The sequence below is a fragment of the Paenarthrobacter nitroguajacolicus genome, from assembly GCF_029952445.1.
In the GTDB taxonomy this organism is placed as follows: domain Bacteria; phylum Actinomycetota; class Actinomycetes; order Actinomycetales; family Micrococcaceae; genus Arthrobacter; species Arthrobacter nitroguajacolicus_B.
Genome location: NZ_JAQPPK010000003.1, coordinates 1 through 56,884, shown reverse-complemented (window position 1 = coordinate 56,884; position 56,884 = coordinate 1). Strand labels below are relative to the sequence as shown.

Sequence of the window (56,884 nt, the reverse complement as noted above, 5' to 3'; positions counted from 1 at the left end):
CCAAACAGTGTCCCGGGTCCTGAACAACCACCCCAACGTAAGTTCCAAGACCCGTGAACGCGTAGAGCAAGCCATCACCGAGCTGGGCTACCGGCGCAACACCGCTGCGCGCAGCCTCGTCACCCGGCGCTCCCAAACCATCGGAGTGCTGGGCAGCGAAATGGCCCAATACGGGCCGTCGCACACACTCCTTGGCGTGCAGCAGGCCGCGAGGGACGCCGGCTATTTCGTCAGCGTGGCCGGCCTCCGCGAAGTCACTCCGGAAACCATCAAGGACGCCTTGGCGCACTTCATGGACCAAGGGGTGGACGGCATCGTGGTGACCGTGCCTCACCCGGGGACCTTTGAGGTCCTCAAAGACGTCACTGCCCAAGTGCCCCTCGTTGCCGTCGGGTCCCTCGGCGATGAGTATCTCACTGGCGCCACGGTCGACCAGCGGCAAGGCGCGCGGCTCGCCGTCGAGCATTTGCTGGAACTGGGGCACCGGCGGATCGGCCACCTTTCCGGGCCGTCGGACTGGATTGACGCCGCAGCCCGCATTGACGGCTGGCGCGACGCCTTGGCGTCAGCTGGAACGGAGCCTGGCTCCCTGATTGAGGGCGATTGGAGCGCCGAATGCGGCTACCGCGAAGGCTTGAAAATCGCCGCAGAACGAGCCATGACGGCCGTGTTCGTGGCCAATGACCAGATGGCGCTGGGAGTATTGCGGGCGTTCAATGAAGCCGGCGTCCAAGTGCCGGGCGACATCAGCGTTGTGGGTTTTGACGACCAGCCCGAGTCGGCCTACTTCATCCCGCCCCTGACCACTGTTGCCCAGGATTTTGAGGAACTTGGCCAGCGCTGCATCGACTTGCTCCTGGACCGTATTGAGGGCGGAACCACCGGAACGGCAGCTACGGTGACCCCCCGGCTCGTGGTTCGCTCCACCACGGCACCCCTGCGCACCTAAGACAACACACGGTAAGCCAAACAGAGGTTTTGTGACGCGCTCCTAAGACCCGGCGCAGCGTTATCCGCTCCACGTTTGGCCTCCTCTTGACATCAATGTTGTGAGCGCTAACAATTGCATCAGACCTTCTGTATTTTCCACCCCGACCCCCGGCAATGAGGCCCTGGCCAGCCGGATGGAGACTCCCATGAATACCTCTGAAAACTATCCACTCGACGAGCAGTTCGTCATCGGTGTGGACTATGGCACCCTGTCTGGTCGTGCTGTTGTGGTGCGTGTATCGGATGGCGCCGAGATCGGCAGCGGGGTGTTCGAATATCCGCATGCCGTGGTTTCCGAGAACCTCCCCACCAGCGGCCAGCGGCTTCCAGCGGACTGGGCCCTCCAGGTTCCCAATGATTACCGCGACGTCCTGCGGCACGCGGTGCCGGCCGCCGTCGCCGATGCCGGTATCAAACCGGAAAGCGTGGTGGGGATCGCTACTGACTTCACCGCTTGCACCATGGTTCCGACGACGGCGGACGGGACGCCGCTGAACGAACTGGACCGTTTCGCGGACCGTCCGCACGCGTTCGTTAAGTTGTGGCGGCACCACGCGGCGCAGCCGCAGGCTGACCGCATCAACCAGCTCGCCGAGGAGCGCGGCGAGGCCTGGCTCCCCCGGTACGGCGGCCTGATCTCTTCGGAGTGGGAGTTCGCCAAGGGTCTTCAGCTTCTTGAAGAGGACCCGGAAGTTTACGCAGCGATGGATCACTGGGTTGAAGCCGCGGACTGGATCGTGTGGCAGCTCTGCGGAAGTTACGTCCGGAACGCGTGCACGGCCGGCTACAAGGGCATTTACCAGGACGGGAAGTACCCATCGGAGGATTTCCTGTCAGCACTGAATCCTGATTTCAAGGACTTCGTCAGCAGCAAACTCGAACACGCCATCGGCCGCCTCGGCGATGCCGCGGGTTACCTCACCGAAGAAGCCGCGGGGTGGACCGGCCTGCCTCCGGGAATCGCAGTGGCCGTCGGTAACGTGGACGCCCACGTCAGCGCACCGGCGGCGAACGCTGTGGAACCGGGACAGCTCGTGGCGATCATGGGGACCTCCACCTGCCATGTGATGAACGGCGATGTTCTGCGCGAGGTCCCCGGCATGTGCGGCGTCGTGGACGGTGGCATTGTCGACGGCTTGTGGGGCTATGAAGCAGGCCAGTCCGGAGTGGGCGACATTTTTGGTTGGTTCACCAAGAACGGTGTGCCGCCGGAATACCACAAGGCCGCGGCAGAGAAGGGCTTGGGCATCCACGAGTACCTCACGGAACTCGCGCAGAAGCAGGCCATTGGAGAGCACGGCCTGATCGCCCTGGACTGGCACTCGGGCAACCGCTCCGTGCTGGTCGACCACGAGCTTTCCGGCGTGGTGGTCGGCCAGACGTTGGCCACCAAACCCGAAGACACCTACAGGGCGTTGCTGGAGGCCACCGCTTTCGGCACGCGGACCATCGTCGATGCCTTCCGCGATTCGGGTGTGCCGGTCAAGGAATTCATAGTGGCCGGCGGCCTGTTGAAGAACAAGTTCCTCATGCAGGTCTACGCCGATATCACCGGACTGCAACTCTCCACCATCGGCTCCGAACAAGGTCCGGCCCTCGGCTCGGCCATCCACGCCGCAGTTGCTGCCGGGGCGTACAAGGATATCCGGGAGGCAGCGGCTGCCATGGCTGCCGCACCCGGCGCCGTCTACACTCCGATCCCGGAAAACGTGGCTGCCTACGAGGCCCTGTTCCAGGAATACAGGACCCTCCACGATTACTTCGGGCGGGGCGCCAACAACGTCATGCACCGGCTGAAGGCCATCCAGCGCCAGGCGCAGGGCAACGGCGCACCGGGCGATCCGGCGTCGAACTCCACTACCGACGAAGCCGAGCGGGTGTCCGCATGAGCAACCTCCTGGACACCATCGCACAAGTCCGCAGGGAAGTCTGCGAGCTCCACGCCGAACTGACCCGCTACCAACTGGTGGTCTGGACCGCAGGCAACGTATCCGGCCGAATTCCGGGCCATGACCTGATGGTCATCAAACCCTCCGGTGTTTCCTACGACGACCTGACCCCTGAGCTCATGGTGGTCACCGACCTCTACGGCACCCCTGTCCGGGGCATGAACACCGGCAGCAGCGGCACCGTCGATTCGGGCAACCCGGACCTCTCACCGTCCTCCGACACCGCAGCGCATGCCTACGTGTACCGGCACATGCCCGAGGTAGGCGGGGTGGTGCACACCCACTCCACCTACGCCACCGCCTGGGCGGCCCGCGGAGAAGAAATACCCTGCGTGCTGACCATGATGGGCGACGAATTCGGTGGACCCATCCCCGTGGGGCCGTTCGCTTTGATCGGCGATGACTCGATCGGCCAAGGCATCGTGGAGACGTTGAAGAACTCCAACTCCCCGGCAGTCCTCATGCAGAACCATGGCCCGTTCACCATCGGCAAGTCCGCCCGCGAGGCCGTCAAAGCCGCCGTGATGTGCGAAGAAGTTGCCAGGACCGTCCACATTTCACGCCAGCTTGGGGAGCCACTGCCCATCGACCAGGCCAAGATCGAGTCCCTGTACGACCGCTACCAGAACGTTTATGGCCGCTGACGCGGACCAGCCAAACCCCACCGCCCACGTCAAAGCCACACCCAGGAGCCACGAAATGCCCACCACCAACAACACGTCCGCCAACTCCACATCGCTGGAGCAGTACGAGGTCTGGTTCCTCACCGGCAGCCAGCACCTCTACGGCGAGGACGTCCTGAAGCAGGTCGCTGCACAGTCGCAGGAAATCGCCAACGCCCTCAACGCCAACACCGACGTACCGGTCAAGCTCGTCTGGAAGCCCGTCCTCACCGATTCCGACGCCATCCGCCGCACCGCACTGGAGGCTAATTCGGATGATTCCGTGATCGGCGTGACGGCCTGGATGCACACCTTCAGCCCCGCCAAGATGTGGATCCAAGGCCTGGACACCCTCCGCAAACCGCTCCTGCACCTGCACACCCAGGCCAACCGCGACCTCCCCTGGGCCGACATTGATTTCGATTTCATGAACCTCAACCAGGCAGCCCACGGCGACCGGGAATTCGGGTACATCCAGGCCCGCCTCGGAGTGCCGCGGAAGACCGTCGTCGGGCACGTCAGCAACCCGGAGGTCGCCCGCCAAGTGGGCGCCTGGCAGCGCGCCTCCGCCGGTTGGGCCGCGGTCCGGACACTGAAACTGACCCGTTTCGGTGACAACATGCGCAACGTCGCCGTCACCGAAGGCGACAAGACCGAAGCCGAGCTGCGCTTCGGCGTCTCGGTCAACACCTGGTCCGTCAACGAGCTCGCCGACGCTGTCCACGGCGCGGAAGAGTCCGACGTCGACGCCCTGGTAGCCGAATACGAGAACCTCTACGAGGTGGTTCCGGAACTGCAAAAAGACGGTGCCCGCCACGAATCCCTCCGCTACAGCGCCCGCATCGAACTCGGCCTGCGCAGCTTCCTCGACACAAACGGCTCCGCAGCGTTCACCACATCCTTCGAGGACCTCGGCGAACTGCGCCAACTCCCGGGCATGGCCGTCCAGCGGCTCATGGCCGATGGCTACGGTTTCGGCGCCGAGGGCGACTGGAAAACGGCCATCCTGGTCCGCGCCGCCAAGGTCATGGGTTCCGGGCTGCCCGGCGGTGCCTCGCTCATGGAGGACTACACGTACCACCTTGAACCGGGCTCGGAAAAGATCCTGGGCGCGCACATGCTCGAGGTTTGCCCCTCCCTGACCGCCAGGAAGCCACGCGTCGAGATCCACCCCCTGGGCATCGGCGGCAAGGAAGATCCCGTCCGCATGGTGTTCGACACCGACGCAGGTCCCGGCGTCGTCGTCGCGCTGTCCGATATGCGCGACCGCTTCCGCCTGGTCGCGAACGCCGTGGACGTCGTCGACCTCGACCAGCCGCTCCCGAACCTCCCCGTGGCGCGAGCGCTCTGGGAGCCCAAGCCGAACTTCGCCACCTCGGCCGCCGCATGGCTCACCGCCGGCGCAGCGCACCACACGGTCCTCTCCACGCAGGTGGGCATGGAGGTGTTCGAGGACTTCGCCGAGATCGCCAAAACCGAACTCCTCACCATTGACGAGGACACCACCATCAAGCAGTTCAAGAAGGAACTCGCCTGGAACGCCGCCTACTACAAACTGGCCGGCGGCCTGTGAGCACCGAATTCACGCTGACGGCGGGTGGCTACACGGCTGTTGTGGCTGCCCGCGCAGCTGCGCTTCGTGTCCTGCAGTTTGAGGGCCGCGACCTCGTGGTCCCGTTTCCGGAAGGCGGACCGATCCCGGATTACCGTGGCATCATCGCCGCGCCGTGGCCCAACAGGATCGCTGATGGAAGGTACACGTTCGACGGCGTCGCTCACCAGTTGGAGGTCACCGAACCCGAGCGGGGCACGGCACTGCATGGGCTCGCTTATCCTCTCGACTGGTCGCTGAAGGAGTCCGACGCCGGTTCCCTCACCTTGACGTGCACGGTGGGGCCTACCGAAGGCTACCCGTTCGTACTGGAGCTCTCGGCCCGGTATGTGCTGGACGACGCCGGGCTCCACACCAACGTGACCGCACGCAACGCGGCCGACGCCGCCGCCCCCTACGGCGTCTGCCCGCACCCGTACCTGGTGGCAGGATCTTCACCGCTGGATGAGTGGATCCTGGAAGTTCCAGCCCGGACCTACCTCGAAGTCACCGCCGACAGGCTGCTGCCGGTTTCGCTGGAGCCAGTCGAAGGCCACGCTTTCGACTTCCGCTCCGCGAGGCCGATCGGCAGCACCGAGATTGACCACGCCTTCACGGACATAGCGTTCGACGCCGGGCTGGCGCGGCTGTCGCTGCGGGACCCGGCGGGCACCGGCGTCGGCATGTCCTGGGACGAAAGCTGCCCGTGGCTGCAAATCCATACGGCTGATAAGCCCGAACCCCTGCCAAACCGGATCGGCCTGGCGGTGGAGCCGATGACCTGCCCGCCGGATGCCTTCAACAGCGGTACGGACCTGATCCGGCTTGAACCGGGCGCCGGGCACGAAGCCTCCTGGACCATCTACGCTCTGTAGTGTCCTTCCGGGCCCAACTGGGTAACAGCAAATGCCGTTATGAGGCTCCATAACGGCATTTGCTGCTACTTACTTGGGCGGGGGCTAGGCGATCAAACGTGCCGCCCCGGTGTTGATGGAGGACGCCGGGAAACCGTTCTTCACCACGATCTTCTCCAGGCTTCCGTCCTTCCGCAGTCCGTCCACATAGGCATTCAGTGCTGCCAACAGGCCTGCGTTGTCCTTCGTAACTGGGAGGCAGGTCTGCGGCGGTTCAAGCGAGGCCTTGATGGCATTGTCCGGCTCCATCACTTCGACTTTGAGTCCGTTGCTGTTGTTGTGGGCCTCGCCGAAGCCGTCGATCCCCACATCGATCCGGCCTGACTTGAGGTCCTGGAACAGGTCCACGGGAGCCTTGTAAAGCTGGAGGTCGCCACCAAGGTAATTCTTGGCATCATCCACCCATACGTTGCCATTGACCGTGCCGACCTTCTTGCCATTGAGGTCCGATGCCTTGGTGATGCCGTCCTTGGAAATAAGGACCATCTGGTCCGTATAAATGGGGTCGGTCAGCGCAAGGATTTCGGCGCGTGCTGCCGAACGCCACCAACCACCGGTCGCGATGTCCGCCCGGCCGCCCTGGACCGTGGGAATGACGGCCGCAGCAGCAGCGGAAACCGTGGCGATGTCCAGGCATTGCTTCTCGGCGAAGCCTGTAAGGATATCGCCGTCCACTCCCCCAAGTTCATTGCCCTTGAAGGTCACGTACGGCGGGGCCTCGTATACCGCCACCGTGAGGGTGCCCTTTTTCATGGTTCCGAACTCGGAAGCCGGCTTGCAGTCGACCGCAGTTTTGGATCCTGCCGCCTCCGTTCCGCCACCACAGCCGCTGAGGGCAGTTGCCAGCGCCAGTGCGGCCACGGCCGACGCGATCATTCGTAGTTTCATGCTGGGTCCTTTGCCTAATTGGCGTGTCAACGGTGACGCGCCAAACGATGCTCAACGAAGTTGCTCAGGGAACTCGCGGGAATGGTGATCAGTGCGTACATAAGGCCCGCGAGGGTAAGGATGCTCAGGTAGCGGAAGGTGATCGAGCCGATGGAGTAGGCCTGGCTCATCAATTCCGGCATGGCAATGGTGTAGGCCAGGGAGGTCGCCTGGAACACCATGATCGCGAATCCCATGAGCGGCGGGATGGCGATTCTGACTCCTTGTGGAATCACAACAAAACGCAGGATGTCGCGCCGGGCCATGCCCAAGGCGTGGGCGGCTTCCACTTCGCCGCCGGGGACAGCCTGCAAACCTCCACGGAGGATCTCGCTGGTGTAGGCGGCCGTAGTGAACGCCAACGCCAGGGAAGCGGCCACGAACGATGTCAACGTCATCCCGGCGCTGGGAAGCCCGAAGTAGAACAGCTGGAGCACCACAAGCGCCGGTGTTCCGCGGCCAATTTCGATCACACCGATGGAGATCATCCGGACAGCCTTGTTCCGGGAACCGGCCCCCAAGGCCAGGAGCAATCCGGCCGGCAGGCCCATCAGCAGCGTGACGAGCGTGAGTTGGAGGCTGACGCCCAGTCCGCTGAGCAGGTCCGGGAAGTAGTCCACCCAATCGTTGAAGAATGTCATCGCGCAACCCGCTTCCGGAGCTTGCTGTCCAGCTGCCGGGTGGCCCAGGCACAGGGAATGGTCATGGCCACATACAGGCCGGCCGCGTAAAGGAACGGGACAATGGCGTCTCCGCTCACCGTGGACTGATGGCTTGCCCAGTAGATGGTGTCCTGCACACCGATAACGGATGCCACCGAGGAGTCCTTCAGCAGGCCGATGGCGAAGGTGGCCGCCGCAGGAATGGAGACCCGCAGAACTTGCGGACCGATGACGGTGGCCAGTGTTGCGGCCCGGGAAAGTCCGAGGGCATCGCTGGCCTCCCACTGGCCTTCATGAATCGCCGTCAGGCCACCGCGGTAGATTTCCGCCATGTAGGCGGAGGCCACCAGGCCGAACCCGATCACCGCGGCAGCGAAGGAGCTCAGCTCGATTGCTCCGGTTCCGATGCCGAAGTAGATGATGAACAACCACGCCAGCGGGGGGATTCCGCGAAGCAGCTCGATGACGGCGCGGGCAACGAAACGGACCGCGCCTATCTGTGAGCGGCGGGCGAGCGCCAAGGGAATGCCTCCCACGGCTCCCAGCAGGAATGATGAGAGGGTCAACAGGAGCGTCATGGTGACGCCCTGCGCCACCACAGCCAGGGCTTCCATGTCAGCGCTCCAAAACAGCGCGGAGGAATTTCCGCGTCCGGTCCATGGTGGGAGCGGTGAAGACGTCGGCGGGATCGCCCTCCTCGAGGATGGCCCCCTCCGCCATGACCACCACGCGGTCCGAAACGTCCTTGGCGAACTGCATCTCATGGGTGACCACCACCATGGTCATTCCTTCGGCGGCCAGTTCCCGCATCACGGCCAGGACTTCGAGCCCCACCTCGGGGTCCAGTGCGGACGTGGGTTCGTCAAAGAGCATCACACGCGGCTCCAGGGCCAAAGCCCGTGCGATGGCGATCCTTTGCTGTTGTCCGCCCGAGCAACGGCTTGGGTATTGGTTGGCTTTGTCCGCCAGCCCTACCCGTTTCAGGAGCTTCATGGAACGGGCATCGGCTTCCTTGGTGTTTCGTCCAAGGACGCGTTCCTGCGGAAGGGAGATATTCCTCAGGACTGTCATGTGCGGAAAAAGGTTGAAGGATTGGAACACCATGCCCACGTTGCGGCGGAGGCGGACCAGGTCCTTGTGGCTGATCGGGTTTCCGGCATCCACGTGGTTGCCTTCCACCGTGACCCGGCCGCTGTCCGGGACCTCCAGGAGGTTGATGCACCGCAGCAGTGTACTCTTGCCTGCACCACTGGGCCCGATGATGGCGATCACTTCGCCTTCCCGGACGGACAACGACACGTCGTTGATCACTGTGTGATCCCCGTATCGCTTGACCACTGATTCAAGCGAGATGGCGATCCGGTCGTGCCCCGCGTCTTCTTGCATGGCTAACTCGTTCCTGACTTGTGTCATTGGCTCAAAGCGGCGCCGACAGGCGCCGGGGCCGCACCGGCGTCGAAACCCGTGCCGGCGTCGAAACCAGCACCCAGGGCGTTCAGCGCGAAGGAGGCAATATCGAGGATCGGCACGTTGGTGTACTTGCGGATTTCCTGGCGGAACTCGGGCAGCAGGGTGCATTCAAGGACCAGGACGCCGATGTTTTCGAAGCGCCCTCCGGGTCCGAATTCCCGCTTCACTACGGAAGCGACGCCGTCCTTGAGCATGGCCTGGTCCCAGCCATTGCCCAGTGCGTGGTCGTTGGTCAGCATGGTTGCCCAGCCGGGCTCGCTTTCCATGCCGGCGATCACGATTCGTGAGGACAGCACGTGATCGCCAAGGAGTTTCGAAGCGAGGCTTTCCGAAACCGTCAGCACGCCAATCTCCCGATCGGTCAGCACTGACGCTATGGGCAGCAGGTCCAGTCCGCTGGTGATCACGTTGGCCGTTTTGCGCATGTCCTTGCGTGCGTAGAAGAAGAAGCCGCAGTCGGTGATGACCAGCGGGCAGTGGGCCAGCTTTTCGCTGGCCGCCCAAAAGGCTTCAACGGCCTCCGGCTCCCCATTGACCAGCGGCTCAACGCGGGCGCCGCGCGCCACTGCGTAAGCTACGGGAAGGCCCTGCCAGCTGGCCGGATTCTCAAAGAAACCCACGGGGTTGTCGCTGATGCCTGGCGCATCGGGGGTGAGGCATTCGACGTAATCCACGGGATACGAGTCGAGGTCGCAGAGGATAACGCCAAGCTGGGGCTTGACCTCAGTCATTGCCGGCCACCTCCACGGGAACGTCGAGCGTTGCCTGGGTGCCGTCGTCGAACGCTTCAACGCGGGTGGCGGCGCTGCCGACAATGGCGACCGCGTTGACTTCGACGCGGATGCCGGGCAGGTTCAGTTCCTCGCCAATCAGGATGCCCGTTGCGGTGGGGCCGGGGGCGGGGAAGTAGCTGAAGCGGATGTCGTAGGTGCGCTGCCACTCTTCGTAGCTGAGTTCGCCGGCGTAGAAAGTGTTGAACTGGACGACGTCGCCCATGGTGCCGCCGAGGCTCTCGATGACCCGCTTCAGGGACTCCATCACGTTCTTGCACTGGGCCACGATGTCGCCGGGGTTGTTGACGTTGCCGTTTGCGTCGAGGTCCTCCTGGCCGCCCACGTAAATCATGTCCCCAACGCGGATGCCGTGGCTGTGGTTGATCTTGAAGTGGCCTGGCACCTGCCAGTGTCCGGGAACCTCTGCGAAGCGTCGTTCGAGGGTGGTCATTTTTCGTTCTCCTTTGTGGTGATCGTCACTGATCACTTCAAGCATGGAACGAAAAACAGGCGTTTGACCGGCCCACAGAACGAGGTTTGCTGGGGCTGCCGAAAGAGATTCTTTTGCCTGCCATCCAAGGCCCGACGGCGGCACGCGGCTTAGGCTGCAGCGGCGCCCAATACTCGAAAAACGCCAAAAGGTGACTAAAAATGGTAACCTTTTGGCATGACCAAGGTTAGTGAGCTGAGGGAGCTTGGGATGGACAACGGAGGCTTCGTGGAAACGGAATCCGCCGTTGCCGTGGGGATGGACCCGAAAGCGCTATCCCGTATGGCTCTCCGGGGACGCCTGACGCGGGAGTTGCAAGGTATCTACCGGTTCCCCGAAATCCCAGTGGATGAGACAACCGAATATCGACTGGCCCTCCTCTGGGCTGGCCCGCAGGCCGTCATTGATTCCGAAAGCGTTCTGGTCATTCTTGAACTTTGCGATGTAAACCCCCGGGAACTTCATGTGGCCGTCCCTCCGGGGGTCCGGGTGCGCCGCAAGGGGAAGGAATACTACCGGCTTCACAAAGGCAGATTCGACGTCGAGTACCACCGTGGCCTACCGATGGTCGCGGTCCATCAGGCCATCGGCCGGGCCTTGGACCAGGGACTCAGGCATGACTTGGGGCGCCAAGCGATCCAAACCGCAACCCGCCGGGACCTTATATTGGACTCCGAAGCACTCCAACTGCACCAAAAATACAGCCTTGAGGGGACCGGGGCATGAAGTACGAGGGACTGCAGGACCGGATCAAGCCCGCGAGAACGGCGACGTCCCTGCTGGCAGGGATTCGCAATGCGGACACCGGCGAGCCGGAGCAAGTGACTACCTGGACCATAGCGGCGAGCGTCCTTATGGCGGCCCTGCAGCGCCGGAAAGGCAGTGATGGCCTGCCGGTTTTGCGCCTCAAGGGCGGCGCATATCTGGAGTGGTCTCTTCACCCTGCTGCTCGAGCAACGCAGGACGTCGACACTTTCTTCACTGAAGAGGCTGATCGCTTTCAAGAGTTCCTGCAGGACACTTTGGTTCAACCTCTTGGTGATTTTTCCTTCATCCTGAAGGCCCGCACCGGGGAAATCGATGTTGCCGTGGCCGCCACAAATCCGCGCAGGCACGAGATACAGGTCGTCTTCGCGAAGAAGCTGCTCCGGAAGGTAGTCCTGGAGGTGTCCTTTAGCGAAGGTGACCTGGCAACCTCGGCCGATGAAGTGCCGGCTCCTCGCCTGGAACCATTTGGAGTGCCAACACCTGTCCACACGCTGGTGTCCATTTCGCCGGAATACCAAATCGCCCAGAAGATGCACGCCTGCACCGGTCCGGGCCACGAGGAACGGGAACGCGATGTATTGGACATCCTGCTGCTCAAACGCAACATTTTTGACAACGGGCGGGAAACTTCGGAGGTCAACCGGGCATGCTTAGATATCTTCGACACCCGCGCGTTGAATGGGGCTAAGAACGGCCTCAAAACCAAGGCATGGCCGACTGAAATAGCCGTCCACGCCAGCTGGGGTACCGGTTTCGCCCAGTTGGCCCAATCCCTTGGCATGGACGCCGACCTTCACGAAGCTGTTTCCGAAATCAATGGGTGGCTCCGGGACCTACGAAAATAGGCCCGACGGCGGTACGCAGCTTAGGCTGCAGCGGCACCCAGCAGGCTGTGGATTTCGTCCAGGACGGCCTTGACGATGGGCCGCCTGGCATCGCTGCTGCGCGTCACAGTGAGCACGCGCCTTTGGATGTGCGGCTTGTCGAAGGCGTGGATCCCGACCGGCGCCACCGTGCTGTCCACGGACAACGGCGGGAGCAACGAGATGCCCCTGCCCCGCGAAATCGACTCAACCAGCAACAGGAGGTCGTCCACCACCCAGCGGATGTTGGGCTCGAATCCCTCGTTCCGGCAGGCGTACCGGACGGCCTGCCCGCAGGCTCCAGCATCCGGGGTCAGCACCCAGGCTTCGTTCTTGAGGTCCGCTAACTTGAGCCGGGGCGGGACCTCGTAGTCCGGAGGCGTGACCAGGACCAATGGCTCACTCAGGACTTCCCTGGTCAGCAGGTAGTCCGGAAACGCCATGGGCACGTTGTCGTAGAGATCGACTATGGCAATGTCCAGGGCACCATTGAGCAGTTGCTCGATGCTGTCCACCGGCTCAACAACGTTCACGGTCAGTTCGACGTCGGGAACCGTCACCTCGAGTTTTTCGGCGACCGGCAGGAGTACCGTCCGGGCAAGGGAGGGGATCGAACCGATCCGGACCCTCCCGGCAAGCTCGCCGCTCAGCTGGTCCATCTCCGCACGGGTTGCCTCCAGAAGGCGGACGACGGCCCGGGCATGTTCCACCAGGATCTCGCCGGCGCCGGTCAACCCCACGCCCCTGGATGAGCGGTCCAGGAGTTGAACCCCGGTTTCGCGTTCAAGGATGCTGATCTGCTGTGAAACGGCTGAAGACGTGATGCCCAGGACCCGGGCTGCACCAGCCAAGGATCCCTGCCGGGCAACCTCATTGAGAAGGCGGAGCCTTGGCACGTCCGGAAGGGCTTTTTCGGTCATGAAACATTCTTGCATGATTAGCTATTCTTAAGACAAATCCGGCTGTATCTTAAGTTAAACAACGAGCCAAGCTTCGGACGACGGTGTCCGGAGCTGGCCCCCTCACTTTCCTGCGAAAGGACGCCACGTGGACATCGTGGAGACTCGCCCGTCCAAATTGACCCTTACCGGCATCCTCGGAGCCCCCGAATCCATCGCCAGAGGCATCACCAACACCATCGAGGACCTCAGCACAGACCTCCAGGAGCTGAGCCACGGAATTCACGGCATCGCCGAGGTCGGCTTTGAGGAACGCCTTTCCGTTGCCTTCACGGCCGAGTTCCTTCGCTACCGTGGCTTCTCCGTCCAAGTGGGCCGATACGGCCTCCGCACCTCCCTTCGGGCGGAAGCCGGCTCCGGCTCTCCCAAGGTGGCGGTCCTGGCCGAATACGACGCTCTTCCGGGTGTCGGCCATGGCTGCGGACACAACGTCATCTGTGCTGCCGCCGTCGGAGCGTTCCTCGGGGTTGCCGCCAAGGTGGAAGAACTCGGCGGCTCCGTTGTTCTGATCGGCACACCGGCCGAAGAAAACGGAAACGGCAAGGAACTCCTGGCCCGGGCAGGCGCTTTTGACGACATCGATGCCGTGGTGATGCTCCACCCATTCACAGGGGAATACGAGGCTGCTTCCTTCGCCTCCCTCGCTGTGCGCGACGTTGAGGTTACCTTCCACGGCGTCGCCGCCCACGCCTCATCCGCGCCGCATATGGGCCGCAATGCACTAGACGCCGTCGTGGCCGCCTACCAGGGCATCGCCGCGCTTCGCCAACACATCCCCGCAACGGACCGCCTCCATTGCCTCATCACCGAGGGTGGAACTGCGGTGAACGTCGTCCCGCACCTGGCGGGCGCCGTCGTCGAAATCCGCTCCCTGGACCCAGCCGGATTGGTGGACATTTCGCAAAAGGTGCAGGACATCCTGGAGGGCGCAGCGCTCATGACGGGCACACGGCTTGAAACCAATTGGGACCCGTTCCCCGCCTACCTACCCGTCCGCAGCAATGACGCCCTGGCCGCCCGCTACCACGGCCACATGTCCGCCCGGGGCAGGGCCATCACCCTGGAGACCGAGCTGGTAGGCGGCGGCTGGTCTACGGACCTGGGGAACGTGAGCCTGCGGATCCCGTCCATCCATCCCACGGTGAGCATCTCCCGCGAAACCGCTGTCATGCACACAGTTGAGTTCGGCCAGCATTCCATCAGCCCCGCAGGCGATACCGCCGTGGTGGACGGTGCGGTGGGGCTGGCTTTGACCATGGCCGACTACCTCGCGGACGCCAGGCTGCGGGAACAGGTGCAGCTGGACTTCGAAGCCGGGGGTGGCGCCGTTGACGTGGAACGGCTGCTCACGCCGCCAACAGGGAAGTAGGCAGGCCATGCTCAATCCCGTCCATTTGCGCACCCTGTCCGTGGTCCTCCGGACTGGCTCCTTCGCTGACGCAGCAAGAGAAATCGGCTACACCGGTTCAGCTGTTTCGCAGCAGGTCGCCGCCCTCGAGCGCGCAGTTCAGGCTCCGCTGGTGGAACGCGACGCCCAAAGCATCCGGCCCACCGAGGCAGCGAAGTTCCTGGCCGCCCGCGCCAACGACATCATCAACGCCTTGGGCAACCTGGAAGACGACATGAAGGGCTTCAGCAAGGGAGACTACGGCCTCATGCGGCTGGGCAGCTTCAGCACGGCAAGCCAAAGGTTACTTCCCGGCGGCCTGGCGTCCTACTTGCGACGACACCCCAATTCAACCGTGGAACTCGAAGAGGGCGGACCCTCCGAACTCGCGAGCATGATCCGGGATTCAACACTCGATGTCGCCGTGGTGTTCCACTACGACATCGTCCCCCAACAATGGCCGTCAAACGTGGTGGCGACGCCCCTCCTTGCCGAGGACCTGCTGCTCCTGCTCCCCGAATCCCACCGCCTGGCCGCAGCGGAAAACATCACCCTGCAGGACCTCGCCGAAGAAGGCTGGGTCTCCACCAAGGAGGACTCCTCCGGCGACGCCTGCCTCAGGCACCTGTGTGCCAGCGGCGGATTCAAACCCCGCATCACGGTGCGCAGCAACAACTACGATGCCATCCGCAACATGGTCCGTTCGGGGCTCGGCATCGCGCTGGTTCCGGCAATGGACCACGTCCTTGCGGACCAGGTGGTAGCCACCAGCATCAGTGGCTGCGCAGCGCGGCGGCACATCTCGGCCCTCCGGCAAAAGTCGCAGGCCGGCGTCTCCATCACCAGCTTCCTGCAGTGCCTGGGTCGCTCGGCCGATCGGATTGCGGCGTCCACCCCGGGGCTCGTTCGTCAGACGAAGCAGCCCGATGCGTTGGCGTCGGTGGGCTATCTCGCCGGGCTCCGCGCGTCGTAAGCCTCCCCAAGTGAGTCGCAGTTGAGCGCGGCATGAGAGGGCAAAGTCAACTGGTGGGAGCAACGCTGGGGGTTTAGGCCGCTTGTAGCAGCTGGTTTAGCCGGTTGGCTGGGGTTTCGAGATTCAGGGTTGGTCTGGGCCTGCGGTTGAGTTTCGCCGCGACTCGGCGCAGGTCCTCGGGAGTGTGCACTGAAAGATCGGTGCCTTTCTCAAACCAGAACCGTAGGAGCCGGTTTGTGTTCTCGTTCGTGCCGCGTTGCCAGGGCGAGTGCGGGTCGCAGAAATACAGGGTTGTTTCGAGTGCGGTTTGGATCTTCGCGTAGTCGGCCAGCTCGGTCCCGCGGTCCCAGGTGATCGAGCGTCGCAGGTGATCCGGGAGGGATGCCATCTCCCGGATCATCGCGGCAGCTACGGTCTCCGCGGTGTGGTCCCCGGGCAGGTGCAGCAGGATCGTGAACCGGCTTGAGCGTTCCACCAACGTGCCGATCGCGGTTCCGTCGGTGCCGATAATGAGGTCCCCTTCCCAGTGCCCGGGTACTGCCCGGTCCTGGACCTCGGGCGGGCGTTGGCTGATCTTGAAAGCTTCACCGTAAGGGCTGTTCTTATGGCGGTCGCTGGTGTGCGGAACGCGTTTCTTGCGTTTCAGGCTGAGCTTCTCGGCCAGGTCCGCCCGCAGGTTCCCGCGGGTTTGGACGTAGAGGGCTTGGTAGATCGTCTCGTGGCTCACCTGCATAGTCTGATCGTCGCCGAAGTAGTACGCCAACATCGAGGAGATCAATTTCGGGCTCCACCCATCGTCCATCCACACCCCGATCAGCCGGCACAAACCCTCTTCCTCAACCAGCTTCAAGGGCTTGGGCCTGCGCCTGTCCTGATGTGCTTTTGCGTGCGCGACCGAGGCGTAGTACTTGCCATCGGCGGACGTGTGTCGTTTGACCTCGCGCCAGATCACGGACTTGTCCCGCCCGATCAATTCGCCAATCGTGCGGTAACTCAGCCCCAGACCAACACCCATCTGGATCATGCCCCGCTCATCCAAGTCCAAAGCCCGGCCCGGGCCCGCTGCTGACGGCGCGGGATCGGCAAGACCCCCGACAGCGCCAATGTTCACGGTCATCATCAGGCCAGACTGAGTCCACCAGTTTCCCCCGGTCGCATGCACCGCTCCGACACGCCGTGACGCCTGAAGAACCGAGGCCCCACCACACACCAAATCAAGAAACTCAGTATGCGCAGTCGGGGGAAACAACTTGACCATGAAACGCTCCATCAATCAGAGCGTTGCAACGACCCTATGACTTTGCCGAGCTCAAAACGCGCTTAACTGCCACTTAGTTGGGTGACTTAGTTGGGTGAGCCGGCGGTGCTTTGGCGCACCACAAGTTCGGGCGTGAAAACGACGGTGCGGTGCTTGGTTCCGTTGCTCTCCTGCTCTTCCGCGAGCAACTCGATGGCGGTCCGTCCCAGCGCCTCCGTGGGCTGGCGGATGGAGGACAAAGGAACGACGGCGGAGATTGCGAAGTCGATGTCGTCGTACCCGATGAGGGCGATGTCGTCCGGGATACGGAGCGTCCGCAGCATGGTCAACGACTGCATGACACCCAGTGCCAAGAGATCGTTGGAGCAGAAAACGGCCTCAGGCCTTTCACCCGGGTCGCGCTCCACCAAAGCATTTCCCACTTGGCGGCCGGCCAGCACGGTCTGCCCCGCAGAGTCGAGAACCTCAATCGTGGCGTCCGGGACCTCAGCCACGGCCCGCTGCGCACCCTCGAGACGGCTGGACACCTGCCGGATGGACGGGGTGCCAACAAATGCCAGACGACGGCGGCCCAGGTCCAGCAGGTGCCTGGCGGCGAGGTATCCGCCTTCCTGGTCATCCACGGAGACAGAGCTGCAGCGATCGGTGTCCGCGAGTTCGTCAACCAACACGGTAGGGACGCCGCGCTCCCGCAGGGTGTCGATCCGCGCCGACACGTCGCCCACGGGCGAGATGAGCAGGCCCTGGACGCGCTGTTCCTGGAACAGGTCCATATAGTGCGCCTCCCGCGAAGCGTCCTGGCCGCTGTCCCCCACCAGCACAACGCTGCCCAGCGCCGTTGCCGCGTCCTCGGCAGCGCGTGCCACGGAGGAGAAGAAGGGGTTGCCGACGTCGAGCACGATGAGGCCGATGGTCCGGCTCTGCCCGGCGCGGAGTTGGCGGGCGGCGTCGTTACGGACGAACCCGAGCTCGGCGATTGATTTAAGGACGCGTTCCTTGGTTCGCTGCGAAACGCGATCAGGATAATTCAGCACGTTGGAAACAGTTCCCACGGCTACCTGGGCGTGATTGGCAACGTCCTTGATGCTCGCTGTCTGGGACATGCTTTCCATTCTCGCTGGCTGAAATCAAGGAACTGGAAACGCCTTGACACCCTTCGGTTTCCGAGGGTAATTTGAATCGTAACAAATGAAACGATTCAAAGACGAGTAACCCGGAGAACCGCATGAGGGTATGTTTCCGCTCTTCCGTCCAGCCGGAACTGATGGACGAATACAAGCGCCGCCACGCCGCCGTCTGGCCCGAGATGCTGCAGGCGCTCAAGGCCTCCGGCTGGAACAACTACTCACTGTTCCTGGCCCCCGACGGCCAACTGATCGGCTATCTGGAGTGCGAAGACTACGCAGCAGCACAGGCCAGCATGGCCCTCACCGACGTCAACATCCGTTGGCAGGCGGAAATGGCCACCCTGTTTGCGGACAGCGACGTCCCTCCGGACCAAGGCTTCGAAATAGTCGAGGAAGTTTTCAACCTGGAAGACCAATTGGCCGGCACCGCCGTCGTCACTAACGCCGCCGCCCCAGTACATACAGACGTCACTACCGGACAGCAGAAGGAACAATCATGAACACCACAGAATCGGCTCTTGGCCGCCTGGGAGAACTGGCCATTGAAGTGCCGTCCTGGGCCTATGGAAATTCGGGGACCCGGTTCAAGGTCTTCGGCACCCCGGGTACCCCGCGCACCGTCCAGGAAAAGATCGCCGACGCCGCGAAGGTCCACGAGCTCACGGGGCTCGCTCCCACTGTGGCGCTGCACATTCCGTGGGACAAAGTGGACGACTACTCGGCCCTGCGCGAATACGCCGAAGGCCTGGGCGTTGGCTTGGGCACCATCAACTCCAACACCTTCCAGGATGACGAGTACAAGTTCGGCTCGCTGACCTCGTCCAACGAGGCCGTGCGCCGCCGCGCGATCGATCACCACCTGGAGTGCATCGGGATCATGCACGCCACTGGTTCGAAAGACCTGAAGATCTGGCTGGCGGATGGCACCAACTACCCGGGACAGGATGACATGCGCGGCCGCCAGGACCGCCTGGCAGAGTCCCTCCAGGAAATCTACGCAGGCTTGGGTGACGAGCAGCGCCTGGTTCTTGAATACAAGTTCTTCGAGCCCGCTTTCTACCACACCGATGTTCCGGACTGGGGTACCTCCTACGCGCAGACCCTGGCCCTGGGCGAGAAGGCGTTCGTCTGCCTGGACACCGGCCACCATGCCCCGGGCACCAACATCGAATTCATCGTGATGCAGCTGCTGCGCTTGGGCAAGCTGGGCTCCTTCGACTTCAACTCCCGCTTCTACGCCGATGACGACCTCATTGTTGGCGCAGCCGATCCGTTCCAGCTGTTCCGCATCATGCACGAGGTCATCCGTGGTGGCGGCTTCGGGAAGGATTCAGGCGTTGCCCTGATGCTGGACCAGTGCCACAACCTGGAAGAAAAGATCCCGGGTCAGATCCGCTCGGTCCTGAACGTCCAGGAAATGACGGCGCGTGCGCTGCTTGTGGACACGGCCGCGTTGACCGAAGCCCAGCGTGCCGGGGATGTCCTGGCCGCCAACGGCATCTTCAACGATGCCTTCTACACCGACGTCCGCCCGGTCCTGGCCGAGTGGCGCGAATCCCGCGGCCTGCCCGCCGACCCGATCGCTGCCTACAAGGCCAGCGGTTACCAGAAGAAGATCAACGAGGACCGCGCAGGCGGCCAGCAAGCCGGATGGGGCGCATAAGCATGACCACGCACGAAACCAACACGACTGTTGAAGAACTGATCTCCCGTTCCAACCGCCTCGGAGCGGACAAGCGGAACACCAACTTCGCCGGCGGCAACACCTCGGCCAAGGGCACCGAGAAGGACCCGGTCACGGGTCAGGACGTTGAGCTCCTGTGGGTCAAGGGCTCCGGCGGCGACCTCGGTACCCTCAAAGCGGAGAACCTCGCAGTACTCCGGCTGGACCGGCTGCAGGCACTGAAGTCCGTTTACCCCGGCGTCGAACGTGAAGACGAAATGGTGGCCGCGTTCGATTACTGCCTCCACGGCAAGGGCGGCGCGGCTCCCTCGATCGATACCGCCATGCACGGCCTGGTGGACGCAGCGCACGTTGACCACCTGCACCCGGACTCGGGCATCGCCATTGCGACGGCGGTGGACGGCGAAGCGCTGACCTCCAAGGTGTTCGGCGACAAGGTTGTCTGGGTTCCGTGGCGTCGGCCAGGTTTCCAGCTGGGTCTGGATATCGCCGCGATCAAGGAAGCCAACCCGCAGGCCATCGGCACCATCCTTGGCGGCCACGGCATCACAGCCTGGGGCGCCACGTCCGAAGAGGCCGAGGCCAACTCGCTGTGGATCATCGATCAGGCCGAGAATTACATCAAGGACAACGGCAAGGCCGAGCCCTTCGGCGCCAAACTCCCCGGCTACTCCGCTCTCCCGGAAGCCGAACGCCGCGCGAAGGCAGCGGCATTGGCGCCCGTGATCCGCGGCCTGGCCTCCACGGACAAACCGCAGCTGGGGCACTTCAGTGATGACGCCGTCGTTCTTGAATTCCTCGCCTCAACCGAGCATCCGCGACTCGGCGCGCTGGGCACTTCCTGCCCGGACCACTTCCTGCGCACCAAGGTCAAGCCCCTGATTTTGGACCTGCCTGCGGACGCCTCGATCGAGGACTCCGTAGCGCGCCTGAAGGAACTGCACGCGGCGTACCGCGAGGACTACCAGGCCTACTACGACCGCCACGCTGACGAGAACAGCCCGGCATTGCGCGGCGCGGATCCGGCCATCGTCCTGGTCCCGGGCGTGGGCATGTTCTCCTTCGGCAAGGACAAACAGACCGCCCGCGTGGCCGGCGAGTTCTACATCAACGCCATCAACGTGATGCGCGGCGCCGAGGCCATCTCCACCTACGCCCCGATCGAGGAATCCGAGAAGTTCCGCATCGAATACTGGGCACTGGAAGAAGCCAAGCTCGCCCGGATGCCCAAGCCCAAGTCCCACGCCACCCGCATCGCGCTGGTGACCGGTGCGGCGTCGGGCATCGGCAAGGCGATCGCCACCCGCTTGGCGTCCGACGGCGCGTGCGTCGTCATTGCCGATCTCAACCTTGAGAACGCTCAAGCCGTCGCCGCGGAACTGGGCGGCTCCGACGTCGCCATCGGCGTCCAGGCCGACGTAACCGACGAAGCCCAGATCGCCGCTGCCATGCAGGAAGCCGTGCTGGCTTTCGGTGGCCTGGACCTGGTGGTCAACAACGCCGGACTATCCATCTCCAAGCCGCTGCTCGAAACCACCGAGAAGGACTGGGACCTGCAGCACAACGTCATGGCCAAGGGCTCGTTCCTGGTGTCCAAGGCCGCGGCCAAGGTCATGATCGATCAGGGCCTGGGCGGAGACATCATCTACATCTCCTCCAAGAACTCCGTGTTCGCCGGCCCCAACAACATCGCCTACTCCGCCACCAAGGCAGACCAAGCCCACCAGGTCCGCCTCCTCGCCGCCGAACTGGGCGAGTTCGGCATCCGCGTCAACGGCATCAACCCCGACGGAGTGGTCCGCGGCTCCGGCATCTTCGCTGGCGGCTGGGGCGCCAAGCGCGCTGCGGTCTATGGCGTGGACGAGCAGGAACTGGGCAAGTACTACGCCCAGCGCACGCTCCTCAAGCGCGAAGTCCTGCCCGAACACGTGGCCAACGCCGCGTCCGTGCTGACCAGCAACGAACTCTCCCACACCACCGGCCTCCACATTCCCGTGGACGCCGGTGTGGCTGCTGCGTTCCTGCGATGAGCACGTCGTTTGGCGATGTCGACGGCGGGAAGGTCTTCGCCGCCGTCGACATCGGCGCCTCCTCCGGCCGCGTCATGCTCGGCCGCGCCTCCCCCTCCACCGGCGTCACGCTAGAGACGATCCACCGCTTTCCCAACGGGGTTATAGAGCTCGACGGCGGCCTCCGCTGGGACTTTGATGCCCTGTTCGCTGAGGTACTGAAGGGCCTGGCGGCTGCCGCTTCCGTGGCAGCTGGGAATGGCGAACGGATCGCGAGCATCGGGATCGACACCTGGGCCGTGGACTACGGATTGCTTGATTCCGAGGGCAAGCTCGTCTCTGTGCCGTACAGCTATCGGGACGAGCGAAGCCGGATGATGGTGGAGCGGGTGCACGCAGCGATTCCTCCTGAACGGCTCTACGCCACCACCGGGCTGCAGTTCCTACATTTCAACACGCTCTACCAGTTGGCAGCCGAACCCGAACTCAACGGCTTGCAGGCTCTCCTTATCCCGGACCTGATCGCTTTCCTGCTGACCGGTGAACGCCGCACCGAGGCCACGAACGCGTCCACCACCGGGCTTTTCGACGCCGTTTCAGGCAAATGGGCGCTGGACTTCCTGGACGCTTTGGGGTTCCCGCGGAACATCTTCCCGCCGCTGATCCAGCCGGGAGAAACGGTCGGTACTCTGCTGCCGTCCGTGGTGCAGCGTACCGGACTTCTTGCCGACACCGAGGTGGTAGCGGTGGGTTCGCACGACACCGCCTCAGCCGTCGCCGCAGTCCCGGCCTCTGAACGGGAATTCGCCTACATCTCTTCAGGCACGTGGTCCTTGGTAGGCGTGGAACTGGACGCACCCGTGCTCAGTGAGGCCAGCCGGACAGCCAACTTCACCAACGAACGCGGCGTGGACGGCACCATCAGGTATCTCCGGAATGTTGGCGGCCTGTGGCTGCTGAGTGAATGCCAGCGGTCCTGGGCCGCGCAGGGTTTCAGTCAGGCGCTTCCCGCGCTCCTTGAAGCCGCCGCGGCGCTCCCGGCCGGTGGGCCGCAGATCAATGCCGACGATCCCGCGTTCACTGCTCCGGACAACATGCCGGACCGCATCCGCGCAGCCGTGCGCAACACAGGCGACGTACTCCCGGACCGTCCCGCCGCCGTCGTGCGGTGCATCATGGACAGCCTCGCGGCCGGTTACGCGCGAACCCTGGCCGACGCCGAACGCCTCACCGGCCGCGATGTGGGGGTAGTGCACATTGTGGGCGGAGGTTCGCAGAACCGATTGCTGTGCCAGCTCACCGCCGACGCAACGGGGAAGCCTGTGATTGCGGGGCCGGTGGAAGCGACTGCGTTGGGGAACGTGCTGGTGCAGGCGCGGGCCGCCGGTGTCGTGACCGGCGGGCTGGCTGAGCTGCGGGAGCTGGTGGCAGCCGGAACAGAGCTGGTGCGGTACGAGCACGGGGAGATCCTCGCGGCACAGTGACGCCGGGGGGCGATTCGCTGGTTTCGCGGGAAACGTGCCGGGGCGCTGGAACTTTGCGGGAGCCTTGGCATGTTTCCCACGACCTCGCGGTTCCATAGCCGGCCCCGAGACTCAACCCATCACCCACGCTGCCCCGAGCAGCAGCGGCACTGCCAGAATGGACGTTGTCACGGCGGTGGACTGGGCGATCTTCTGTCCCACTCCGTATCTGATGGCGTAGAGCACCACGTTCTGCCCGGTCGGCAGGATCGCGCACGCCGTGACCACGAACGTGCTGAAGGAGTCGAGCCGAAAAACCAGGACCGCCAATAACCAGGCCAGCAAGGGTTGGACTGCGGATTTCAGGATGACCGCGAGAGTAGTTGGCGCACGATCTCCGATCCCCTGCCCCGCCGAAATTCCGTGGAGGGACATGCCGAAGATGATGAGCATGAGCGGAACGGCAAGTTGGGCCACCAGCTTCAGCGGATCGAGCGTCCAGTCGGGCAGCTCAAGGCCAAGCGCGCTCACGATCACGCCCAGGATCGCCGCCACGGTGACCGGGTTCCGAAACGGCGTGGACAGGATCCGCGCGACTGACACTTTGCTGGCCGTGGGGTTGGTCAGATCCAGGATGGTCAGGGCGATCGGGGTCACCAGTGCCAACTGGAACAACATGATGGGCACCACGTAGGTGGTACTGCCCAGGATGTAGAGGGACAACGGAACGCCCAGATTGGTGGAGTTCACGATCCCCGTTGCCAAAGCACCAATGGTGGTTCGCCGGACACCCCAACGGAAGATTGCGCCCGCCGCTGCGAACACCAACATCACTGCCAAGGCGGTAACCACTGAGATCAGGCCGGTCTGGCTGAGGACGTCGCTGATGTGGCGGGAGGCGATGGTGGAGAACATGAGGCTCGGCAGGCCCACCATGAAGGTCAGGGTAGAGAGGACTTTGCTCCCCTGTGGACCCAAGGCGTTGGTCTTTCCCAGGATGTAGCCAACCAGCAAGACAACGCCCACCACAAAGAAGCCCTTCAGCACTCCGTCCAAGCTTCTTGTCCTTTGATTCGGCAGTTGTGACCCTCAGCGATGGTAACCGTTTTCACGCTTTAGGGGTCCCGAACGTCTGGTACGTCACAGCGCCGGGCAAGGGTCCCGCGCTAAACTGGCAGCACTATGATCCGCACAATGTTCAAGTCCAAGATTCACCGCGCAACGGTGACGCACGCCGATCTTCACTACGTCGGCTCGGTCACTGTCGACCTGGACCTCCTGGACGCGGCCGACATCCTTCCCGGCGAACTCGTCTCCATCGTGGACGTCACCAACGGCGCCCGGCTGGAGACGTACACCATCGCCGGCGAGCGCGGTTCCGGCGTGATCGGGATCAATGGCGCGGCCGCCCACATGGTGCATGTTGGCGATATCGTCATCCTGATCACCTACGCGGAGATGACAACCGAGGAAGCCCGCAGCTACGAGCCCAAAGTGGTCCACGTGGGCGCGGACAACAAGATCCTGCAGCTCGGCAACGACCCCGCCGAGGCCCACACACCCGGGCTCATGCGCCCGCCGCACGCGCTCAGCAACGCAGCGCACCTCAGCTAGGTTTCCACAGCAGCGCCCGACGTCGGCACCCACCCGGGTGCCGACGTCGGGCGCTTTGCTGTCCATATAACGGAACCCTTCCGGGAAAACGCTTACTCACCGCAGGTTTGTGGCTAGGCTGTTCTTTGTGATCCACCGGAACCCCGCCCCGACGCCGTCATGATCGGCGTCCTGTCCGGCTTCTTCGTAGTGTGGGCCATCATCCTGGTAGGCATGTTTGTTGGGCGCCGAAACATCCTTGGGGATAACGCCAGATCCGTCCTGAGCTCGTTGACGTTTTTCGTTGCGAGTCCGGCTCTGCTGTTCGAGACCTTGAGCAAGGCGAAGCTCCACGACGTCTTTGCCGCACCACTGCTGGTCACGGCCGTGGGCGCCGTGACCACGGGCCTGTTGTTCTTCCTGATCGTGAAGTTCTGGCTCCGTAGATCCATGCCCGAGGCCCTCATGTCGTCCATGAGCGCGTCCCTGGCAAACTCCGCGAACCTGGGCATTCCCATCGCCGTGTTCGTCCTGGGTGATGCCAGCTATGTAGCGCCGCTGCTGATCTTTCAGCTCGCGTTCTTCACTCCGATGTACCTCATGGCTCTGGATGCCAGCACCAGCTCGCACCGGACCACTCCCCTGCGCTTCGTGCTGATGATCGTCAAGAACCCCATGATCGTTGGATCGGCCCTCGGTTTGCTCGTGGCAGGAACGGGCTTCCAGGTTCCATCGCTCATCCTTGAGCCCATCCACTTGATCGGCGGGGCCGCAATCCCCGCCATGCTGATGGCGTTCGGCATGAGCCTGAACGGGTCCCGTCCCCTGCAGAAATCATCCGGGCGCCGGCTCGACACCCTGCTGGCCAGCGGATTCAAGCTGGTGGTGCATCCGCTGGTGGCCTACCTTTTTGCGCGCTTTGCCCTAAGCCTGGACGGGCACGCGTTGTTTGCCGTGGTGGTAACAGCGGCGCTGCCCACAGCCCAGAATGTGTTCGTCGCCGCCAACCGCTACCAGGCCGGCATCACCGTAGCCAAGGACACCGTGCTCGTCACCACCATAGTGGCAGTTCCGGCGATGATCGCGGTGGCGTTGCTGTTAACCTAACGCCCCGGTCACCCAAGTAGGTGACAGCAAACGCTCCACTCAGGCTTGGGTGGCGCGTTTACTGTCATCTAGTTGGGTTATTCGACGTCGGCGCTGGCCAGGTAATGATCCAGGAGCTGCGCGCAACGGATGAAGCCCAGATGCGAGTAGGCCTGCGGATGATTACCCAGATGCGTCTCGGTGCCGGGATCGTACTCTTCGGGAAGCAAACCCGTGGGCCCGAACAATGCCACCAGCTGGTTGAACAACTCCAGGGCATCGTCCAATCGACCCACGGCCAGGTAGGCCTCTATCAGCCAGGTTGTGCAGATGTGGAAGCCGCCCTCCAAACCCGGCAGGCCGTCGTCGTACCTGTATCTGAAAACCGTTGGCCCCACGCGCAACTCCCGCTCCACGGCGGTGACCGTATCCAGGAACCGCTGATCCTGCACGTCCAAAAGTCCGGAGAGGCCGATGTGCAGGACCGCGGCGTCCAGGTCCGGGCTGTCGTAGGCCACGGTGTAGGACCGCGCGGAGTCATCCCATCCCTCGCGGAGGACTTCGGCCCGAATGGTGGCCGCTTCCGGCGCCCAATCAGCGTGCGGGACACGGCCGTGCTTGGCTGCCGTTTTCAGGGCCCGGTCCAATGTCACCCAACACATCGTCTTGGTGTAGACGTGGTGGCGGGGCGCGCGGCGGGCTTCCCAGATGCCATGATCCGGTTCGTGCCAGCGCGCCATGACGGCGTGCGCCATCTGCTCCATGAGGAACCAGTGCTCGTCCGGGAGGAAGTCCTGCCGCTCGGCGAGGTCACTGATCAGCTCGGCGATTGGCCCGAACACGTCCAGCTGAACCTGATGGTCGGCGGCGTTTCCGATCCTCACCGGCCGGGAGCCGGCATAACCGGGCAGGCTCTCCACGATCGCCTCCGTGGACAGCGGCGCGCCGGTCACCGAATACAAAGGGTGCAACCATTCGGGTCCGGGTGCGTTCTCCAGGATCCGGCCCAGCCAGTCCAGGAAACCGTGTGCCTCCTTGGTGGACCCCAAAGACACCAGCGCGTTGACCGTCATGGACCCATCACGCAGCCAGCAATAACGGTAGTCCCAATTGCGCGTCCCACCGATCCCCTCAGGCAAGGAGGTAGTGGGGGCGGCCAGGACAGCGCCCGTCGGCTCGTGGACCAGCGATTTCAGCACCAGGGCCGACCGTCGCACCAGCGACGGTTTCATGGTGGGCAGCTGCAGGGCCTTGACCCACTCCCGCATCACAAGCCCGACGGCGGCACGCCGGTGGGGTTCTCCGGCCGGGTCCGCGGGTGGCGGCTCGGTATCCCCGCAACGCATGTTCAGAACCACGGGCCCCTCGCTCAGGCGGACCTCAGCGGTGGCGGTGGCGTACCGGCCATCGCTGGAGATTGTGAAGTCGATCCCGGGTGCGGACAGGATGATCGGATCTGAGGTGCCGAGAATATGCACCTCGTCACCCCGGACTTCCATGCTGAACGGCGCGTTGGCGTAGTCCGGCCGAGGAGCGAAAACCACGCGCGCTGATCCGGTTCCGGACAGCACGCGGACCAGGCTGGTGATCCCCTCGGGTGCGGGCTCCAGGTAGTCCGTCACTGTAACGTCGGCCCACCGCGTCTCCACGATCATGGTGTTGTCCACGTAGCGCTGAGCCAACACCTGCGAAGGCTTCACCGGTTCGATGCTGAAGTGCCCTGCAGGATCCCCACCCAGGATGTGGGCAAACAACGACCCGGAATCCGGCAAGGGATGGCTCATCCAACACACCTTCGCATCCGGTGTGAGCAAGGCCGTGGAAGATCCATTGCCGATCATGGAATGCCGCTCCAAGCCCACGGCGTCTTCGCCGAACAGCCACGCCCGGCGTAGTTCAAACAACAAAGCCAGCACGTGCGCAAAGGCTTCCGGGTCCGCAATGGTGTGGGCCGCCGTCGTACTTCCCGGGCCGACGTGCAATCCAAGGTCAGGGCCGCGCAATGTTGCGATTGCTTTCTCGTCGCTTTCGGCATCGCCCGCGTACAGTGCGGCGCTGACGCCAAGCCGTGCGCGCAACTGCTCCAGCGCCAGGCCTTTGGCCGGTTCCTCCACCGTGAGATCCAGGACGGATCCATCCACAATGAAATACAGCCCGAACTCGATGGCGATCTTCTGCGCCGCGAACGTTGCTCTTTCCACGACTTCCGGCGTCGCGGGACGCGTGTGCACACCCACCCCTACCGGTTTCCGGACAACGCTGATGCCTTTCTCGAAACCCACGGCTTCGGTAAGGGCAGTAGTCACCTGCTGGAGCAGCTGTTCCGTCGCGAGGGAGAGCGTATAGGCGTAGCCCATGTCGAACTCGACACCATGTGAGCCCACCAAATGAACCTCGGCTGGCAGACGGGATACCGCCGCCAAGTCGCGCAAGGACCTGCCGGAAATGATGGCGGCGTGCGTGTTGGGGAGGGCCGCAAGTGCACGGAGGGCAACGGCCGCACTGTCCAAGGGCAAGGTTTCGGTGGAGACGCCTTCGGCCGAGCAGAGCGTTCCGCCGTAATTGCAGGCGACCAGAAGGCCGGGGACCCGCGAAAGGATCCGGAGCTCCGCGAACAACTCCGGCGTGATCCCATTCTCCGCGTCGGACTGAAGAACCGTTCTCAGCAGGCCGAGAGGGAGTGACTTCATCAGCAGTGCTGAATCGGCGACTGTCTGGTTTAAAGGCGCAGGCATGGCGAATCCTTCCGAAGCGGATAGCTAAAGTTTCCGCCCGATGGGTTTCGCTTGCCTACCTCGTTTATTGCAAACGAGTAAAGTCTTTCCTTGGATTTATCCGGGCTTATGCCGGCACGAGTCCGGCGACGTCTGCCAGCAGCTCAACGGACCGCAACCGCTCCTCCGTGCCGACGCTCTGGTGTGCCACGATCAATTCGTCAGCGTCGGAGAACGCGGCGAATTCATCAAGGTAGTCACGGACCACGTCCTTGGTGCCTACCGCGGAGAACTTCATCATCTGGGCGATGTGCTGGCCCTGCGGGGAATCGAGCACCATGTCTGCTTCGTCGTCCGTGAACTCGCGGCCTCCGCCGAAGAACAGCGAGACGCGTGCACGCTTCACCGCCAGGTGGATGGCCTGGGCCTCGGCATTGCTGTCTGCCGCCGTCACGTTGACCCCCGCGATCACATGCGGCTCAGCCAGTTGCTCCGAGGGCTTGAACTCACGGCGGTAAATGGCCACGGCGTCCTGAAGGGCGGCCGGGGCGAAGTGTGAAGCAAAGGCATACGGGAGCCCCAGCTGGGCAGCCAGCTGCGCACCGAACAACGAGGACCCAAGGATGTAGAGCGGCACGTTGGTGCCCTTGCCCGGCGTCGCTTCAACGCCCAGGATGCGGGTAGGACCCGTGAGGTAACCCTGCAGTTCCAGGACATCCTGCGGGAACCTGTCCGAGGACGTGTGGTCCCGCCGCAGCGCGCGCATGGTGTTCTGGTCGCTGCCGGGGGCGCGGCCCAAACCGAGGTCGATGCGGCCCGGGTGGAGTGTCTCCAAGGTACCGAATTGCTCTGCGATGGTCAGCGGCGAGTGGTTGGGCAGCATGACGCCGCCGGCGCCCAGGCGGATGGTGTTGGTGTGCGCGGCGACGTGGGCGATCAGAACGCTCGTTGCCGACGACGCGATGGCAGACATGTTGTGGTGCTCGGCGTACCAGACCCGGCGGTAGCCCAGTTCTTCGGCCTTCTGCGCCATGGCTACACTGCCCGCGAGGCTCTCCGCCACCGTCTGGCCCTTCCCGATGGTTGCCAGGTCGAGGATGGAAAGAGGAACAGTCACGGTGAAGCCTTTCGGTACGTTTCGCGGCGCCCGCTTCTGCTTTCCGGGCACTCTAGCGACAACGACGGCGGCACCCGGCTTATTTCTGTGAGTTGCGTCGCGTGCTGCCTCGGTCCCGGTTTTGTGACCCTGTTCGACGCCCCGTTAAGTGCCGTGAACCCTTGTATCCCAGCGTTTCAGGCTGCTTTGACCGCCCTCCGGGGCCTACCGGATAGTTGCAGCCAAGACCTCGCATCAGAGCCCTTCAAAGGAGAACCCATGGCACGAATTACAGCCGCTTCCGGCATCACCGCGGCGTTGGCTGCCGCCGCCCTGCTGGGGCTGGCGGCATGCTCGGATCCGGGCGCAACGGCAGCCGCGTCCGCCCCGGCGTCGAACGCTTCATCCAGCGCAACCAAGCAGTTCAACCTGACCCCGCAGCAGGACCGCATCAAAGTGGAGGTGGATCCTGCCGCGGCCGCCCTGGTGCCCGCCGCCATCAAAGCCGACGGCAAGCTGACCGTGGTGACCACCGGCGGAACCCCTCCGCTGAGCACGTTCGCAACAGACAACAAGACCCTGATCGGCAGCGAAGTGGACATTGCCTACGCCGTGGGTGAGAGCCTGGGATTGCAGGTTGAGGTACTCCCGGTCGCATGGGCCGACTGGCCGCTGGGTGTTGAGTCCGGCAAGTACGAGGCCGTACTGTCCAACGTCACCGTCACCGAGGCCCGCAAGGAGAAGTTCGACTTCGCTACCTACCGCAACGACCTCCTGGGCTTCTACGCCAAGGCGGACTCTGACATCTCCACAGTGAAGGAGCCCAAGGACGTGGCCGGCAAGCGCATCATCGTCGGCTCGGGCACCAACCAGGAGGCCATCCTGGTGCGCTGGGACGAGGAGAACAAGAAGAACGGCCTGAAGCCGGTTGAGTTCCAGTATTACGACGACGACTCCGCCTCCCAGCTTGCCCTCCAGTCCGGCCGTGCGGACCTGACGTTCGGGCCCAACGCCTCCGCCGCGTACAAAGCAGCCAAGGACGGCAAGACCAAGGAAGTGGGCACGCTCGAGGGAGGTTGGCCGCTGAAGGCCGAAATCGCCTTCACCACCCAGAAGGGCAACGGCTTGGCTGTTGCTGCGCAGGCCGCCCTCAACACCCTCATCAAGGACGGCAACTACGGCAAGATCCTGGATCGTTGGGGGCTGTCCTCCGAAGCCATCCCGGCCTCCGAACTGAACCCTGCAGGCCTGCCCAAGACGTAGCCGTTCACTCAACTGGGTCGCATTTGTGCGCGTTTTGAGCGTACAAATGCGACCCAAGACTCACAGTTGGGTTCGTTAGAAGTGGGCCGGGTCCGTGTTCGCGCCACAAAGCACGACGGCGACCGTCTCACCATCGCGCGGGGCGTAAGCACCCGAGAGCAGCGCCGCATACGCAGCCGCCGCGCCGTGTTCCACCACGATCCTGTGCTTCTCCCACAGCGCGCGCCGGGCTTCGACGATGTCCTCGTCGGTGACCAGCACGCTTTCAACACCTGTCCGTTGGGCCACCTCGAAGCCAATTCCGCCGATCCGCCGGGCTCCAAGCGAATCAGCAGCAATGCCGGAGACCGCCACATCCACCGGTTCGCCCTGCGCCAACGCCGTGTGCAAAGTGGGAACCGTCTCAGGTTCAACGCCCACCACGTGGGCCCTGCCTTCGGCGGCCGCTGCAATGCCTCCCATCAACCCGCCGCCGCCAACAGCCACCAGGATGGTGTCGACGTCGGGCAGTTCATCCAGCAGCTCAAGCCCAACGCCACCGGCGCCCGCCACGATCTCAGGCTGGTCGTAGGCGTGGCAATAGACCGCGCCTTTCTCCTCGGCGAAGTTGACGGCGGCAGCGTAGGCCTCGGCGTACTCGGCACCACCTTGGACCACAGTGGCCCCAATGGCGTAGAGCTTGTGGACCTTGTTCGCCGGAGCGGACTCGGGAACGAACACCGTGGCTGGGACACCCAACTTTGCCGCGGCATACGCGTTGGCCAGGCCCGCGTTGCCCCCGGAAGCCACCACAATCCCGACCTCAGGATCCAGCTGGCCGTTCTCCTTGGCCGTAAGGAGCCGGTTGAAGGCACCCCGGGCTTTGAAGGATCCGGTGTGCTGCATGTATTCGCATTTGAACCAGAGGTGGTACGGCTCCTGGTCGCCGCTCTCGGCGAGGGGCGTATGCCGGACCCAGCCCGATGTCCGGGCGTAGGCGGCTTCTATTTCTTCGCGTGTGACCATCAAAGCGGCACCTTTCGTCCGTTTCATCCTACGGTCGGTTGGCTTCGCCGGCCTCTACGTCCACTGACAGAATGACCTCCGCCTGCGCAGGTCTTTGATTTGCAGAACATTTCCGAGTGGCCCGACGCGATCAGCAGGAGCCCTGTGGCCGGGTGTGAAGACCCTGACGAAGCCCTCGCCCGTGGCAAAGCCTGGCCCGGTGTCCAGCCGAAGGGGAACGTGAAGAACGGGGACTGGTTCAACTCCCAGACCCGCCGGACGCGGGTCCACAGGTGGTCCATGATGATGTGCCTGCCGTGCGGTTTGCAGGCGTAGCCTTCATGGTCGCTGCCCTCGGTGAGCCAGCCTGTAGTGCTTCCCTTCAACGGCGCTGTTGGGACTGTCATCAGCATGCCGGAGCGCAACTATGGTTCACAAGAGCCGATGGCTAGTCGACTTCCAGTTTACTTATGGGTGCTTATCGGCGTGCGACGACTCGACCCGGCTACCGTCAATGTTTCGCGTAGACCACCCGCGCGGCTGGTTGTCACGGTAGTTCGCCACTGGGCCCTCCCCCGCCGAGTGCTCGTCGTTCTGTCCGCACTCCGGAGGTGGAGTAATCAGGCTTCGACTGCGTCGGCGGGGTCGTGTTCGAGAGCGGCGGTGATTGCGGCTGGGGAAGGTAGGGTTTCCTTTTCGTCGGCCGGCAGGGCTTCGTAGGTGTATGACGTGACCGTGAGCGGCTGGGCGGATCCGTCGAGTGCGTATCGGACGGTTCGCTCGTTCCGGGACCCGCAGACAAGGATGCCAACGGTGGGCGCCTGCCGTGGCAGGCGCAGCATGTCGTTGACCGCTGCGACGTAGAAGTTTAGCTGCCCCAGGTGCTCAGGCTTGAACTTCCCTGCTTTGAGTTCGACCACAACGTAACGGTCTGACGGCACGTGATACAGCAAAAGATCGATGAAGAAGTCATCTCCATCAACGTCGAGTGGATACTGCCGGCCGACGAAAGCGAAGCCGGGGCCAAACTCGGCCAAGGTTTGAGCCATCCGCAGGGTCATGGCCTCTTCGATGGCGTGTTCTTGGGCTTCTTCGGTAAGGCCCAGAAAATCCAGCACGAGAGGGTCCTTGGCCACAGCCTGCGCCAGATCGGTTCCTTCGCCCGGGAGGCGCGCTTCCAAGTTATTCGGTGCTGCGCCGGTTCGGGTGTGAAGGCCTGTGAGGATCTGGTGTTCAAGAGCGGCTACCGACCAGCCGTGCTGGGCCGCTCTGGCGGCGTACCAGCGGCGCAGTTCGTGGTCGTTGAGTTTGTTCAGGAGCGCTACGTTATGGCTCCAGCTCAATTGTCCAGACGGTGTCTGGACAATTGGTTCCGGCGCGTTCCACGCGGCCGCGAATGCGCGCATGTTGTAGACGTTCGTTCGGGAAAATCCCCTCATATGCGGAAACTCCGCCCTCAAGTCACGTGCAAGCCTGTCCAGGACCTTACTGCCCCAGGGCTCTTTCGCTTGCCGTTCCAGGATCGTTTGTCCGATGTTCCAGTACAGCTCGATCATCGCGCTGTTGACCACTCGTTGTGCCCTGAGTTGCGCCTCCCGCACCAGACCTTTGAGGGTCGTGAGTGCGGCTGCATAATTTTCGGGTAGGTCCGGCTCAATCTGGGTCATGGAGCCACCCTAATGGGCACCACTGACGCTCAAGATTTCAATTGTCCAGACAGTGTCTGGACAATTTGCTTTCCAGCCGCGTTGCTTTCCAGCCGCGCGAAGGGTGCGACTCGCAGAGACTCTCTTGCGGGTGATCGGCATTACGACTCCCTTGGAAATCCGCAGCGTGGTCGGACATGCCACCTGCAGGGCCGATCAGGTCAGCCTACAGGCGCGCACCGCGGGGTCCTTGTTCGGGCCCGGTGTCTGGACCTGGCCGGTTCAAATACCCGCGTTGCGCGTCCTCACGTCCCTGCATAAGGCCCGTTATAAACACCAGCCCCACCAATCCAGCCGACGCGCCTTAACGCCACCGACTAATTCAGCAGCCTCCTAGGCTTCGGGGATCACCATGGCGAACCGCTCCGGGCGGGCCACGTCCGGGTCTGGACCGTTCCGCACTCCACGGTCCAAAGCGTCGATGGCGTCCAGTTCGCTGCCGCTGAGTTCGAAATCGAAGACGTCGAAGTTCTCTGCAATACGTGCGGGGTTGGTGGACTTGGGTATGGCCGAGCGGCCCTGCTGGAGGTGCCAGCGGATCATGACCTGTGCCGGTGTCTTCCCGTGGGCCTGCGCGATGGCAGCGATGGCCGGATCTTCCATCACGTTCTGCCGCGCCTCGCCCCAGCCCGGGTAGAAGGTGATCCCGCCGATCGGCGACCACGCCTGGGTGAGGATTCCGTTGTCGGCGTCGGCGGCCTGGACCTCTGGCTGCGTGAAGTAGGGGTGAAGTTCAATCTGGTTCACCGCGGGTATGACGTCGGTGGAAGCGAGCAATTCCTTGAGGTGGTGCGGCATGAAGTTGCTGACCCCGATCGCCCGGACGCGGCCGTCGGACAGCAGCTTTTCCAAAGCTTTGTAAGCCGCGACCGTCTGGTCAAAGCGGTCCGGGGCCGGTTGATGCAGGATGAACAGATCCAGATAGTCCACCCCGAGCTTGCCCACCGCCTTGTCCCAGGCATGCAGCGTTTGGTCGTAGCCGTAGTCGCTCACCCAGACTTTCGTCTCGATGAACACCTCGGAGCGGTCCAGGCCTGATGCACGGATACCGGCACCGACCTCTCGTTCATTCCCGTAGGCCGCCGCAGTGTCGATATGCCGGTAACCGGCCGCAAGAGCGGCCTGAACTGCCGCCGTCGTTTCTTCCGGGGCGCTCTGGAAGACGCCCAAGCCGAGCGCCGGCATGGTGATCCCGTTGTTGAGGGTTAGTTGGTTGCTCATGCCCTCCACGCTATTGACCGCGATCGGCGCGTGGGAGTGCACGTCAGTACCCCCTTGGCACCGCCCGCTGGCAGGTACTGGCAGTTCCTCCCTCCCCAAACCGGAGCAGCGTAGCGTTGCAGTCATGACCCACAGTGACGACGTGCGAAAGTTCCTGACCTCGCGTCGGGCGCGGATCAAGCCCGAGGACGCCGGCCTGCCTGCCTATGGCGGGAATCGCCGCGTTGCCGGGCTCCGCCGCGAAGAAGTGGCGATGCTTGCCGGGATGAGCATCGATTACTACATCAGGCTGGAGCGGGGGAATCTCTCCGGCGCATCGGATAGCGTCCTGGAGGCGCTCGGGCGCGCTTTGCAGCTTGACGACGCCGAGACGGCCCACCTTTTCGACCTGGCACGCGCGGCCGGCGCCGTTCCTCGGGTGCGTCGCAAGCGAAGCCCGCGCACGGTCCGGCCAAGCGTCCAGCGCGTCGTTGATGCCATTACGACGGCGCCGGCCTGGGTCCGCAATGACCGCGGCGATGTCCTTGCCTCCAATGAACTCGGGGCTGCGCTGTACATGGACCTGATGGCGGAAGAGACCAGGCCGCCGAACAGCGCCCGCTTCACCTTCCTGAATCCAAAGGCCCGGCAGTTCTTCGCTGATTGGGAGCGCAGCGCGGATGACATCGTTGCCGTGTTGCGCTCGACCGCCGGGAAGAACCCCTATGACCGGGACCTGACGGACCTCATTGGCGAGCTCTCCACGCGCAGCGAGGAATTCCGCACCAGGTGGGCCCGTCACGATGTGAAGTACCACCGGACCGGCCGGAAGCGCCTGTACCATCCGGTGGTCGGAGATTTGGACCTGAGCTTCGAAGCGCTGGAGCTGGCAGCAGACCCTGGCCTGCGGATCAACGTGTACACAGCAGATCCCGGAACGCCTTCCGAGGACGCGCTCAAGGTGCTCGCCAGTTGGGTGGCCACGCAACGGGAGGCGGCGCAGGCTCCTGCCAGGGAGAAGGGCTGAACCGGGTTCCCGTAGCGCCTAGGCTTGTTCCATGCCTGACTTCGTCCTTCGCCCCTGCGCTGAGTCTGACGCCGCCTGGATCGCCGAACTCCGTGCAGTGGTGATGCGGCCCGATCTGGAGCGCCTTGAACGCTTCGATCCCGTCCGCGTCCGCGAGCGCTTCCTGAACGCCTTCCAGCCCGAGCACACGTATGTCATCCATTCCGACGGCGTGGACGCCGGGGTGATCGCGATCAGGCCCGAAGCGGACGCCCGATGGATTGAACATTTCTTCATTGCCCCTTCGCATCAGGGCAAAGGTCTTGGCAGCGCAGTGCTGCGGCATGTCATGGCGGCATCAGTGGACGAACGGCCCTTCCGGTTGGACGTTCTCCAGGGCAGCGCTGCACGGCGGCTTTATGAGCGGCATGGCTTCGTGCTGGAATCCGAGGACCCGATCGATGTTTTCATGGTGGCCCCGGGCAACAGCTGACCACCTATCCCCCGGAATGCGGTAATCTCAGCACACACCACGCGGCCACGACGCGATACTTTCCGGGGGGAAAAATGGGGATCATTCGAGCGCGCTCTTTCAGGCACGTAACCACTATTGCAATGGCAACGGGACTTTTGGCGTCCGGCCTCCTGGCTGCTGGGCCAGCCTCTGCCGCGTCCCAGCCCACTCCGTACATCGACGGAGTGCCGTACGTCGGCTCCGAGATGCGCCGCCAGTACAACTACGACTACTCCGGTTGCAGGAATCCCGATGGCTCCGGCGAGGGCATCTCCTTGGAATGGCTGCGCGACGGCGAAACACTTCCCCAGGAGCGGCAGGGTGAAACGCTGCGGATCCTGCCCGAGGACCAGGGCAGCCGAATCTCCGTGCGGGTCCATCCCCTCACTCCGGGCGAGTCAGGCTGCCCCACCGGAACGCAGTTGAGCCCCGAGACCGCCCCCATCAAGGCCTCCAGCAGGGCCATGGGCTGGACCGGCCGGGGCAACTTCGAACCGCTCGCCCGGACCACCGATGGCAGGCTGATCCTGTACCCGCGCACTTATACGTATTACAAGGGCGCCTGCGAGGGTGCCTGCCCGGCGTACTGGGGAACCTGGGATGAACCCCGGCAAGTAGGGGAAGGCTGGAACATTTTCGACATTGTCTTCTCGCCCGGCGACTTCGACGGCGACGGCTTCAATGACCTCCTGGCCAGGAACTCCGCAGGACAACTTTTCCTCTATCCCGGTGACGGTGACGGCGGCTGGCTCCCCGCCCGCCAAGTTGGCTCGGGATGGAACATCTTCGACTCGATCGTAGGACCCGGGGACTTCAACGGCGATGGCACCAACGACGTCCTGGCCAGGGATGCCGCGGGTGATCTGTTTCTCTACCCGGGCGACGGCGAGGGCGGCTGGCTCGCGCCGTCCACGGTGGGCTGGGGTTGGCAGGTCATGGACAAGATCATCACGGGCGGCGACATGAACGGCGACGGGGCAGTGGAAGTCTTCGCGCGGAACAGCGAAGGTTCGCTCTCCATATACCGGGCTGACGGCGAGGGTGGCTGGGATTCCTCTGCGGTGATCAGCGGCGGCTGGGACACGTTCACGGACATCGCCGGCCTGGGCAGTTTCGGGCACCAGAAGTACAACAACTTGTTCGCCGTCAATGGCAACGGAGACCTGGTGACGTATTCCACGGGCGCGTCCACAGAAGTCCTTTGGGGCCCTTACGGCCCTGTAGGCAGGGGTTGGAACGTGTTCCGCGAGCTGCTCTAGCCCGGAGCGCTCCGCGCCCTGCTTTAGAGCGGCTGCCCCCACACCGTGAGCTGGAGGGCGACGGTTCCCCGTGCCTCGTCCGCGCCAGCCGCCGTGAAATTCTGCTGGATCACAGCCAGGAGCACGCGAAACAGCCCCCGTGGTTCCGGGATTTTGCTTCCGCGAGTGGCCGATGATCCAGCAGAATTACGCCGAGCCCGGAACATCAGACCCGGACCGATTCTTCGGAGCGTACCGGTGTTTCCAGTCCCAGGTTTTCGCGCAGCGTAGTGCCGCGGTACTCGGTGGGGTAGACGCCACGTTCCTGGAGCTCAGGTACAAGGTGGTTCACGATGTCGTCCAGGCCAGTGGGGATGAGCCACGGCGAGATATTGAACCCGTCCACGGCACCCACCCTGGCGTATTCGGCGAGGTGGTCCGCAACCGCGGTGTACGAACCGGTGAAGGTGGCGTCGATGCGGGCCGTCTTCGAGGTGACGAACTGACGGATGGACAGGCCCTTGTCCTTGGCTTCGGCCCTCCACTGATCGGCGAGTTGACGCGCCTTGGCCCCGTGGAAGCCGCTGCCACGCGTCTCGGAGGTCTCCTCAACCACAGGATCGATATCGGGAAGCGGACCATCGGGATCGTAGGAAGAGAGCTCGCGGCCCCAGAACTGCTCCAGGTACGCCACTGCCTGCTGCGGTCCGATCTGGAGGCTGCGGACCCAGGCCTTCTTCTCCTGGGCTTCCTGCTCCGTGGCGGCGAGGATGAATTCGCTGGCGGGCATGATCTGCACAGCGTTGGCACCTCGTCCGGCGGCCACGGAACGGGAAACAATGTCCCTCCGGAACTCCACGGCGTCGTCGAACTTGGGGTGGGCCGAGAAGATGACGTCCGCTTGGCGGGCAGCGAAGTCGCGGCCCTCGGGTGAGTCACCGGCCTGGAAAAGCACGGGGCGGTATTGGGCGCTGCGCGGCAAGCGCGGGGTGACGTCCACGGTGTAGTGCTGGCCTTCGTGGAGCACGCGGCGGGCAGGGCCGGCAGCAGTCTCCCACGAGTCCCAAATCCGCTTGGCCGTTTCAACAAAGGCCTCTGCGTGCTTGTACCGGTCGGCGTGGTCGAGGTAGCCGCCGCGTCGGAAGTTGGCTCCGGTCCAGGCGTTGTCCGTGGTCACCACGTTCCATGCCGCCCGGCCACCGGAGATCAGGTCCAGCGAGGACAAACGGTGGGCGAGGTCCGCGGGATCGTTGTAGGTGGTGTTCTGGGTTGCAACCAAGCCGATGTTCTTCGTCACCGAGGCCAAGGCAGCGAGCATGGTCTGGGCATCGGGCCGCCCGGCCACATCCAGCGCGTGGGGGCGCCCCAGGTGTTCGCGCAGCCGCAGGCCCTCCCCGAGGAAGAAAGCGGCGAACTTACCGCGCTCAGCGGTCTGCACGATGTGCCGGAAGGATTCGAAGTCTGTCTGCGAACCCGATTCGGCGGCCTTCCAGACGGTGCCTGAGTTGACGCCCTGGAAGAAGATGCCGAACTGGATCTGGCCGCTCGGCTGGAAGATATCGCGTGTCATGGTGTTCCTTTACTTTCCTGCTCCGGGAGCGGTGGTGGCATAGCGGCTTTCCGGACGTTTGAGGCCGAGTAGATCGCGGAACGTCCCATCCTGGATGGGCGCCCGCAGCGAACCACGACGCCGCAGCTCCGGGAGGACAAGCCGTGCCAGTTCCTCCAGCTCCACCTCCAAGGCAGCCGGGTGGAGGCGAACGCCGTCGGCCTCCGCCAGCAAGTGGTCAAGAAGATCGGCGAGCCCGGCAGCTGTGCCGACATACCGCGCCCGTCCCGATTCGGGCGAAGCCACCACGCGCGCTTCCGCAGCTTGCCCGCGCGAGTCCAGGACGACGTCGAGCTCGGCAACAACCGTGACGGAACTGCCCAGCCGTGCACGGACATCGCGGATCTCGGCGGTCAACAATTCGGGCGTCGGCGCGGACACCAGAACGGCATCAACCGCCTCGACCGGCACCCGACGTTCACCCACCAGTGACGCCGCCGCCAGCACAGGCAGCTGTCCCTGCAGGGGCCTGGGGATGATGGACGGTCCCTTCACCGAATACGGCGTACCAGCGAAATCGGCAGGGGTTTCGAAGTCCGCGTAGTGCAGCTTGTCCACGTCCAGGTAACGACCGGTGGCGACGTCGCGGATCACGGCGTCGTCTTCCCAGGAGTCCCACAGGCGGCGGCCCACCTCGATGGACGCGGCGGCTTCCTGTGCGAGCGCGTCACCTTCAACGAAAGAGCGTCCGACGGCGGCAGCGGCCTCGGGCGACTCGTCCGCGGTAGCGATCCACCCGGCACGGCCACCGGACACGTAATCCAGGCTGGCGAGCTGGGTGGAGATGTGGAACGGCTCCGTGTAGACAGTGTCCACTTCCGGGACCACGGCGATGGTCCGCGTGACCGGTCCGGCGAACGCAGCCCGCTGCAAGGCGTTGGCACGTCCGGCTTCGGGCGCGTCCTTGAAGGTGGCCACGTGGAAGCCGGCGGACTCGGCTGCGAGGACCGCATTGGCAAGGTGTTCGTAGCCGGCGCCGTCGAGTTCAATGGCCAGGAAGCCGGCCTTGTCGGTAATGCTCACTTCTGGTCCTGACGTTCGTAGGGAATCTTTTCGCCGGCCTCGATGGCCACGGGCAGACGGTTTTCGGCGGGCGGCAGCGGGCAGGTCGCGAGGTCGGAGTAGGCGCAGGGCAGGTTCACGGCGCGGTTGAAGTCGAGCTCAACGGAGCCGTCAGCGGCGGGCACCACGGATAGTGAGCGGTTCGCAGCGTAAGTGGTCTTGCCCGAAGTCTGGTCCGTAAACAGCACGGACAGCGAACCCGGAGCGTGCCCGTTGAACGCGGTCAGCGCGAGCTCCTCCCCCGCGAGCTTGAACCGGATCTCGCCGGGTGCTTCGTAGACGTGTTGGATACCCTCGACGGCGGCACCCACCGTGGTGGCCCGCGGCGCCTCGAACGGGACAAAGGTCCCGGCCACGGCAAACGCTGCATTGGGTGTGTAGGCGGGGGTGCCTTGGTACTCCTGCAGCAGCGAATTCGACGGGTTCCGCGGACGAACGATGTATTCGCCGCCGCGCTTGGCAACCTCGATCACGGTGTCGCCTGAAACCAGGTTGATGCCGCCGCGTTCCTCGATCGGCCCCAGCGTGATGGGTGTGGTCAGCTCCACGCCGTCCTGCAGCAGGCTTTCGCCGGGCTCCAGGTCAACACGCACGACGTCGGCGTCCACGCTCCAGGTGCCAGGCACACCTTCCAGCCGGGTGGGTTCGGTGGTGAGCCAGTGCAGGTGGGTGACCGCGAGGAAACCGTGCGGGTGTGCGCGTTGGCGCTCATGGGCGTCGTGCCATTCCTGCCATTGTGCGTCGAAGGCTTCGAGTGCGGTTTCAGTAGCGCTGTTAGCGTGCGTAGACATGGGCATTATCCGTCCTGTTGAAGGCGTGGTCGGCTGTGACTGTTGCTGCTGCGTCAGGTTCGGTGGCTCCGGCAAATTCCGGCCGGCCGCCGAAGGGATCGCCGGCTTCCCACAACGTGGTGGGGGCGGCTGCCCGGACTGCCGGGACGACCTCCAGCGCGAAGCGCTCCAGGATTTCCAGCTGCTGTTCGAAGGGAAGCGTGGTGGGCAGGGAGATCGACTGGAGGTCGTGGTTGTACAGCGAGTGGTAGCTGAGGATCTTGTCGATCACCTGTTCCGGGCTTCCCACCAGCGCCGGGCCCTCGGCCACCGCGTGCTGGATGTCGCGGAACGGTGAGTTGTTTCCGGGAACGTCGCGGCCGGCGGTCAAGCCCTCGTACACGGGACCGTACTGCCGGATGGCTTCCTGGGTGGTGTCCGCGATGAACACTCCGCCTGCCCCGCTGCCCGAACCAAGGTACTGGTGCCGTGGGTCGTGGCCGTGGCGTTCGTACTCTTCCCGGTAGTGGTCGATCAGGATCTTGTAGTTTTCCCGGGGCTGGATGGCGTTGGCCGTGAACAGAGGGTCGCCCCACTTGGCCGCGAGCGCAGCGGACGTCAGGGTTGTAGCCGAGCCGTGCCAAATCCGGGGCGATCCCGCGAAGGGGCGCGGTGTCGTCGTGGTTGGCTCGGTGAGGGCGGGCCGGAAGCGTCCTGCCCAGGTGACGCTCTCCTTGCGCCACAGCGTCCGCAACAAGGCGTACTTTTCGGCCAGGAGCTCCCACTGATCGTCCAGGGACAGGCCAAACAACGGGTATTGCAGCACCTCGTTGCCCTTGCCAATCACCAGTTCCAGGCGGCCGCGGCTGAGCTGGTCGATGGTGGCGTAGTCCTCGGCTACGCGCACCGGATCCAGCACCGAGAGCACTGTGACCCCTGTCTGGAGGCGGATACGGCTGGTGACGGCCGCAATCGCGGCGAGAACCGTCGTCGGGGATGAGCTGACGAACTCACCGGCGTGGCGTTCCCCAACGGAGAAGCTGTCGAAGCCCAGCTCCTCCGCTCGTCGGGCCGTCTCCACCACCTGGTTGAGCCGGTCAGCGGTGGAGACGATCTCCCCCGTCACCGGATTCTTCAGGTGGGGGATGATGTCCAGGACCTGGAACTTCACGGTGTTTTCCCTGTCGGGCCGGTACCAAACGTTGCTTCCGTAACCGTCTTGGATTCCGGCACGGCTTCTTCGGAGAGTCCCCAGCGTTCCAGGACCTTGGCATAGGAGCCGTCCTTGATGGTGGAGTTCAGGGCGTCCGTAATGGCCGGGGCCAGCCCGTTTCCCTTGAGCGTTGTGGCTGCCACCAGGGTCTCCGACGGCCAGCCCGCGTTGACCTTGCCCACAACCTTGAGGTCGTCACGGGTGTTCTCGCGGTACGTCACGGAAGGGTAGGGGGCCAGGTTCAGGTCGGTCCGGCCGGAAGAGAGCGCCAGGATGGTGTCGGCGTCGGAAGAGTAGTACTGCAGCGTGGCCGGTGCCTTGCCCTTGGCCTCAAGTTCCTTGTTCCACGCCAGCAGGATCTTCTCCTGGTTGGTGCCTGAACCCACGGAAACCTTCAGTCCCGAGATGTCGTCCGAGCCCTTGATGTCATAGTTGGAGCTCTTCTTCGCTTCGAAGCCCATGAACGCCGCACGGTAGGTGGAGAAATCGAACAGCTTCACGCGGGCCGCATTGATTCCCACATTGGAGAAGACTGCCTCGAAGTCGCCCGACTGGGTCTTGAGCGGCCAGTTCTCCCACGAGGTCACCTGCAGGTCCAGTTCCAGGCCGAGCTTGTCGGCGACCAGCTGGGCGATGTCCACTTCGACGCCGATCGGGGTCTTGTCGTCCGTGGCGTGGAAGGAGAGCGGGATTGAACCGGCGGTGGTGGCCACCGTCAGCTTGCCGTCCTTGGCGATGGCGGCGGGGACAGCAGCAGCGGCTGTTGCATCCTTTTCCCCGCGGATCCGGTTCTGGTCCACCGAAGTGTTGTAGACAACGCCGTTCTTGGCGGCTGCGGATTCGGGCTTGGCTGCCGACGCTCCGGGATCGGAGCACCCGGCCAGCACAGGAAGAACGACGGCGGGCAGTACGGCGAGCGCCAGGAGCCTGCTTTTGGTTGGGCGCAGTTTTGTTTCATTAGCGGCGAAGCCGTGGGTCTTGCGGAGCATTGAGGGTCCTAGATGTTGAAAGCCGGTTCGATGACTTTGGAGAAGAAGCTGCGGGTGCGTTCCTCGCGGGGGTTGCTGAAGATCTCGTGCGGGGTGCCTGACTCGACGATCAGACCGTCATCCATGAACACCACGGTGTCCGCCACGTCCCGGGCAAAGCCCATCTCGTGGGTCACCACAATGAGAGTGGTTCCGGACGTGGCGAGTTCCCGGATGACGTCCAGGACTTCGTTCACGAGCTCCGGGTCCAGGGCGGATGTGGGCTCGTCGAAGAGCAGGATCTTGGGATCGAGGGCCAACGCCCGGGCAATCGCCACGCGCTGCTGCTGGCCCCCGGAAAGCTGGCGGGGATAGGCATCGGCCCTGTCCTTCAAGCCCACGCGGTCCAGCAGTTCCAGTCCACGTTTCCGGGCCTCCGCCTTCGAACGGCCCTGCGCCACGATGGGTGCTTCGGCAACGTTCTCCAAGGCCGTGAGGTGCGGGAACAAGTTGAAATTCTGGAACACCATGCCGATGTTGGTGCGCTGCTTGAGGATGTCCTTCTCGCGCAGTTCGTGGAGCTTGTTTCCGCGGACCTCGTAGCCCACCAGTTCGCCGTCGATGGTGATGTAGCCGCCGTCGACCTTTTCCAGGTGGTTGATGGTCCGCAGAAGGGTGGACTTGCCGGAACCGGAGGGGCCAACGATCACCGCCACGCCGCCCGGCGGGACCGACAAGGTCACACCCTTGAGGACCTCCGTGGCGCCGAAGGACTTGCGGACGTTGGTGATGTCCACCTGGCCGCGGGTGGTGGGCTTATCCGCCGAGGCGGGTTGGGCGGTCGCTGCCGAAGCGCCGGCCGGTGTTCCGGCGGAAGGCTGTCCCGCCGTCGTCGTGGATTCTTTGCGTGCGGCGATGATGCTCATCGGGCGTCCTTCGTGGGAGAGGCAGCAACGTGGGTGGCGAAGAATTTCCGCGCCTTCTGCAGCGGGGTCAGTGGCAGGTTCCGGACCGCACCCTTGGAGAAGTGGCGTTCGATGTAGTACTGGAAAACGCTCAGCACCGAGGTGATCACCACGTACCAAAGGGTGGCGACCAACAACAGCGGCAGCACCTGCTGGGTCCGGTTGTAGATGACCTGCACCGTGTAGAAGAGCTCGGAATAGGCCAGGACGTAGACGATCGACGTGCCCTTGACCAGGCCGATGATCTCGTTGAAGGCATTGGGCAGGATGGCGCGCATGGCCTGTGGCAGAACGATGCGGGTGTTCCGCTGCCAGGCCGGGATGCCCAACGCCGAGGCAGCTTCAAGCTGGCCCTGGTCCACGGACAGGATGCCGCCGCGGATGATCTCCGCGGAATAGGCTGCCTGGTTCAAGGTGAGCCCCAGGACTGCTGCAGCGAACTGGCTGATCAGCGTGGTGGTCTGGGCTTCGAAGAAGCGGACGTCCGTGAACGGGATGCCCAGGCTGATCTTTTCGTAGAGGTAGCCAAGGTTGTACCAGAGCAGGAGCTGGACCAGCAGCGGCGTGGACCGGAAGATCCAGGAGAACGTCCACGAGACCGAGACCAGCAGTGGAGACGCCGACAAGCGCATCAGGGCCAGGACGAACCCGAGGACAAATCCAAGGACGCCGGAGATTGCCGTGAGCTTGAGGGTCTCCACCAGCCCGTTGACCACTGATTGCGCCGTGAACCACTGAGCCACAACCCCCCACTCCCAGCGGGGGTTGGTGACAAGGGACCACGCGATGGCCGCTACGCCGGCGGCTACCAGCACGGTGCCCACCCAACGCCAGGGATGCCGGGCGGGAACCAGCTTGTACTCGGAGTAATCCGGGGTGGGCGGTGCAGTATCCGCCGTGGCAGGCGGTGCGATTGCACTCATGCGCCACCTCATTTCAGATCGGTTGTTCTCTATCGGATGGCTGCCAATCTATGGGCGCGCCAAAGCCCGCAGCAAGGCGGGAATTTGCACTTCTTCACTGGACTTCGCAGGGCTTCGCAGGGGTTCTCCCGGCGTCACAATCGTCGTCACGGAACGCCATATGAGTCCCTTCTTTGCGTGCTTTGACGGTGCGTGACGCGTGGTGAACGGCGGTTACCGGCGCCTCGACCCAGGGCTTCCAACCTCCCTAGATTGGGCATCACCAACCACTGCATTACAGGAGATCCCATGCCGCCACGAGTACCAGCCATCGCCTTCATCGGCGGCGGTCCGCGCACGGCCGGTGTCCTGGAACGGCTGGCCGCGAACCGGCCCGACCTGTTCGACGCGCCCCTGGAAATCCACGTCATTGAGCCCTACCAGCCCGGCTCCGGGAGGATCTGGCGCTATGACCAGAGCCCGGGCCTGCTGCTGAACTCCACCGCCGCAGATGTCACGATGTTCACCGATGACTCCGTGACGTGCGACGGGCCGTCCGTGCAAGGACCGGGGCTGTCCGCCTGGGCCGCCGGCGTACTGGACGGCAGCATCCGGGACGTTCCCCCGTTGGAACCACACCTGCTTTCCCAGCTCCGCGCTCTGACCCCGTCGTCGTTTCCCACCCGCCAGCTGCAGAGCAAATACCTTGAGTGGTTCTTCGGCCGGGCAGTCAGCGCCCTTGGCCCCGAAACCACCGTGACCGTGCATCGCGACACAGCCACGGGCGTCGAGCGGTCCGACGGTGAGCGGTCCGGCGTCGAGCAGCACAGCGTGCGGTTGGCTTCCGGCGCCGAGGTGATTGCCGACGTCGTGGTGTACGCCCTGGGCCACACGGACTCTGCTCCCGATGATGAGACGGCCCGGCTCAGTGAGTTCGCTGCCCGGCACGGCGGCTTCCACGCGCCGCCGTCGTACACCACGGACGTGGACTATTCCGCCATCGAAGCGGGCCAGGACGTGATCGTCGCCGGTATGGGCCTGGCATTCGTGGACCTTCTGGTGCTGCTCTTCGAGGGCCGTGGCGGCCGCTTCGAGGAAAGGCCCGACGGCGGACTCGACTACCTGCCGTCCGGCGCCGAACCGCGGCTCTGGGCGGGATCACGACGCGGCGTGCCGTACCACTCCAAGATTTCCTCCACGCTGAGTAGCCCCGTGGAGCGCCCGCGCTACTTTACTGCCGCCGTCGTCGAAGCCCTCCTGGCTTTGCATGCGGAACTCGACTTCCGCGCGCACCTGTGGCCGCTGATCGCAAAGGACGCAGGTTACGCCTACTACCGCGAGCTCTTCACGGGCTACCCGGAACGGGTGGTGGGGACGTGGGCAGCCTTTGAATCCCGGTTCGATGCCCTCGATTGGTACAGCGCCGAACGCGAGGAACTGGTAGCCGTCTCCGTGCCCGATCCCGCATTGCGCTTGGACCTGGAAAAGCTGGACCACCCTTTGAGCGGCTGCGCGTTCGCCGATCACGAATCCGTACAGCGTTCTGTCGCCGCCTACATCCAGAACGACCTCGATCTCCGGACCGGCCCTGACCACTCCGAGACCCTGGCCTTGTTCACCGCGCTGCTTTACGTGTACATGGACCTTGGCCGCCTGGTCCCGCAGGAGCGACTCAACGCCCGGTCCCAGCAGTCCATCCATGGGTGGTGGCACGGCTTCTTCAGCTTTGTGGACTCCGGGCCGCCGTCGCACCGTCTCCGGGAGATGCTCGCCCTGCACAGGGCCGGGCTCCTCAAGTTCCTTGGCCCGGGCATGTGGGTAAGGGCCGATGAGTCCGTGGGCCGGTTTGTGGCGGGGACGTTCCAGTCGCCCGTGGTGGTGGATGCGTCCGCCTACATCGAAGCGCGCTTGCCGTCCGCGTCCGTGGAACGTTCCGCGAATCCCGCCCTGGCTGAGCTGCACGACGCCGGGTTGGGCACCGAACAGAGGCTGCTCACCTCCGAGGGCGCCCACTCCACGGGCAAGCTCCTGGTCTCCGGGAATTACGAGATACTGTCCCCTGTTGGCATTCCACAGAAGGGTTTGTTCGCCGTGGGTCCCTGGACCTCGGGCTGGGGCGCGGGAGCCTTCGCGCGGCCCAACACCAACGCGGCCCCGTTCCGGGAAAACGACGCCTTGGCGCGCAGGATCCTGGCTACGGTCGCCGCAACCACCCAGTCCCTCCAACCCAACTAGGTGACAGCACACGTTCCACTGACGTCCCACTAGGACGTTTGCTGTCACTTACTTGGGCGATACCTACGAAAGGCAAGCTATGACCTCAACCCCAACCCTGCCGACGTCGGGCCTTACCGTCCTCAGCCTGCCCATGCGCGATCCCCGCGTTAAACCGCTCCTGGACGAGCTCGCGGTGGAATACAACACCCGTTATGGCGACCTCTTCAGCAGCGAGGGCGCTTCCGAAGAGCTGAACCGCTACCCGGCCGAAGAATTCGCCGCGCCCCACGGCGCGCTGATCATCATCCAGGAAAACGGCGAGTCCGTGGCCGGGGGCGCCTTCCGCCGCTACGACGAACACACCGCGGAGCTCAAGCGGATCTGGACCCATTCGGCGCATCGTCGCCGCGGGCTGGCGCGCCTGGTCCTGACGGAACTGGAAAATGAAGCCCGACGGCGGGGCTACCGAAAGCTCTACCTCACCACCGGGCCACGCCAGCCGGAGGCAAAAAACCTCTACCTCGCCACAGGCTACAAAGCACTGTTCGACCTCGCCGCAGACCCCGAGGAAATCAAGCATTTGGCCTTCAGCAAGGATCTTGTCGCGCAGAGCTAAGCTATGCGCATGGCCAACAAAACGACTGCCGAAAAACTCGCCACCATCCAGCAGGGGTACACCCTGCAAGGTGCCACCATCGAGCTGGGTGCCGCGATCGTGGACGGTGAAGTCCACAAGGAAGCCCAGGTCCGCCTGCCGCTCGCCATGATGAACCGGCACGGCCTGGTGGCCGGGGCCACCGGTACCGGCAAGACTGTCACGCTGCACATGATCGCCGAACAACTCTCGACGGCGGGTGTTCCGGTTTTCCTCGCGGACATCAAGGGTGATCTGTCCGGATTAGCGACGCCGGCCACCGGGAGTGAGAAACTGACGGCTCGTACGTCTGCGCTCGGGCAGGACTGGCAAGCCAAGAACTTTCCCGTGGAGTTCCTTTCCCTGGGCGGCGACGGCAACGGCATTCCAGTCCGCGCCACCATCACCTCGTTCGGACCCATCCTGCTCTCCCGCATCATGGACCTCAACGACACCCAGGAGTCCAGCCTCCAGCTGATCTTCCACTTCGCGGACCAGAAGAACCTGGAACTGATCGACCTCAAGGACCTCCGCGCCGTGATCCAGTTCCTCACTTCGGACGAAGGCAAGGCCGAACTCGCTGAACTGGGCGGACTGTCAAAAGCCACTGCCGGCGTGATCCTCCGTGAGCTTGTTGGGTTGGAAGCACAGGGCATGGAGAAGTTCTTCGGCGAACCCGAGTTCGATACCGCCGAGCTGCTCCGCACGGCACCGGATGGCCGCGGCGTGGTCAGCTGCCTGGAACTGCCCACGCTGCAGACCAAGCCCCTCCTGTTCTCCACGTTCCTCATGTGGCTCCTGGCCGATCTGTTCGAGGACCTTCCAGAAGCCGGTGACCTCGACAAGCCCAAGCTCGTGTTCTTCCTGGATGAGGCCCACCTGCTGTTCAACGACGCGTCCAAGGCATTCCTGGACGCCATCACCACCACCGTCCGGCTGATCCGTTCCAAGGGCGTGGGCATTTTCTTCGTCACCCAGACCCCCAAGGATGTTCCGGCAGATGTCCTTGGCCAGTTGGCCAACCGGGTTCAGCACGCCCTGCGCGCCTTCACTCCGGAGGACGCCAAGGCCTTGAAGGCCACCGTCTCCACCTTCCCCGTCAGCGACTACGACCTCGAGGAAACCCTCACCTCGGCCGGAATCGGCGAGGCCGTCATCACTGTCATGAACGAGAAAGGCGCTCCCACGCCCGTTGCCTTGACCCGGCTGCGTGCGCCTGAATCCGTTATGGGTCCCAGCACGGACGAACTGATCAAAAGCACCGTTGCATCGTCTTCCCTCCTGGCGAAGTACGGAACCGCCGTGGACAATGTTTCGGCCTACGAGAAACTCAACGGCCAGTCAGCGGCGCCTACAGGCGATGCCGCTCCGGGCTTGCCGCCGGTCCCCTCTTCGGTGGGCGTCCCGGCCGGCTCGTCACAAGCCGACATCGACGCTGAAGCGCGCCGTATCGAGGAAGAAATCCTGGGAAGGCCCAGTTCACGTCCTGCGTCGACGACGCCCGAATCCTTCCCCGAACCGCCTGCTCCCCTTCCTGTTCCCCAGCAAGCGCCGCAGGACAGCGGCATGTTCGGTGACATCGCAGGCGCGCTCGGCGGAGCACTGGGTGGGGGCCTCAAGAGCATGGTCCGGTCCATGGGTACCCAGCTCGGCAGGGATCTCATGCGTGGAGTTTTTGGCACGTCGTCACGTCGTCGACGCTAGTTCCGGCGGGCTGCCTGAACCACGACGCCGGGTGGCGGCACCGCCTGCTGCCACCCGGCGTCGGGCTTCTCCAAACGCCGGATAAACGTCACATACGCGTCCCTCCTGCACGGCAGGGGCTGCTGCGGCAGGTAACGTAAAGGGCGTGCAGTTGAGTCAAGCGTTCGTCAAGACCGCAGCCGGATGGCTGCTCGGTCTGATGCTTGCTGCCGCCGGAGCGATCGTCTGCATCAACTTGGTGAGCTCCTCCGTGGCCAGTCCACAGCAGCCAGTCAAGGAGTATTTGCAGGCGCTGCAGGACGGCGACGGCGAAGAAGCGCTAGGGCTCCTGCGTGCCAAAGTGCCCAGCGCCAACGCTGCCATGCTGGACGGGACCGCCCTGCAAACAGCCGCGTCCAGGATGTCCGACGTGAAAGTGGGAAACCCGGAGTCGCGCGGCAGCAGCCGGGTTTCCGTCCCGGTGGACTACACCCTGGACGGCAGCCGGCTCCACACGGAATTCCTCATGGAACGGACCGGGACCCAATGGCTGTTCTTCGCCAAATGGGCGTTCGTTCCCACCACGCTGCCCACCATTGACGTCACCGTGGTGAACTCCAGCGAAGCCACCCTCAACGGTGTGCCCGTCAATATGCCCAACGGCCGCAATACGTTTGCTGTGTTCTTCCCGGGCAAGTACGAAGCCAGCCTGAACGGCACCTACTTCGAAGCCCCTGCAACCTCCGCGCTGGTGGCCACGCGGGATGGCGGCCAGGCTCCCCTGAACCTGCAGACCCGCTCCACCAAGGCCATGAACGACGCCGTGGCAGGCAAGGTCCGCGAGTTCCTGGATACCTGCGCAGCCCAGGCCACCGAGCAGCAGCGTCTCCAGCCGGATTGCCCGTTCTACCACGTGAGCAACGCCCGTGTTGTGGACGGAACCATCAAGTGGGCCATTACGGAGTACCCCAAGATCACCATCGAACCGTTCGGCGGCAAATGGGTGGTTGCTCCTTTGAACGGCAAGGCCACGTTGACCGCCCGCGAGGTCAACCTCTTTACCGGGCTCGTGAATGACCTCAACGTGGAACACGACTTCAGTTTCACTACCCAGCTGGACGTCAGCGGCGACACTGTGACGGTTACGCCTTTGTTGGCGTTCTAGCCACGTAGTTGCCCTGGTCCCTGGGCCTATGGCCCAGGGACGGCTGGCTGCCGCTTAGTCCATGCCGCGGAGGTCGAGCACCAGCTCGGACTCGCCATCGGCCCGCAGGATCACCGGAATGCCCCAATCCTGCTGGTACAGGTGGCAGGCTGCGTGGTCAGGGATTTCACCGTCTTCAGTCTCCGGCCCATCACACGCGGCAGCACGCGCGGTGATGTGCAGGATGCCTTCCGGAACGTCTGCCGAGAGTTCCAGCGTGCGCAGCAGCCCTACCGACGTTCCGCCGCCGGACACCAGCAGCTCAGGCGGGGTGGAGGAAATCTTCATCTGGGTGGGGTCGCCCCAACGGTCATCGAGCTTTTGCCCGGTGGGAGCCTTGAAACGGACGGCAAGCTCAAGGGTGCCGGGCGCCACCGGACTCTTCGGGCGGTGCGTCTGGGATGCGCCCTCGTCCACTTGCTGGGCTTCCTTGGGGATCGGCACCAGGACAAGCTGGTGCTTGTTGGACTCCACCACCACCAGCAGCGGATCGCTGCCTTCCACTTGGACCACCACCACGTCGCTCGGCTCAGCGAGGCCCCTGGCCAAGGTGGAGACGGACTTGGTGGCGGGGTCGTAGCGGCGCACAGCCCCGTTGTAGGTGTCGGCGATGGCCACGGAGTTGTCCGGCAGCACCGTCACACCCAGCGGGTGCTGCAAACGGGCAACAGCTGCCTCGCCGTCACGGAAGCCGAAATCGAACAAGCCCTTGCCTACCGCGGTTTCAACCGTTACGCCGGAGTCGCTGACCACGAGGCGGCGCAGGGAAGACGTCTCCGAGTCGGCTACCCAGATGTTGTCTTCACCATCGATGGCCAGGCCGGAGGATTGCGCAAACCATGCTTCCTCGGCCTTGCCATCCAGAAGGCCTTCGAGCCCGGAGCCGGCGAGAATGGAAACCTCGTTGGCCAGCGGGTCGAAAACGAAGATCTGGTGGGTTCCGGCCATCGCGATGACAACCTTCTGCAGCTTTTCGCTCCAGACCACGTCCCAGGGCGACGACAGGGAAACTTCAGTCCCCAAGCCCAATGCCCCAACGTCCACGGCGTCCGCCGCGAAGTCAGCCGGGCCGTCGTCGTGGTGTTCGGACCAGGTGCCGGCGCCGGAGTCGGTGACCCGGGCGGGACCGGTGTCAAGGAGCCGCTGCACGCCGTTGCCTGCAATGGTCTGGACGTAACCGGAGCTGAGCGTCACGCCGCGGAGGCGATGGTTGACCGTGTCGGCCACAACGGCGTCGTAACCGAGCTTCCAAGCCAGCTCCGACGGCAGCAGCGTTACGCCTTGGGGCTCGTTGAACTGCGCGATTTCGGATTGCCCATCCAGGTAACCCTTGGTGCCGGACCCGATGACGCGCTCGACGGTTTCGAGGTCGGGGCGCAACTCCACCAAACGGTGGTGGCCGGAATCCACTACAAGGTAGTTGCCGTTGGCGAGCTGGGTTGCCTTGCCAGGGAACCGCAGGGTTCCCGACGTCGGCACCGGGGCTACGTACGGACCGTCACCGCGGTGGAGGGTCCCCTTGGCTTCGTGTTCGGCGACGAGTTCTTCAAGTAACACTGCGAGGCCGTCTGCGTGGCCCTCACCGGAAAGGTGCGCCACGATGTAGCCCTCGGGATCCACCACCACCAAAGTAGGCCAGGCACGGGCGGTGTAGGCCTTCCACGTAGCAAGTTCCGGGTCATCAAGGACCGGGTGGTGGATCTCGTAGCGTTCAACCGCTGATGCCAAGGCGACGGGGTCTGCCTCGTGCTCGAATTTTGGCGAATGCACGCCGACCGTCACCAGGACGTCCGCGTACTTTTCCTCCAGTGGACGCAACTCATCCAGCACGTGCAGGCAGTTGATGCAGCAGAAGGTCCAGAAATCGAGAAGCACGATCTTGCCGCGCAGGGACTCGAGGTCCAGGGACTTACCACCGGTATTGAGCCAGCCGCGGCCCTCGAGTTCGGAGGCCCGGACCCGGTGTTGGGTACGTACGGTTTCGCTCATCAGCGTCCTTCCAGCTTGGTGTTCGGGTCAGTCTGCCCGGCATTGTCGTTTGTGGGGCGTTCGGCCGGGGCCGCTGTTGTTGCTCCGGCAGTGCGGCCTGCAAGCTTCGCATCGCGCTCGGCCAGGCGGGCAAACATATCGTTGTAAGCACTGAGATCGGCGTCGTTATTCCTGTCCGCCGCACGATCTACGCGGCGTTTCTCCCGTTCGTCGGACCGGGACCACATGACTGCCACCCCGATAGCGACCAACAAGGTGGGAATTTCGCCAATGCCCCAGGCAACCGCACCGCCCAGTTGCTGGTCTCCCAGTGCCGAGGGGCCCCAGGCACGGCCCAGGTTGCCGAAGTAGTCGGCAGCGAGCAGGCCGGTGCCGCCCATGATGGACACTCCGAAGAATGCGTGGAAGCCCATGGTTGCCAGCAGGAGCAGCAGCCGCATTGGATACGGCGCACGCCGCGGCAAAGGGTCGCTGCCGATCATGCTCAGGACAAAGATGTATCCGGTCAGCAGGAAGTGCAGGTTCATGAGCTCGTGGCCGACGTGCTCGCGCATGGCCAGGCCAAATAGGTCCGAGTAGTAGAACAAGACGATCGAACCCGCGAAGTTCGCCGCTGCGAACAGGGGGTGGGTGACAAGCTGGGAGAACCGGGAGTGCACGAACAACAGCAGCCATTCCCGCAGGCCACGCGAACCATGGGCGCCCTCGCCCCGGGACGGGAGTGCACGCAGCGCCAGCGTTACCGGAGCGCCGAGGACCAGGAAGATGGGGGCCACCATGGTGAGGGCCATGTGGTCCACCATGTGCGCAGAGAACAGCACGCGGCCGTACACAGCGGGCGGCCCCGAGGTGATGTAGGTCAGGACCATCAGGCCGATGACCCAGTTGACGGTCCGGAACACGGACCACTTGTCTCCGCGCCGGCGAACCTTGACGATGCCCATGAAGTAGGAGACAGCACCAAACAGTGCGACCCCCACCCAGAGCCAGTCAAAGCGCCATTCGGTCAACCAGCGCACAGGGGTCAGTTCCGGGGGCAACTCGTATCCCGACAGGATGAACGACGGCGAAGCGTCAGGCGCGTATGTGGTGGGCTGCGGCGGAGCCGAGCGTCCGAGTGCAACGGCGAGTCCCGACGTCGCACCCATCACCAGCAGTTCAACCAGGACCAATTGCCACAGCACCCGGCGGGCAGACATGGAACCGTTCTTGCCAAGCTGCGGGATAACCCACTGACGGTGCATGAAGCCGATGCCACCCAGCACCAATGTGGCTAGTGCCTTGGCCACAATGATTTGGCCGTAGGCGGAGCCGAAGAGGTCCGCGGGGTTGGTGACCCTGATAGCTGCGTTGATGACACCGGAGGCGAAAACCAGGACGAACGCGAAGCCTGCCAAGGACGAGAAGCGTCGGAGGGTCTGCTCAGTGATGTCCGGCGTGCCCTTGCTCCGCGAGCCGGTGAGGATACCGGACAGGACCGCGAGCATGATGATGCCGCCCACCCAGGTGGATACGCCCACCAAGTGGAGGCCCAGGGAATTGATGGCGCCTTCATGGTCGCTTGAACTGGAGGAGTGGCCGATAAGCGCCGTGGGAATCAACCCGATCAGCGCCAGGACGAGCGTGAACGCCAAACCGGTCAGGGAACGGACCCCGAACAGGGCCGTGGTGACTACCGCTGCAATGATGGTGACAGCGAGCCACGCCTTGCCGGTTTCGATGTCCGTCATGAAATAGACCAGGGAACGCGTGAACTCGGCATCCCCGGAGAGTGCTTGTCCGGCGACATCCGCGTACGTCAGGACAAGGACTGCCACTGCGGACAAAGTCCATGCCGCACCGGCGGCAGCGGCCACCGCGAGGGCCCTGGCAAACGCAGGATGCTCGGGCGCGTCAGCGTCCTTCTCGCGGGACCGGGATCCGCCAAGGTTCTTTGGCAGGATGCCCACGGCAAAGATCAGGCCGCCAACTACGGTGGCCACGGATACGTTGTGGATAGCCTTGGCAACAGGAAGGCCCCATCTGACCAGGGCGCCGGGGTCTGACACCTGGCGGGCCGCTGAGGCACCGGAGAAAATCAATGCCCCTGCGAGGGCGACGAACAGAACCGCCAACCCCGCCAATTGCCAGGGGAGGGAAATCCCCGCGACTGTTGAGCCTCCACGCGCTCCCGGCTTGGGAGGAGACGAAGGGGCAGTTGCGGAACTTCTTGCTGATGGCACCTATCCATTGTCCGCTACCTGTCGCCGGGCTGCGAATCGAAAGGTGCGCTATGTGCATTAACTCAAAGAAGAAGGGGCGGCAACCATCAGGTTGCCGCCCCTTCAAGGCGTGTGCCGAAGAAGTTACTTCTTCTTGGCGACGGCTGCCTTCAGCTTGGAGCCAGCGGTCAGCTTGACGCTGTGGCCGGCTGCGATCTGGATGGTTTCGCCGGTCTGCGGGTTGCGGCCGGTGCGAGCTGCACGGTCGGTGCGCTCAACGGCGAGCCAGCCCGGGATGGTGATCTTCTCGCCAGCGGCGACAGAAGTCTCGAAAACTTCGAACAGTGCATCGAGCACGGAGTTGACTGCTGCCTGGCTGGTGCCAGCCTTGCCTGCTACCTCTGCAACGAGTTCACTACGGTTCTTAGCCATTTACGTCCTCCTGGACTCATACGTTTTTGAGCTTTCAAGCGGAATGCGAGCAAGCCACTGTTCGAAAACTTACCAGCTTGGGCTGTCATGGCCAGCAAATTCCGCGTGTTTCCGCGCCTTTTTGACCAAAATCACCGGATTTCAGGGCTTTTTGGGAGCCCTTTAAGCCGTTGGCGTACCCTACGGCGGTGGATTCGCGGAAGGATCGATCGGAAAAGGGGCAGTTTCCCGGTGTGGCTTCCTGGGCAACTGCCATTGCGCACCGGTATCCCGGGGTGGTAACTTTCCGGTGATCGTGATCTTTGGACAGGAGGTGAGACCCATGAACGCAGTATCCACAGTGGGCGCTCCCTGCAGTCCACGATCCCGCGGCTAAGCCAGCCGCGCCCCGGAGCGCCTGATACGCATATCGCGAAAGGCATCTCCCATGAACACACCAACTTCTTCACCTTTGCCTGCACCTCCCGCGCCCAAACCATCGCTGGCCGTGCAGAACCAGCCAACCATTGACGCCTCGCTGCGCATCCCCAGGGGCGAGCGGGCTCTGGTCCTGGGCGGAGGCGGGTCCACAGGCAACGCGTGGCTCATCGGCGTCGTCGCCGGACTCTTCGACGGCGGAGTGGACGTCACAGCCGCCGACCTCACCATAGGCACCTCGGCAGGAGCTACCGCGGCAGCCCAGATCACCGGAGCCGCACCCGGCGAACTGTTCAATGCCACCCTCCAGCCGGTAATGCGGCCCCCACGGACGACGGCGGAACCGGGCTCGGGAGCGTCAGGTTCCGGGCAGGCGGGGTCCGGGCAAGCCGGTCCCAGCGCTACGGGTTCCAGGACCGGAGGCCCCAACCCTCACAACAACAGGTCCGTGACCGAACACATGGACCGAACGGCAAAGATCCTGGACGCCGCGCTGGACATGGCCGACATGCGCCGCAACATGGGCGCAGCAGCACTCGACAGGGCAGCCGCAATGGACGAACCCAGCAGAAAGTGGCGGGCAACCGTCGCTGGCCGGCTCCCCCGGCAGGAGTGGCCGGAGCGTGCCGTGCTCCTCACAGCGGTAGACGCAAGGACCGGGCAATCAGTGGTCTTTGACCGCTACAGCGGCGTGGACCTGGCGGACGCCGTTGCTGCGAGCTGCGCCAGCGGCTTCGCCTACAGCATCGGCAGTAACCAGTACATCGACGGCGGTTACCGGACCAATGCGGAGAACGCCGACCTTGCACTTGGGTATGACCGCGTGCTGGTGCTCTCCCCGTTTGGTGGGCGCACACGGACGCCACCCGAATGGGGAATGCACCTGGAAGCGCAGGTCGAAGCCCTCCGTGGAAGCGGCAGCCAGGTTCATACGGTCTTCCCGGACAGCAACTCGGAGTACATGTTCGGGATGAACGCGATGGACCTGTCCCTACGGCCCAGCGCAGCGCGTGTCGGCTACGAACAGGGCATGTCCCTGGCCGGTGGGCTGGGAGGGTTCTGGAAGAAAGGAGCTGGCATAGTGAACGGGCCTGACTCTGCGAAAGAGTCTGGCTTCACGGCTTAAAGTGGGAGAGCCCCGACCTGTGGTCGGGGCTCTCGCCTTTAATGGTTGTCCGGCGGTGTCCTACTCTCCCACACCCTCCCGGGTGCAGTACCATCGGCGCTGTGGGTCTTAGCTTCCGGGTTCGGAATGGGACCGGGCGTTTCCCCCACGCTATGACCGCCGTAACCCTTGTA

At 63.8% G+C, this 56,884-nt stretch carries 49 protein-coding genes and 1 rRNA gene (1 of these 50 cut by a window edge); 24 read left to right on the top strand and 26 right to left on the bottom strand.

The genetic code is table 11. The features are described from left to right. The 5 genes from PJL15_RS02760 to PJL15_RS02740 all read left to right on the top strand — a co-directional run. On the top strand, positions 1–949 hold the 3' portion of the coding sequence (locus PJL15_RS02760; protein WP_281449844.1) for a LacI family DNA-binding transcriptional regulator. It extends 35 nt beyond the left edge of the window; 949 of the gene's 984 nt are visible here — the last part of the coding sequence; its start codon lies off the left edge, out of view; it ends in the stop codon at positions 947–949. Positions 950–1,136: 187 nt separating this feature from the next. Then, positions 1,137–2,879: a ribulokinase gene (gene araB, locus PJL15_RS02755; protein ID WP_281449680.1), complete on the top strand. Its 1,743-nt coding sequence runs from the start codon at positions 1,137–1,139 to the stop codon at positions 2,877–2,879. Beyond that, a complete protein-coding gene (locus PJL15_RS02750) occupies positions 2,876–3,583 on the top strand; it encodes an L-ribulose-5-phosphate 4-epimerase (protein WP_281449679.1) in 708 nt (235 codons plus the stop codon). The genes araB and PJL15_RS02750 overlap by 4 nt, the downstream gene beginning before the upstream one ends. Before the next feature lie 55 nt (positions 3,584–3,638). Continuing rightward, positions 3,639–5,174: an L-arabinose isomerase gene (gene araA, locus PJL15_RS02745; protein ID WP_281449843.1), complete on the top strand. Its 1,536-nt coding sequence runs from the start codon at positions 3,639–3,641 to the stop codon at positions 5,172–5,174. Further along, entirely contained in the window at positions 5,171–6,067 is an 897-nt protein-coding gene (locus PJL15_RS02740) for an aldose 1-epimerase family protein (RefSeq protein WP_281449678.1), read from the top strand. The genes araA and PJL15_RS02740 overlap by 4 nt, the downstream gene beginning before the upstream one ends. Positions 6,068–6,151: 84 nt before the next feature. Here PJL15_RS02740 and PJL15_RS02735 read toward each other — a convergent pair whose 3' ends face one another. The 6 genes from PJL15_RS02735 to PJL15_RS02710 are packed head-to-tail and all read right to left on the bottom strand — an operon-like array spanning position 6,152 to position 10,389. Continuing rightward, complete coding sequence (locus PJL15_RS02735) at positions 6,152–6,994, bottom strand: substrate-binding periplasmic protein (RefSeq protein ID WP_281449677.1); 843 nt, start codon at positions 6,992–6,994, stop codon at positions 6,152–6,154. Between the two features lie 26 nt (positions 6,995–7,020). Beyond that, positions 7,021–7,674, bottom strand: coding sequence for an amino acid ABC transporter permease (locus PJL15_RS02730; protein WP_281449676.1), 654 nt, complete (start codon positions 7,672–7,674; stop codon positions 7,021–7,023). Next, entirely contained in the window at positions 7,671–8,309 is a 639-nt protein-coding gene (locus tag PJL15_RS02725) for an amino acid ABC transporter permease (RefSeq protein WP_281449675.1), read from the bottom strand. Before PJL15_RS02725 ends, PJL15_RS02730 begins: the two co-directional genes overlap by 4 nt. 1 nt (position 8,310) lies before the next feature. Continuing rightward, positions 8,311–9,081 carry an amino acid ABC transporter ATP-binding protein gene (locus tag PJL15_RS02720; RefSeq protein WP_281449674.1) on the bottom strand — a complete coding sequence of 257 codons (771 nt, stop codon included), beginning with the start codon at positions 9,079–9,081 and terminating at the stop codon, positions 8,311–8,313. A gap of 23 nt (positions 9,082–9,104) precedes the next feature. Beyond that, on the bottom strand, positions 9,105–9,896 hold the full coding sequence (locus PJL15_RS02715; RefSeq protein WP_281449673.1) for a hypothetical protein: 792 nt from the start codon (positions 9,894–9,896) through the stop codon (positions 9,105–9,107). Then, positions 9,889–10,389 carry a RidA family protein gene (locus tag PJL15_RS02710; protein ID WP_281449672.1) on the bottom strand — a complete coding sequence of 167 codons (501 nt, stop codon included), beginning with the start codon at positions 10,387–10,389 and terminating at the stop codon, positions 9,889–9,891. The genes PJL15_RS02715 and PJL15_RS02710 overlap by 8 nt, the downstream gene beginning before the upstream one ends. A 216-nt stretch (positions 10,390–10,605) precedes the next feature. Between PJL15_RS02710 and PJL15_RS02705 the strand changes: the two genes are divergently transcribed. After that, positions 10,606–11,154 carry a type IV toxin-antitoxin system AbiEi family antitoxin domain-containing protein gene (locus PJL15_RS02705; protein ID WP_281449671.1) on the top strand — a complete coding sequence of 183 codons (549 nt, stop codon included), beginning with the start codon at positions 10,606–10,608 and terminating at the stop codon, positions 11,152–11,154. Next, positions 11,151–12,041, top strand: a complete 891-nt coding sequence (locus PJL15_RS02700) for a nucleotidyl transferase AbiEii/AbiGii toxin family protein (RefSeq protein ID WP_281449670.1) — start codon at positions 11,151–11,153, stop codon at positions 12,039–12,041. Before PJL15_RS02705 ends, PJL15_RS02700 begins: the two co-directional genes overlap by 4 nt. Before the next feature lie 20 nt (positions 12,042–12,061). On the opposite strand, the gene PJL15_RS02695 is transcribed toward PJL15_RS02700, so the two are convergent. Continuing rightward, positions 12,062–12,979 (bottom strand): LysR family transcriptional regulator, encoded by a 918-nt coding sequence (locus tag PJL15_RS02695; protein WP_281449669.1) that lies wholly within the window; start codon positions 12,977–12,979, stop codon positions 12,062–12,064. 127 nt (positions 12,980–13,106) lie between these two features. Here PJL15_RS02695 and PJL15_RS02690 point away from each other — a divergent pair, with 127 nt between their 5' ends. Together PJL15_RS02690 and PJL15_RS02685 are read left to right on the top strand one after the other, a co-directional pair. Then, positions 13,107–14,387, top strand: coding sequence for an amidohydrolase (locus tag PJL15_RS02690; protein ID WP_281449668.1), 1,281 nt, complete (start codon positions 13,107–13,109; stop codon positions 14,385–14,387). 7 nt (positions 14,388–14,394) lie between these two features. Then, positions 14,395–15,378: a LysR family transcriptional regulator gene (locus PJL15_RS02685; protein WP_281449667.1), complete on the top strand. Its 984-nt coding sequence runs from the start codon at positions 14,395–14,397 to the stop codon at positions 15,376–15,378. Between the two features lie 73 nt (positions 15,379–15,451). On the opposite strand, the gene PJL15_RS02680 is transcribed toward PJL15_RS02685, so the two are convergent. Further along, the gene (locus tag PJL15_RS02680; protein WP_432443789.1) at positions 15,452–16,636 is read right to left on the bottom strand and encodes an IS30 family transposase; all 1,185 of its coding nucleotides are present in this window, start codon (positions 16,634–16,636) and stop codon (positions 15,452–15,454) included. Positions 16,637–16,722: 86 nt separating this feature from the next. Next, positions 16,723–17,739: a LacI family DNA-binding transcriptional regulator gene (locus PJL15_RS02675; protein ID WP_281449665.1), complete on the bottom strand. Its 1,017-nt coding sequence runs from the start codon at positions 17,737–17,739 to the stop codon at positions 16,723–16,725. 122 nt (positions 17,740–17,861) lie between these two features. On the opposite strand from PJL15_RS02675, the gene PJL15_RS02670 reads away from it, so the two are divergent. From PJL15_RS02670 to PJL15_RS02655, 4 genes are read left to right on the top strand one after another with little or no spacing between them, the layout of a single operon-like run. Next, entirely contained in the window at positions 17,862–18,263 is a 402-nt protein-coding gene (locus PJL15_RS02670; RefSeq protein ID WP_281449664.1) for an L-rhamnose mutarotase, read from the top strand. Then, positions 18,260–19,426, top strand: a complete 1,167-nt coding sequence (gene rhaI / locus PJL15_RS02665; RefSeq protein ID WP_281449663.1) for an L-rhamnose isomerase — start codon at positions 18,260–18,262, stop codon at positions 19,424–19,426. Before PJL15_RS02670 ends, rhaI begins: the two co-directional genes overlap by 4 nt. A gap of 2 nt (positions 19,427–19,428) precedes the next feature. Beyond that, positions 19,429–21,477 carry a bifunctional aldolase/short-chain dehydrogenase gene (locus PJL15_RS02660; RefSeq protein ID WP_432443788.1) on the top strand — a complete coding sequence of 683 codons (2,049 nt, stop codon included), beginning with the start codon at positions 19,429–19,431 and terminating at the stop codon, positions 21,475–21,477. Next, complete coding sequence (locus PJL15_RS02655; protein WP_281449661.1) at positions 21,474–22,940, top strand: rhamnulokinase; 1,467 nt, start codon at positions 21,474–21,476, stop codon at positions 22,938–22,940. The genes PJL15_RS02660 and PJL15_RS02655 overlap by 4 nt, the downstream gene beginning before the upstream one ends. A 111-nt stretch (positions 22,941–23,051) precedes the next feature. Here the strand turns inward: PJL15_RS02655 and PJL15_RS02650 are convergent, their stop codons facing one another. After that, entirely contained in the window at positions 23,052–23,966 is a 915-nt protein-coding gene (locus PJL15_RS02650; protein WP_281449842.1) for an AEC family transporter, read from the bottom strand. Between the two features lie 135 nt (positions 23,967–24,101). Between PJL15_RS02650 and panD the strand changes: the two genes are divergently transcribed. Continuing rightward, the gene (panD, locus tag PJL15_RS02645; RefSeq protein WP_281449660.1) at positions 24,102–24,533 is read left to right on the top strand and encodes an aspartate 1-decarboxylase; all 432 of its coding nucleotides are present in this window, start codon (positions 24,102–24,104) and stop codon (positions 24,531–24,533) included. A 159-nt stretch (positions 24,534–24,692) separates the two neighbouring features. After that, complete coding sequence (locus tag PJL15_RS02640; protein WP_281449659.1) at positions 24,693–25,619, top strand: AEC family transporter; 927 nt, start codon at positions 24,693–24,695, stop codon at positions 25,617–25,619. 77 nt (positions 25,620–25,696) lie between these two features. On the opposite strand, the gene PJL15_RS02635 is transcribed toward PJL15_RS02640, so the two are convergent. After that, on the bottom strand, positions 25,697–28,333 hold the full coding sequence (locus PJL15_RS02635) for a trehalase-like domain-containing protein (RefSeq protein WP_281449658.1): 2,637 nt from the start codon (positions 28,331–28,333) through the stop codon (positions 25,697–25,699). Positions 28,334–28,439: 106 nt separating this feature from the next. Then, positions 28,440–29,429, bottom strand: a complete 990-nt coding sequence (locus PJL15_RS02630) for an LLM class flavin-dependent oxidoreductase (RefSeq protein WP_281449657.1) — start codon at positions 29,427–29,429, stop codon at positions 28,440–28,442. 258 nt (positions 29,430–29,687) lie between these two features. On the opposite strand from PJL15_RS02630, the gene PJL15_RS02625 reads away from it, so the two are divergent. Beyond that, a complete protein-coding gene (locus tag PJL15_RS02625; protein ID WP_281449656.1) occupies positions 29,688–30,671 on the top strand; it encodes an ABC transporter substrate-binding protein in 984 nt (327 codons plus the stop codon). Between the two features lie 75 nt (positions 30,672–30,746). Here the strand turns inward: PJL15_RS02625 and PJL15_RS02620 are convergent, their stop codons facing one another. From PJL15_RS02620 to PJL15_RS02610, 3 genes are all read right to left on the bottom strand, one after another. Further along, complete coding sequence (locus tag PJL15_RS02620) at positions 30,747–31,676, bottom strand: threonine/serine dehydratase (protein ID WP_281449655.1); 930 nt, start codon at positions 31,674–31,676, stop codon at positions 30,747–30,749. Positions 31,677–32,275: 599 nt separating this feature from the next. Beyond that, positions 32,276–33,322 (bottom strand): PDDEXK nuclease domain-containing protein, encoded by a 1,047-nt coding sequence (locus PJL15_RS02615; protein ID WP_281449654.1) that lies wholly within the window; start codon positions 33,320–33,322, stop codon positions 32,276–32,278. A 372-nt stretch (positions 33,323–33,694) separates the two neighbouring features. Further along, complete coding sequence (locus tag PJL15_RS02610; RefSeq protein WP_281449653.1) at positions 33,695–34,582, bottom strand: aldo/keto reductase; 888 nt, start codon at positions 34,580–34,582, stop codon at positions 33,695–33,697. Between the two features lie 124 nt (positions 34,583–34,706). On the opposite strand from PJL15_RS02610, the gene PJL15_RS02605 reads away from it, so the two are divergent. From PJL15_RS02605 to PJL15_RS02595, 3 genes are all read left to right on the top strand, one after another. Continuing rightward, positions 34,707–35,588 (top strand): helix-turn-helix transcriptional regulator, encoded by an 882-nt coding sequence (locus PJL15_RS02605; protein WP_281449652.1) that lies wholly within the window; start codon positions 34,707–34,709, stop codon positions 35,586–35,588. Between the two features lie 31 nt (positions 35,589–35,619). Next, positions 35,620–36,060: a GNAT family N-acetyltransferase gene (locus PJL15_RS02600; protein ID WP_281449651.1), complete on the top strand. Its 441-nt coding sequence runs from the start codon at positions 35,620–35,622 to the stop codon at positions 36,058–36,060. A 74-nt stretch (positions 36,061–36,134) separates the two neighbouring features. Beyond that, entirely contained in the window at positions 36,135–37,340 is a 1,206-nt protein-coding gene (locus PJL15_RS02595) for an FG-GAP repeat domain-containing protein (protein ID WP_432443787.1), read from the top strand. A 205-nt stretch (positions 37,341–37,545) separates the two neighbouring features. Here PJL15_RS02595 and PJL15_RS02590 read toward each other — a convergent pair whose 3' ends face one another. From PJL15_RS02590 to PJL15_RS02560, 7 genes are read right to left on the bottom strand one after another with little or no spacing between them, the layout of a single operon-like run. Beyond that, on the bottom strand, positions 37,546–38,889 hold the full coding sequence (locus tag PJL15_RS02590) for an NtaA/DmoA family FMN-dependent monooxygenase (RefSeq protein ID WP_281449649.1): 1,344 nt from the start codon (positions 38,887–38,889) through the stop codon (positions 37,546–37,548). A gap of 9 nt (positions 38,890–38,898) precedes the next feature. After that, positions 38,899–39,951: an LLM class flavin-dependent oxidoreductase gene (locus PJL15_RS02585; protein ID WP_281449648.1), complete on the bottom strand. Its 1,053-nt coding sequence runs from the start codon at positions 39,949–39,951 to the stop codon at positions 38,899–38,901. Then, positions 39,948–40,781: a DUF1684 domain-containing protein gene (locus PJL15_RS02580; RefSeq protein WP_281449647.1), complete on the bottom strand. Its 834-nt coding sequence runs from the start codon at positions 40,779–40,781 to the stop codon at positions 39,948–39,950. The genes PJL15_RS02585 and PJL15_RS02580 overlap by 4 nt, the downstream gene beginning before the upstream one ends. Further along, on the bottom strand, positions 40,765–41,931 hold the full coding sequence (locus tag PJL15_RS02575; protein ID WP_281449646.1) for an LLM class flavin-dependent oxidoreductase: 1,167 nt from the start codon (positions 41,929–41,931) through the stop codon (positions 40,765–40,767). The genes PJL15_RS02580 and PJL15_RS02575 overlap by 17 nt, the downstream gene beginning before the upstream one ends. Continuing rightward, positions 41,928–42,962, bottom strand: a complete 1,035-nt coding sequence (locus PJL15_RS02570; protein WP_281449645.1) for an ABC transporter substrate-binding protein — start codon at positions 42,960–42,962, stop codon at positions 41,928–41,930. Before PJL15_RS02570 ends, PJL15_RS02575 begins: the two co-directional genes overlap by 4 nt. Before the next feature lie 8 nt (positions 42,963–42,970). Continuing rightward, complete coding sequence (locus PJL15_RS02565; protein ID WP_281449644.1) at positions 42,971–43,867, bottom strand: amino acid ABC transporter ATP-binding protein; 897 nt, start codon at positions 43,865–43,867, stop codon at positions 42,971–42,973. After that, positions 43,864–44,829, bottom strand: coding sequence for an amino acid ABC transporter permease (locus PJL15_RS02560; RefSeq protein ID WP_281449643.1), 966 nt, complete (start codon positions 44,827–44,829; stop codon positions 43,864–43,866). Before PJL15_RS02560 ends, PJL15_RS02565 begins: the two co-directional genes overlap by 4 nt. Before the next feature lie 288 nt (positions 44,830–45,117). On the opposite strand from PJL15_RS02560, the gene PJL15_RS02555 reads away from it, so the two are divergent. The 4 genes from PJL15_RS02555 to PJL15_RS02540 all read left to right on the top strand — a co-directional run bounded on the left by PJL15_RS02555 (position 45,118) and on the right by PJL15_RS02540 (position 50,507). After that, on the top strand, positions 45,118–47,043 hold the full coding sequence (locus tag PJL15_RS02555) for an FAD/NAD(P)-binding protein (RefSeq protein ID WP_281449642.1): 1,926 nt from the start codon (positions 45,118–45,120) through the stop codon (positions 47,041–47,043). Positions 47,044–47,122: 79 nt separating this feature from the next. Then, entirely contained in the window at positions 47,123–47,641 is a 519-nt protein-coding gene (locus PJL15_RS02550; protein WP_281449641.1) for a GNAT family N-acetyltransferase, read from the top strand. Positions 47,642–47,650: 9 nt separating this feature from the next. Continuing rightward, positions 47,651–49,363, top strand: a complete 1,713-nt coding sequence (locus PJL15_RS02545; RefSeq protein WP_281449640.1) for a helicase HerA-like domain-containing protein — start codon at positions 47,651–47,653, stop codon at positions 49,361–49,363. Between the two features lie 151 nt (positions 49,364–49,514). Next, on the top strand, positions 49,515–50,507 hold the full coding sequence (locus tag PJL15_RS02540) for a hypothetical protein (protein WP_281449841.1): 993 nt from the start codon (positions 49,515–49,517) through the stop codon (positions 50,505–50,507). A gap of 54 nt (positions 50,508–50,561) precedes the next feature. Here the strand turns inward: PJL15_RS02540 and PJL15_RS02535 are convergent, their stop codons facing one another. The 3 genes from PJL15_RS02535 to PJL15_RS02525 form a co-directional block, all read right to left on the bottom strand. Further along, entirely contained in the window at positions 50,562–52,535 is a 1,974-nt protein-coding gene (locus tag PJL15_RS02535) for an NHL domain-containing thioredoxin family protein (protein WP_281449639.1), read from the bottom strand. Next, positions 52,535–54,757, bottom strand: a complete 2,223-nt coding sequence (locus tag PJL15_RS02530; protein WP_281449638.1) for a cytochrome c oxidase assembly protein — start codon at positions 54,755–54,757, stop codon at positions 52,535–52,537. Before PJL15_RS02530 ends, PJL15_RS02535 begins: the two co-directional genes overlap by 1 nt. 123 nt (positions 54,758–54,880) lie before the next feature. Further along, positions 54,881–55,168 carry an HU family DNA-binding protein gene (locus PJL15_RS02525; protein ID WP_011776355.1) on the bottom strand — a complete coding sequence of 96 codons (288 nt, stop codon included), beginning with the start codon at positions 55,166–55,168 and terminating at the stop codon, positions 54,881–54,883. 427 nt (positions 55,169–55,595) lie between these two features. Here PJL15_RS02525 and PJL15_RS02520 point away from each other — a divergent pair, with 427 nt between their 5' ends. Then, on the top strand, positions 55,596–56,711 hold the full coding sequence (locus PJL15_RS02520) for a patatin-like phospholipase family protein (RefSeq protein ID WP_281449637.1): 1,116 nt from the start codon (positions 55,596–55,598) through the stop codon (positions 56,709–56,711). A 47-nt stretch (positions 56,712–56,758) separates the two neighbouring features. On the opposite strand, the gene rrf is transcribed toward PJL15_RS02520, so the two are convergent. Next, positions 56,759–56,875: ribosomal RNA gene (gene rrf, locus PJL15_RS02515) — 5S ribosomal RNA — on the bottom strand. Positions 56,876–56,884: the final 9 nt, after the last annotated feature.

What these genes read in the sequence shown, in the direction of transcription:
- araB (WP_281449680.1), top strand. Translation starts at nt 1,137, where the DNA reads ATGAATACCTCTGAAAACTATCCACTCGACGAGCAGTTCGTCATCGGT.
- PJL15_RS02750 (WP_281449679.1), top strand. Translation starts at nt 2,876, where the DNA reads ATGAGCAACCTCCTGGACACCATCGCACAAGTCCGCAGGGAAGTCTGC.
- araA (WP_281449843.1), top strand. Translation starts at nt 3,639, where the DNA reads ATGCCCACCACCAACAACACGTCCGCCAACTCCACATCGCTGGAGCAG.
- PJL15_RS02735 (WP_281449677.1), bottom strand. Translation starts at nt 6,994, where the DNA reads ATGAAACTACGAATGATCGCGTCGGCCGTGGCCGCACTGGCGCTGGCA.
- PJL15_RS02730 (WP_281449676.1), bottom strand. Translation starts at nt 7,674, where the DNA reads ATGACATTCTTCAACGATTGGGTGGACTACTTCCCGGACCTGCTCAGC.
- PJL15_RS02725 (WP_281449675.1), bottom strand. Translation starts at nt 8,309, where the DNA reads ATGGAAGCCCTGGCTGTGGTGGCGCAGGGCGTCACCATGACGCTCCTG.
- PJL15_RS02720 (WP_281449674.1), bottom strand. Translation starts at nt 9,081, where the DNA reads ATGCAAGAAGACGCGGGGCACGACCGGATCGCCATCTCGCTTGAATCA.
- PJL15_RS02715 (WP_281449673.1), bottom strand. Translation starts at nt 9,896, where the DNA reads ATGACTGAGGTCAAGCCCCAGCTTGGCGTTATCCTCTGCGACCTCGAC.
- PJL15_RS02710 (WP_281449672.1), bottom strand. Translation starts at nt 10,389, where the DNA reads ATGACCACCCTCGAACGACGCTTCGCAGAGGTTCCCGGACACTGGCAG.
- PJL15_RS02705 (WP_281449671.1), top strand. Translation starts at nt 10,606, where the DNA reads ATGACCAAGGTTAGTGAGCTGAGGGAGCTTGGGATGGACAACGGAGGC.
- PJL15_RS02700 (WP_281449670.1), top strand. Translation starts at nt 11,151, where the DNA reads ATGAAGTACGAGGGACTGCAGGACCGGATCAAGCCCGCGAGAACGGCG.
- PJL15_RS02695 (WP_281449669.1), bottom strand. Translation starts at nt 12,979, where the DNA reads ATGACCGAAAAAGCCCTTCCGGACGTGCCAAGGCTCCGCCTTCTCAAT.
- PJL15_RS02685 (WP_281449667.1), top strand. Translation starts at nt 14,395, where the DNA reads ATGCTCAATCCCGTCCATTTGCGCACCCTGTCCGTGGTCCTCCGGACT.
- PJL15_RS02680 (WP_432443789.1), bottom strand. Translation starts at nt 16,636, where the DNA reads ATGGTCAAGTTGTTTCCCCCGACTGCGCATACTGAGTTTCTTGATTTG.
- PJL15_RS02675 (WP_281449665.1), bottom strand. Translation starts at nt 17,739, where the DNA reads ATGTCCCAGACAGCGAGCATCAAGGACGTTGCCAATCACGCCCAGGTA.
- PJL15_RS02670 (WP_281449664.1), top strand. Translation starts at nt 17,862, where the DNA reads ATGAGGGTATGTTTCCGCTCTTCCGTCCAGCCGGAACTGATGGACGAA.
- rhaI (WP_281449663.1), top strand. Translation starts at nt 18,260, where the DNA reads ATGAACACCACAGAATCGGCTCTTGGCCGCCTGGGAGAACTGGCCATT.
- PJL15_RS02660 (WP_432443788.1), top strand. Translation starts at nt 19,429, where the DNA reads ATGACCACGCACGAAACCAACACGACTGTTGAAGAACTGATCTCCCGT.
- PJL15_RS02655 (WP_281449661.1), top strand. Translation starts at nt 21,474, where the DNA reads ATGAGCACGTCGTTTGGCGATGTCGACGGCGGGAAGGTCTTCGCCGCC.
- panD (WP_281449660.1), top strand. Translation starts at nt 24,102, where the DNA reads ATGATCCGCACAATGTTCAAGTCCAAGATTCACCGCGCAACGGTGACG.
- PJL15_RS02640 (WP_281449659.1), top strand. Translation starts at nt 24,693, where the DNA reads ATGATCGGCGTCCTGTCCGGCTTCTTCGTAGTGTGGGCCATCATCCTG.
- PJL15_RS02635 (WP_281449658.1), bottom strand. Translation starts at nt 28,333, where the DNA reads ATGCCTGCGCCTTTAAACCAGACAGTCGCCGATTCAGCACTGCTGATG.
- PJL15_RS02625 (WP_281449656.1), top strand. Translation starts at nt 29,688, where the DNA reads ATGGCACGAATTACAGCCGCTTCCGGCATCACCGCGGCGTTGGCTGCC.
- PJL15_RS02620 (WP_281449655.1), bottom strand. Translation starts at nt 31,676, where the DNA reads ATGGTCACACGCGAAGAAATAGAAGCCGCCTACGCCCGGACATCGGGC.
- PJL15_RS02615 (WP_281449654.1), bottom strand. Translation starts at nt 33,322, where the DNA reads ATGACCCAGATTGAGCCGGACCTACCCGAAAATTATGCAGCCGCACTC.
- PJL15_RS02610 (WP_281449653.1), bottom strand. Translation starts at nt 34,582, where the DNA reads ATGAGCAACCAACTAACCCTCAACAACGGGATCACCATGCCGGCGCTC.
- PJL15_RS02605 (WP_281449652.1), top strand. Translation starts at nt 34,707, where the DNA reads ATGACCCACAGTGACGACGTGCGAAAGTTCCTGACCTCGCGTCGGGCG.
- PJL15_RS02600 (WP_281449651.1), top strand. Translation starts at nt 35,620, where the DNA reads ATGCCTGACTTCGTCCTTCGCCCCTGCGCTGAGTCTGACGCCGCCTGG.
- PJL15_RS02595 (WP_432443787.1), top strand. Translation starts at nt 36,135, where the DNA reads ATGGGGATCATTCGAGCGCGCTCTTTCAGGCACGTAACCACTATTGCA.
- PJL15_RS02590 (WP_281449649.1), bottom strand. Translation starts at nt 38,889, where the DNA reads ATGACACGCGATATCTTCCAGCCGAGCGGCCAGATCCAGTTCGGCATC.
- PJL15_RS02580 (WP_281449647.1), bottom strand. Translation starts at nt 40,781, where the DNA reads ATGTCTACGCACGCTAACAGCGCTACTGAAACCGCACTCGAAGCCTTC.
- PJL15_RS02570 (WP_281449645.1), bottom strand. Translation starts at nt 42,962, where the DNA reads ATGCTCCGCAAGACCCACGGCTTCGCCGCTAATGAAACAAAACTGCGC.
- PJL15_RS02565 (WP_281449644.1), bottom strand. Translation starts at nt 43,867, where the DNA reads ATGAGCATCATCGCCGCACGCAAAGAATCCACGACGACGGCGGGACAG.
- PJL15_RS02560 (WP_281449643.1), bottom strand. Translation starts at nt 44,829, where the DNA reads ATGAGTGCAATCGCACCGCCTGCCACGGCGGATACTGCACCGCCCACC.
- PJL15_RS02555 (WP_281449642.1), top strand. Translation starts at nt 45,118, where the DNA reads ATGCCGCCACGAGTACCAGCCATCGCCTTCATCGGCGGCGGTCCGCGC.
- PJL15_RS02550 (WP_281449641.1), top strand. Translation starts at nt 47,123, where the DNA reads ATGACCTCAACCCCAACCCTGCCGACGTCGGGCCTTACCGTCCTCAGC.
- PJL15_RS02545 (WP_281449640.1), top strand. Translation starts at nt 47,651, where the DNA reads ATGGCCAACAAAACGACTGCCGAAAAACTCGCCACCATCCAGCAGGGG.
- PJL15_RS02535 (WP_281449639.1), bottom strand. Translation starts at nt 52,535, where the DNA reads ATGAGCGAAACCGTACGTACCCAACACCGGGTCCGGGCCTCCGAACTC.
- PJL15_RS02525 (WP_011776355.1), bottom strand. Translation starts at nt 55,168, where the DNA reads ATGGCTAAGAACCGTAGTGAACTCGTTGCAGAGGTAGCAGGCAAGGCT.
- PJL15_RS02520 (WP_281449637.1), top strand. Translation starts at nt 55,596, where the DNA reads ATGAACACACCAACTTCTTCACCTTTGCCTGCACCTCCCGCGCCCAAA.